The following is a 57,501-nucleotide window of genomic DNA, read 5'->3' on the forward strand; positions in this document are numbered from 1 at the left end:
GATGTTCTGTGCGGTGGAGACCCGGTCGGCCTGAATGACCAATTCTCCCAGCACGCCGGCACGTTCGTATTGGCCCGCCAGGACATACAGCAGGCAGGCCCACAGGGATGGAAATCCACTGAGCCAGTCCAAGATAGGTCGGTCGAGAATTTGGGTGTAGAGCAAGCCTGCGGCGGCGCCGTGCAGGTGGTAGTCGCGGCCTTTGACATAGCGAAAACGGTAGGGCTGATCCAGGGGGCCGTGCCAAGGATGCCAAAGACGGCCATCCTGACGCTCGACCTGCAGGTCCACGGCGATCTTGCCGATGTCATGCAGCAGGGCACCGTAGGCGATGCCGGCGGACCAGGCGTCGGTCTGGGCGGCTTGGTCTTCAGGCGCGGCACCGGTGGGAAGCAGATACGACTGACGCAGTTTCAAACTGCAAGCGACCAGTTCCAGTCCATGGTCGAGCATGCCGCCGAGATACGCATGGTGGTGATTCTCGCTGGCCGGGAGTTGCTGGACCTGTTCGGCGTAGCGATGGATCGGATTTAAATAGAACTGGGTGAACTGCGCGTGAGAGAGGGCGGTGTACTGCCAGATGCGATCGAGCAACTGACGGCGGTGTTCCGCGGCTAACAAGCTGTGGGCCGACTCGATGGGCAGGTAACCTTCGGCGACGCTCACGGTCGGCGGCGGGGGCTTCTGCCTTTTGGGGCGAAACAGACTGAGCATCGTGACCTCCGGGAAGTGGTTGGGTCAGTGGCTTTATAGCCTTTTCGGATAGAGCTCTTACCCTTGAGTCCCCATTCCCTTCCAACCCTTACCCATCCTTTTGGCTTGTGTCCCTTTGTGCGGCAATCGGAATATGGATACTGCTAGGCATCGTTTTGTTGAGGGCTGGTATGGAAAAGAAAAGAGTCGGTACACTGCGAGGAAAATTTTCTAGGTCTTGCCATGAACCTCACTGACGCCACGCTCGTGCTGCTGCTCGCGGCACGTATCCATGGGACCGACGAAGCCGTCAGGGCCTCGGCGAAGAGCGTGGTCAAGAAGTTGCCACGCAGTAAACGCGATCTGATCTACAAAGTGATCGACAGCCGTAGTCCGCTCGAGCTGGTGGATTTTCTGGCGCAGAACCTGGATACGGAATGACATGTTGCGGGGCTGCCCATCTGTTGTTCTTCGCGTCAGAGTCCCGCAGTGCCGGGCTTTTTTCTGAGCGCAGAAAAAAGGGCTCAACTCGCGTTGGGCCCTGTGAAGCGTTTGCAGTGGTGAGGTAACAATTAAGCTCCATCGTTCATGCACAGTGAGTCATCCACGACGGGCTTCAGTTGCTGCTCCAGGTTGAGCACATACTCTGAGGCGCTTCGGGCGTGGCCACTGGCACGAAAGATTGCGCGCTTGTCTGCCTTGAGCAGGCTGAGCCAGGAGTCGATGTAGCCCTCGTGCCTCAGCTCTCCCTGTATACCGGTGTAGGCACATAAAAACGCCGCACCCATTTCGGCGATCAACTCCTCAAACGCGTAACCTGGCGAGCCGAACGGACAGAATGAGGTCACGCCTTCGCGCTGCAATCGAGCGTAATGACCGGTCCAGTGCGTCAGTTCGTGCAGTGCGGTGGCGTAGTACCCACCTTCATCGTGAAATTGCGCTTTTGTCGGCAGTTGGATGAGATCCCTGATCGGGTGGTAAAAGGCTTCGTCGGCAGATCGATGAACGATGTGTGCCCCCGAACTTAACAACAGATTTTCCGCAGCACTGCTGGCTAGGAAGGGATCGGTCGGGTCCGTATCGAGCAAGGTTTCGTTGAACGTTTCAAGCCCCTCCGTCTGCTCGATGTTGAACAGAAAATGCGTCCTGAGAATGCCAAAGTGAGCGACCTTGGGCTGACCGTTTTCATCGAGGACCGGTTGGCCTGATTCATTCTGTTCCTCGCGCTCCATCGGCTTGTAGAGCACTGCCTGAGTGCTGTGCTCACCCTTACGGATGTGCCCACCGGCTTTTTTGGCTTGATTGAAGGTCAGCCAACGATCTTGAGTGAACCCCTGCAATCGGGCCTCGGCCCAGAGCAACGGTAAATTGATGCCTGAATAGGGACGCTGTGTGACGGCGTTAATGGGATAGGGTTGGTGATGACTGACGTCAGCTGAGCCACTTGAGGACCAGGGTTTGATCCAGGGGGCAACGCCTTTGTCTAACGCGGTAACGATCTTGTCAGTTACGTCTTGGTAGATATCGCGCATGGCATTTTCCTCGAGAGAAAACGGAGGAACGCCTTGCCCGTCGGGGAGGGTTCCCCGGTTGGGTGATTTGCCAGATTGATGCAGGTCTTGCATACCGTCCGAATGTGAGTGTGAGCGCCGAGTACAACCATTTGCGCTTAGCGCTGGTGCTCTCCTGCAAGAGCTATCAGTAAGGCGTTAGGCTGGTCTGGCTCGAGTAGCATGCTAAGGCTCAGTTGCAGCAACGGGTTTTGGCGTGGATGACCCGTTGACGCGATGTGGGCCACCTCGAACAGCACATAGGGCTCGTGTGGAGAGGCCAGGTGTGCCTCGAAGGCTGCGCGCAATACGTTGGTCAGCCGATCGACCTGCAGCTTCTCAGCGTGATCAGAGTGCTCGAGCAGTACTGCGCGTTGCCACGCGCCAGGCGAGAACACAATGGGCAACTGTAGGGTGTTCAGTGCTTCCGGTGTAAGTGAGTCGGACATGGTGTGCCTCCGTTGAAAACGCGAAGAAACCTGTCCCGTGCAGGAGATAATTTCCCCGCGGTGGGTTGAAGAAATACAAGAAGGTTTGCCTGGCGAGCGGAGCTCAGAAGACGCTCAAAAGAGCAGTAGGCGTTCATCACCGTAAAACGGTGACCGTGCGAGCTACCGAACGCTAATCGCACTTGGGGAAGAACCATCACCGAAGTGACGTAGCCTTGAAGGTTCTGGCTGCCTGGGAAGGAGCTGTCGATAACAGCGATCCGTACCTTGTATTTAGCGGAGCGATTTATACGGGTCAACCTCCGAAGAAAAGCTGTGTCCTGATGTTCGTCTTCTATCTTCCAGTGAGGATTTTTTGGCTGGGCAAGCTGATAAACGGTCAAGCACGGACAGTTTTCAGTAGTAGGCTGTTACTCCTGTCTCAATCATGAAAACGCTCAGAAGAGGGCGAGACCATGCCGACTCAGAACCCTGTTCAGAATTCACGTGCCCACCGCTGGGCGTACGCCTGTGGCATGTCGGTAAAGCGTGATTATCACAAGTTAAAAGCGTTTGAGTCCCGCGTCGCTGAACGTGCGGAGATGGCAGGAATGCCCGCAGGTAAATTTCTTGTACGCGGGAGTTTTCTGACTGCGAAGTTGGCTCTGCTCGGAGCATTTCTTTTTGTTAGCTTCTGGTTGTTTGTGCTGATGTGCACAATCGTCGTATTAGCAGCTATCCCAATTCAAGATTCAGACAGTCCAGGTATTGACGATCTCGATGATCCAATGCATAGAACGTCTTGGCCTGAGCGGTACGATAAATGGGGTTCTCTGAAGTAGACTCTTGGTTATTTTGAGCTCGATTTACCCGAAACAATTCTTGCACCGCTCATCAACTGAGAGGTTCCGTTAGAGCTCGCTGTCTGTGCTGCGTGGGTTCCCCTGCTGAGCATTCCTTCAACGCCTGAGCCCACGCTATATCCGGCCCAACTCATGGTGGCTAGAAAAACCATCGGCAGCACGATGAACATCGCCCCCATCACATACTCGATCACTTGTGCTGTGACCGTCCCATTCATAAAACCGGATGTGGGCAGCGATAACAGCACTTGATTGGACGCCGAAACCTGGTTGTACAAGGTGTCGAGCATGCTGGAGTCGACCCAGCGGGCGAGTTCCCACCAGAAGCTCAGCATGTGCAAGGTGAACAGCGCGAACGTCACCGTCATGACGGTCTTTAGCTGGTAGGTACTCACGAGTAGGATTAGCGGCAAGCTGATGATGACACCCATGATCAGGAAAGCCTGCACCATCGGCAGGGCAGCGCGTAGTGCATTCATTGCCGGGAAGTTGCTGAACGACCCGAGGGCCAGCCCGGTGTTGGTGGCCAGGTTATTGAGCCCCTGATTGATCGAGCCACCGCGAGCACTGGAGCCATAGTCCTGGTACACCTGTCCGGGCGACATGGACATCGATTGTTGGCGAGGGCTGACCAGTTCGCGCAGGGTGGCATCCTCGATCTCGTTGCTTGAGCGGCCAGTCAACCAGCCTTTCAGCTGAGTCAGTAGTGAAGGATCGACTTGCTCGATCAAGCGATCCCGCAACCCGACGCCGCTGTCATTCCACCACTGTTTGCAAGTGGGGTAGCCCGCGCCATTCTCCAGCCGTGGCAAAGAAATATCGCGGGTCTCGTCATAGGGCCAACTGACTCGCGGTGTGCGTGAGCGATCGGTGTCGTAATAGCCCGGAGTGTCGAGAAAATAGCTTGAGCCGATCCAGGACGCATCATGACTTTGTGCCTTGTCCAGCTGCGGACGATTGGTGAACAGCCGAGAGCGGGAATAGCCATAGCAGTCGCGAGTGAAGTCGGCGACTTCCTGCAGCAATACCTGATTATCGATGCGCGAACTGTCGATCTCCATGCGCATCTGTCGGATATCCGGTGCACAGGGGATGGAGGCTGTGGCCGCCGCGGTCACCCCTTTGCTCACGGCGTGTACCAGAAACCACCAGATTGGTACGTTGGCAGAGCGTTCGCCGATGGTATTGAAGGTGATCCCCCAGGCGGTTTCTGCTGGCTTAGCCACACTGATACCGCAGCGCTGGCTCGCTGCATCATCGAACGCCATTGACGTGAGGCTCAATGGAAAGACCGGCGCGCAGCCGAACAAGACGACGATGTAGGCCAGCCACAGCCGGTTTTCGATTCGAGGCACCGAGAGCAATCCCTTGTTTCCTTCATCCGCGCCTTGCTGACGGGCCGACAACCATTCTTGCAAAATGATCGCGCCGAAGGGTGCGGCGAACAGTCCGGTGTCGGACAGGATGCTCCAGATACCGTTGTTGATGATCCAGGCCAGCAGCGAGAGGTAAAACTCCAGGTAGCTGTTGGTGCTCATGAGCATGGTCGTGACCTCACAATCGGGTGAGTTCGACGACGGTCAAGAGCACAAGCCCTAATACCCCGATGCGCTTTACGCGCAGTCGATTCTGTGGCCGATGTTGATAACGCCGCAGCAGATGCCACCAGAGCGTAAAAACGGTGCCGTAGAGCAAGGCACGCCACCACCGCAGATATGGCCGCACGGATTCGAATGTCTGCTGCCAGGCCTCGAAACTACCCAGCGCAGTGCAGCCGATCCAGGTAACCAATGCGGCGGTTAGGATCATCACTGCGGCAATCCCCAGGCTCGAAAGCAAAGTTAATAGCGGTGAACGTTTCATGGCTCACTTACGCCTGGCGTCAGCATCATTGAGTCGGCCCGGCTCAGGGTCGCCTTGCTCGACGGTGCGCGAAGCATCGGCACCACTTGCATGCCGATCGAGCACCAGGCTGGCGGTGTTGGTGGCCAGGATCTGCCGAACCTGCAGTTCGGTCTGCAGCAGACGGATTTCGCGTTCCAGAACGTCGATGTTTTTCGTCAAGGCGGTCTGAGCCGGCTCAGCGGAAGCGATGTTCGGTTCGTGGCTGCCTGCCAGCAGCGTGCGCAATAGCAGGAGCGCTTTGTCGAGCACGCTGGACAGGGCCGTCTCACTGGCCAGGCGCCGCGCCAGGAGTTCCTGATCAGGATCGTCGCGCAGGGCTTCGATCACACCGCGGGTGACCGGCAGCATCGGGCTGGAGGCTTTCGCCAGGTTGTCTGGGGTAGGCGGTAGTGAACCCGACAGCAGCCCTTGCAGGGCCTGGAGGCGTTCGCTGTAGGCCTCCTGGATCAGCGGCGTCAACCCGCTGCCTGCGGTCGCACGCAGGGTTTCGCAGGTGTCGCAGGTCGCGACTTCGCTTTCGCCCAATACCCGAACGGCCCATTCGGACTCCTCCTGGGGCGAAGCCCAGGTCTGGCAAATAGCCCCGCCTAAGCAGTTGCTGCTACTAATCGAGGAGTTGTCATCCACCGTACGGTTATGCAGCAGGTTATAGCCGGCTCGCACCACGTCGGAAGTCACCCTAATGGGCGTCTGCCCGTTACCTCCGGCCTTTGAGCCACCAACCCAGGACACCCCATTGTTGCCGTTATAGGCCTCGGTGTTTTTCACCGCGGCCACCGCATCACCGCCGGTCTGCTCCAGGTTGTCCTGCATCTCCTGGTTCTTGGCCAGCGCGCCCCAGCCGGCTTGACCGACCTTGTCCGCCATTTTTTCGGCCATGGCCTGGCAAGTCAGTTTGGAGCGGTCGAAGTCGATACGCCCCTGCATCACCCCGTTACTCAGCAACTCATAGAGACCGGGGTTGGCGCGCTGGATGATCAACGCCGGCAGCGACATCACGGCTTGGGTCGCGTTCTGCACGATGCTGCCCATGATCTGCTGGAAGCCTTCGGTGGCGCCGTTCAGCTGGTTTTGCAGGGTGTTGGTGAGGCTCATGTTTCCACACATCATGTTCGCTCGCCATGAAGCGCCGACACCGAGCCCGTTGGGGCGATAGAGCGAACTAGGTGAGCCCGCTGCCGAGCCGCCACCGATGGTGTACATCACCCGGTCGTCGAGCACTTCACCTTGAGTGCCCAGGCGGTAATCGCCTTCGGCGGCGTGGGCATGCGTGGCAATACCGAGCAGTCCGCAGAGCAATAGACTCACCAGGCTCAACCATGATCGCGCGAGAAACCGGCTCATGAAGCACCACCTTCGAAGTCGATGCTGAACAGGAAGGTCTGTCCTTCACGCTTGCAGCAGCTATAGGGGCGCCACAGCGACCAGGCATACCCGCCATCCGCGCTCTGCACAGGACCGCTGGGAAAGATGGCGCACGTGGGTTGAACCAGAGGGTAGAGCAATTGCCATTTGTGGGTCGAAGCGTCATTTTCAACGATTGGGCCAGGCGGCCAATAACCATCGCGTGGTACGGGTATGAGCGGGAAATACACGTGCGGTTGCCAGTTGCGGGTAATGACATCACCCGCCCGCTGGGCCATCACCGCAGCGGCTTTGAAGTCGTCGGGTTGCACCAAGAATCCTTGCCGGGGATAGACGTTTCCCCACATGTTTCCCGCGAGCTGACGACCGATTTCACGGATTCCGGGCACGAGCGACTCGGGGTAAAAGCTTTCTGGGATGCCATGACGCCAGGCCAGTGAGTCCCAAGTGCTCAGATAGTAGGGCATGAACGCCGTGGCACCGCTAGCGCAGGCGTAGCCGGATTGCGAGGCCAGTTGTGTGGCGGTCCAGCCTCCGGGGTGGCCGATGCCATCAACATTTTTGAAACGAGGCAGGTTATCGCGCTGGGTGTTCGGCGTGATCAGGTTTCCGCCGCCTTCTGCACCGCTGGTGGGAGGGGAGAGCGAGGCCATCTCGGTCCAGGGATTGCTACCGGTGGTGGCGTAGCTCGAAACCACCAGTTCAGGAATAAAATGACGCACCTTGCTTGAGGTTTTGACTGTGCAGCCGAAGGGTGTGCACAGGAGCCAGAAACAAATACCGATGACCCTATATTCGAGACAGCTTGGCGAAAGCGCAGAGAACGTAATGCTGCCGGTGTCCAGCGCCATGCTTGGGCCGCACGCCAGCAACACGCTCAGCGCCAATGGCCGTAGCTTTGTGGGCAGGATGGACGAGCAGGCAACGGGCATGATCCAGGCTCTCGGTGTATGGCCTGGGCAGGTTCGGTTAGGGACTGAAGAATGTCAGTGGGAATTATGAAGGCGGATCTGTCGGATTTGTGAGGCGTGAGACTATTATTTGACGTGGAGGACGCTGCGCAGGGTGTCGGCGCCTACAAGTAGCTGATCTGTGGTAATTTCAAAAATATTGGCGAGTTTGCATAGGACCAGCAGCGACGGATTGGCCGTGCATCGTTCGATTTGACTGACGTAGGTACGATCCAGCTCGGCCATGAGCGCCAATTGCTCTTGGGTAAGGTTCTTCACGCGTCGCATCAAGCGGATGTTTTCCGCGAGTTGCAGACGGAGCTGTTCGAAGTCTTGAGTCATGCGCGCAAATTGCGCCTTGAGGGACTCTCAATCCACGGGATATAGTCTACATTGGCGTTGATCTAGGCTATTTGATGCCCTTGCCTGTTATCGAGCGTTCATTTGGTGTCGTTAAGATTTCGGGGCTGGCCTGCGCGTCTAACAATAAATCAGAAATCTAGGGTGTGTATGGACGAAAACTACGTTTCAATTCCTGCGGCGGATGGTTGCCCGAGTCTTCTGACACCTTGGGGCAACGAATTTTCCCCAATGATCGAACGTGGCGTGCAATGCGCCCAGGCTTGGCTCGATGCACCTGGCGAGATTCCACTGTGGTGGGAGTTGGCGCAAACGCGCAAAACCTTTCCTGTAGGTGACTGCCAGGATGCTTTTGAAGCTGGTTTTTTGTTGAGGATTCAGCAGCGGCTACGCAGTGTGCCACCCAGCCCAAATCAAAGCTGAAAGAAACGTCGCTAAAGACGCGTTCAAACACATAGTTTGAAGGCTCCCAGAGTTCAGCCAGCGTTTCGGCTGCCGAAGCCCAATACCAGCGCTCTCGCAGAGTTGGTATTGGGTAATCGCCGCCAGCGTCTAGTTAACCGCGTCTTTCAGCAATTTACCGGCTTTGAAACTAGGCGTCTTCGAGGCTGCGATCTTGATGGTGGCCCCCGTTTGAGGGTTACGTCCGTCGCGCGCTGCACGCGCTTTGACCGCAAAGGTGCCAAAACCAACCAAGGTGACGTTCTCACCGCTTTTCAACGCAGTGGATATGATGGTTGTGAGGGCATCCAGTGCGCGTCCGGCAGTGGACTTCGGGAGGTCGGCGGAGCTCGCTATGGCCTCGATTAGATCGTTTTTATTCATGTGTGACTCCTTCCACTTGGCTGAGTGTCGACGAGTAATCTACTCAGATAGTTCGGGCATATCCAGCGCAAAACTGCACTCCAGCCCTGCGCAGACGTAACGCTATTTGGTCTTCAAGTCTATCCTAACGTCCCGATTCCTCGGGCCTGGTCAATACGCTCAGCTACCTGGAAAGCCGCTTCCAACTCCGAGCAACCGTTCTCCTGCATCAACCTCCAGCGCTCGGCTTTTTCCTCCGGCTCCGTCATGGCCAAGGCGAGATAGAGGCTGGGTGGTACGGCTCGAAACAGCGTTTCGAGTTTTTTCGACAGCACGACCCCCTCAGTGTATTTCCCGGGCTCCTTACTGGCGGAGAGCAACAAAGCTTTCTGTGCCGGCGTGAGCTTCTTGAAACGTGCGATTTCCTCTATCTCCGCAGGTGGCATGTTCAAACAGATCCACCATTCGATCATGTTGAGCATGGTCTGCGCGGCAATAGGGAAGTCGGCAAGGTTTTGCGTCGCCAGCCAGAACCAGGCCCCGAGCTTGCGCCACATTTTCGTCCCCTTGACCACAAATGGCGCCAGAAGCGGGTTCTTGGTGATGATATGGCCTTCGTCGGTGACCATGATGATTGGTCGGCCCAAGTACTGGTCGCGCTCGGCAAGGTTGTTCACGGTGTTCATCAGGCTGATGTAGCTGATGGACATCTGGGCTTCGTAGCCTTCGCGAGCGTACGTGGCCAGATCGACAACGGTCACATCGCTTTCGGGCCAAGGCGTACCCTCGCGATCGAACAGTTCGCCCTCGAATCCCTGACAAAACAGATCAATGGATTCGCCCATTTCCTGGGCCCGTTCACGACGCTTCTCCGGTAAGTGCAAGTCGGCGGCGGTGCGCAGCAAGGCGTCACGTACGTCGCGGGTCAGTACCTGGCGACCCGCCGCGACACACGCCTGCGCCGCATCGACAATGCATTCACGGATCAGGCTGCGATCGGCCCGGCTGAGACGCGCTTCTTCCTTGGCCTCGCCTCCAGTGATCATCAGCCGGGCGGTGATCTCCAATTCGCCGAGCACATCACGTTGGTCTTCACGATTGGTTGCCGTCTCATCGTCCCACTCATCAATGGAAAGACTCGCCATCTGATCTGGCTGCTCGACGAGGCGCCAGGCATCGACAAAGGGCGCGAGGCTGACCGAGGCGCCAGGTTTCAATTGGATCTTATTGACTGATAAGCCCTGCGTCGCGAAGTAGTCGCCTTGTAAGCCAAATGAGTTACCGGCCTCGACAATAAACAGGCGAGGGCGGTACACCGCCATGACCTGCATCAGTAGGGTGACCAGGGTCGCCGACTTGCCCGCGCCGGTGGGGCCGAACAACAGAAGATGGCCGTTCATAGCCCGGTCTAGTCGTGACAACGGATCAAAGCTCAACGGCGAGCCACCACGATTGAACAGGGTGATGCCCGGGTGGCCGGTGCCGGTGCTGCGGCCCCACACCGGAACCAGGTTTGCCAAGTGCTGGGCGAACATCAGGCGTGTGTACCAGTTGCGCGTGTCGCGGGCCGGGTTGTAAGCCATCGGTAACCAACGCAGGTAGCTGTTGCAGGCGGCGACTTCATCGCCTTCACGTACCGGTTGCAGCCCCGCGCCCAACAGCGCGTTGGCCAGGCTGACCGAGCGCTGGTGCAGTTGCTGTTCATCGTGACCGCGCACATAGAACGCCAGGGTGCCGCGGTACAGCTTGTGCTGGCGACCGATGATCGCACGAGCCTCTTCGACATCCTGACGGGTCTGGGTCGAGGCCAGGTTTTCACCGATGGCTTTGCGCGCCAATCGGTTTAACTGGTCTTCGAGCACATCCTGCGGCTTGACCACCAAGGTCAGACTCATCACCGTGCCTTCGGGTAACTGGTCGAACAGGGCATTGACTGCATCACCCTTACGGGTTTCTCCGGTGAGTTGACCAATCGACGGTGCCCGTCGCAGTTTGTCCACCACCATGACCCGATGAGGTTGCCCATCGAAGTACCAGAGTCCTCGTTGCACATCCGAACACGGTTCGTTAAAGAACAACCGTTCGGCGAAGTCGTGATCGAAGGGCAATTCCAGCGACCCGCCATCAGCAGGCTCTGGAAAGGCAACACGTTGGTAAAAGCCCTCGGGCGTTTCATTCGTGAGCCTGGGTGCCGGATTGAACCAGGGCAATAACCAGGCATACAAACCGCGGCCATCAACGCGTGCCGATTGCACGCCGCACGCCTGCAACGAAGCCGCAATACGTTCGCAAGCCTGCTTCAGAGATTGAACAGGGATGAGTCCCGTCTCGTCGGCGCCAGACTCAAGCCAGCGATAGACCACCAGGCGCACCCGGCGGTTATTGCCACGCCAGGGTAGGCGCGTCACCACCTTATCCTCGAACAGCCCGCCGGGCTTGGCGATGGCCTTCAGATGTCGGCGAGTAAGTTCCAGGTACGCTTCGGTGAAGACCGTGCCTCTAGCGCTGTCCTGAATATAATCGGTGAGCCGGGTCAGGTAGGGAGTGAAGTCATTGTCGTCCTGGCAAAAAAACTGCGCCACCCAAGGCGCTTGATCCAGCTCATCAAAACTGTCCTGTAGGGCATCCTCAAGGGCATCGCGGGCGGCCATCAACCAATCGGGTTCGCGCCCTTCGGTGCCGATGGGCAGCAGCTCGAACACCGCACCCACCGAGCGATTGTCATCCAGCAGAAAACAGTGCTCGTTGTCGAGGTATTCGACCCAAGGCAGGTGATCGGTGAAGCTGGGGTTGTGTGCATAGAGTTCGGCGTCATCGGCCAACGTGGCGCGAGGACGTAATGGGTTGCGCCAGGCTTTCCACGCGCCAGTGCGGTGACCCAAATCGCCGCTACGCATTACAAGTCTTCCTGACGTTCACCCGGCAATGCGTACTGCACCCGTTGGTAGAACGGGAAGACGGTCGAGTAACCTGGGATCGGTGCCTGCTCGGTACCACTCAAATGCGGATACACGTACAGCACCAGATCGGGATTGGGTAGGCGAGGGAACAGGCTGTGGATCTCGTTCTCCGCTGTACGCGTGTACGGCTCTTGGAGGGAGACCGAGAAATCTGCTGGGGCTAACGGGCGGCGTAACTGCTGCCGAGCATCCAGCAGTTGCTGCTGAGTGCCTTGCGACCCGGCGCCGTTCCAGATGTCCAGCATGGTTTGCTCGCCATGGGGCAGCAGCGTGTCCTTGTCGGTGGAACACCCCACCAGGACCCAGCAGAACACGCTAATCCAGGTCAGGCAGAGAGGCATGGTCTTTTTCATGGCGAACGCTCCGGCCCTTGGGCTCGTAGTCGATGGTGATCTCATGGTCGAGGTGCAGCGCGACTTGGGCGGCCGGTGACACGTACACCGCAGCAAAGGTCTCGCCATACAGTTTGTTGATCCACTCGCGGATGTCGCTGACCCCACCACTGAGAATTGAATTCAACGCGCTGTTGCCTGTGCTGTTGGTAACCCCGAGCGTACTGCCGCCCGAACTGATCACACTGCTGTTGTTCTGCTCATCCCCGAGCAAGGCAGCGACACCGGCGCCAGCCGCCGTGATCAGACTTTGGCTGCCGAGGTATTGCTGGGCGTTTGAGCGGCGCTCGCCGGCAATGCAAGGAATGCCATACGGATCGGACAGGTAACCGAGTCCACCGCGGATCTTGTCGGTGTTTGAGCTTCGGGTGGTGGAGGCATTGCGGCTGGCTACCGCCTTCGGCTGAGGCACCGTGCGGATGGTGCCGTCGGTAAACACAAAGGTAATTGACTCGACCTGTCCGCGTACGCACGACAGGGTCCAGTCGCCGGAGGCTGTGCCGCTCATCACGGCCCCTGCGACGTCCGGCAGGTCGATGCCGTTGGCTGTCAGGTTCTCGGGACCGACCAACACCTTGAAGGGGTAAGGATCATTCACGGTGCCGTCCACCGGGACCCGGCCGATCAGCGCAGTCATGGCGACCGAACCCATCAATGTTGCGTTTTCAGGAATGGTGTAAACCGGTTTCGCGCCTTTGGTACGATCAGCGGAGCGTGTCAGGTCACGTTCACCCTTGGTGACCTCACGTAACTGCTTCTGGCTGCGGTCGATGGCATTTTCCTTCAAACCCTCCAGTGAGTTGAAGGCAGTCGGCAGACTCAGGGCGGACGCGGTCTTGGTTTTGCCCCGGGCGTCGGTGGACGGAGCATCCGAGGGCTCAATCCACTGCAGCGCATCGTTGGCAGAATGCTGTCTTTCGAACTGCGCCCCGTCGCCCGGCTCAAGCCCCAATCCGATCGGCATGTCCTTGCTTTTGCCAGCCAGCCCCGACAACTGTTCCTGCAATTGCGTCAGCAGGCCGCGAGCCTGACGACTGTCTTGTTCCGCTTTGAGTCGGGCCTCGTTGGCTTGGCGGCGGCCTTCGTCGACCTGCTGGGTCACACTGCCAAGCGCGGTCTGGATACGCGAATCGACACTGTTTTCCCGCTCGCGTAGGCGGTTGTTTTCCGTCTGCAGTGAGTCATTGTGTTTCTTCAAACCGAGCATGTCGCTGCGCATGGCCTTCACCTGGCCGACCAGGGTGGCGACCGTGTCGAGTGGGGTATCCCCCGCAATACCGAGCGATTTGGCCTGCTCGGCGGATAATTGGAGGTTGTCCTGAGCCGTCGGACTTTCTTGCGACGGTGTGGTACCACCCGCGACCCAGGTTTTCAGAATGATAAACACCACGCCTAGCAGCACAGCCGGTACTAGCCATCTGAGCAAGGCGTTAGCTTTCATCGTCAGCACCTCGCGCAACGGGCGGGAGCAGCACGGCTTGCTCGAGGCCGGCACCGCGGGTGACAAGGTAGGCGATCGTAGTGTCTTCGGCACTGCCGACCGGCCCGAGGAAAGCATGCTGGAAGGCCGCGGCGAACAGCTTGGCCTGAAGCCGGCGCGGATCGAGTTGCACCGAAGCTGGACCACGATTGCGCAACTTCACCGCCGTCACCCAGTAATCACCGAGTCGCCAGACGGCGATGGGTGTGCTGGACACGTGTTCAGTCGGAAGCAGGGTTGGCAGCTCGGTGCGCAGCTTGAGCGGGACGCGGCGTACACCGGGCAGGGACTCCACGGTGCGCAGCGGCGCGAACAGGCTTTGCGCGGCGTAGCGCGTCAAAGCGACCGGGATCGGTGTGCGTTCCGGAACAGGGGCGGCGTTGGATTCAGCCTCGGTTGCTTGCCCCTGAGCATTCTTGATAATACGTACGGGCTCCAGCGGTTGATCGCCGGGAGTGGCCGCGATATCCAGGAGGATAATCTCGCCCGTCGTGACCGATTGCAATTGCAGGCGGGTCGGGGCAATGGCTTCCGACGCGCGCAGGTACAATGTGCCGCCGGTTGACTGCACGCGCAGCTTGTTCGTCAGGGTTGAGGGCACACCGACTCGAACAGCCTCATCGATAAAGACCACCCGCTCCTGATTGATCACCAGCGGGACCGCGAGGGGGAGGCGTTCCCAGTGCATCAGCTCGACGGCCGGCGCTGCTGCTCCCCATAGCATCAGTGAAACGGTGAGTCCCAGGGTCGACATCCGCCTCATGGTTCACTTCCAGGCAAGGAGATTTTTTGCGGAGTGCCCTGATAACAATCCAGTGCCAGCCCCCACTTGTTGCGCTCGGGGTCTAGGTCGAAACGCACCACGCGTAATGGATAACGCACCACCACCCGTTTCACCGGTTCGGCGGCGTAATACTCATCGGCATTGAGGTCGAGCTTGACCAGCCAGCTGTCGCGGTCGAGTTGCTTGACCCTGAGTTCTGGATCCTCGCTGTAGCCGCGACCCAGAATTTCGTAGACGCCACGCACCCGCTGGCGCAGTTCGCCGGCGGCTTTGCGGTACTCGTAGTCACCATCGAGGAATGCCTTGCAGGCGGGGGTCAGGTAGGACTGCAAGCCATAGATGGCGCGGCGATAGTCCTGCTCGCCATCCGAGGGCCAGCGGTTGAGCTGGCCAAAGATGTACAGGGCAAAGGCATAGACATTTTCTGAGGGGATATCCCACCACTTGCGCGTACTACCCGAGCGCAAATCCGGGGGTACATGCACGGTCAGATCGGTCGGTGCCGAGCGCCAGCCGTACCAGAGTCCGGCACAGAGCAGGGCCAGGATCACCACCGCCAGGCGCAGGCTGAAGATGTGCGCTTGCTGGGCATCCACCTTATTCCGAAATCGGCTCATGGCTGCCACCGGGACAGGGCAGGGCGCAGTCGACGTGAACGGCGAACCGTCCAGGCGCCGGAGCGGAGGATCAAGCTTCCGCGCGCCAGGCGCCAACGGCTGGCCAGTATCCATTCCACTTTGCGGTACAACCAGGTCTCGGGGCGGGCCCGTTTGGCGCGACGCAGTAGCGCGCCACCGGTGAATAACACCCCCGCCATGCCTACGATCATGCTAGTCGGCGCCACGGCAATGGAGGCGCTGGCGATCGCCAGAGGAACACCCAGCACCAGGCCTATGAATGCGCCTGCGCCGAGCGCCACCCACATCTCATCATTGGTCAAACCGCGCAACACGACGGGATCACAATTAAGTCGTTCCGGCAGAAAGACCAAGGTGCCGTCGGCAAGACGTTCGATAGTGTCGTTCATGTCGATCTCACAGAATCGCGGCTGCCTTGGTCAGGAACCAGATGATGATCACCACCAACAGCGCTCCGATACCAACTACCGCGCCGAGGTCCTTCCAGGTCTTGCGCTGGTTCTGCACGTCGGCATAGACGGTCAGGGAATGCCAAGCCACACCGAGAAACGCGAGTAGAGCGATCAGCAGACCGAGCAGGATACCGCCGTCGTAGGCATAGTTTTTGATCGTCTCGATCAACCCGGAGCCTTCACCACGCGAAGGCGCTTCCATGGTTGGGAGCTCGGCGAAAGCTAGGCTTGGGCCGAGTACCAGCAGCAGACCGATCAAGCGTTGGCTGGCACTATCTCGCAGATTGTTTTTCAGAGGGGCAAAGCACTTGAGCATGGTGGCGATCTCCTGGGTTAGGACAGGGTGAAGAACATCAGGACCAACAAGGTGAGCAGCACGCGTGCGGTACTTCCGCCAAGCGCGCCGAAGCGCACACTGCCGGTGGCCCAACCCCGGTAAGCCGTCCACATCACCCAGGCGCACCAAAGCAAAGCCAGAACCAGAACCAGGGACAGCCACAGCGTCGAGCTGTTCTGCGGTGCGAAGCCGGAGGCGTTTTGGAACGCTGCGATCTGAGCGTCAGTCATGCTCATGGCGACGGCTCCGCGGACGGAGTGTCGAGGCGGTATTCGCCGACCAATTCAGAGGGGTCGCGGGGTTGGGCGCGAGAGGGGGACAGATAACCCTGCACGCCCTGGCGAATACGTTGGATGTCCTGAGACAGGCGGGGATAGTCGAAACGGTAACGGACATCGGGTTCAGCCGTGTTGGCTGTCTTAGCTCGTGTCACAAGGCGTTCGATGGTGTCGAGTTGCTGCTGGATAAGACAGAGCTGGACCTGCTCTTGGGCGGAAACGGCATAGCTACTGTTATAGGTCAATGCTATTGGAAGTAGCAAAAAACTGCGGATGTTTTTAGTCAACATGATGCTGTTCCGAATGAGTTTGGAGGCAGCATCAAGTGAGCAGATAATTCATTCAGTAGAAAATCTGAAGTACGTTCAGTCGCGTTTAGGTGGTGGTAGAAAATTCACTTAAGTTCGACACGTGCTCTAAGAAGATTTTCATAGTTTTCAAGTGGAACGTTATCCAGTTGTAGCTACACTTCGCTGCTAGATATTGATCGGCATGGAAACAGCAGTAATGCTTCCTCCATGCTGGCAAGTTTGATCTGAGTCTCTTCATACTCATCGGCAGGCCATGAACCATGAACGATCCCGCACCCTGCGAACAAATGACAGTGTTGATGCGTGATTAGCGCAGAACGCAGGGCTACCACGAAATCTCCATTACCTTTTGAGTCCAGCCAGCCCACGGGCCCCGCATACCAACCTCGGTCAAAGCCTTCGTGGCGACGGATGAAGTTCATGGCTGTGGTTCTTGGCAAACCACCGACCGCCGGCGTGGGATGCAGCGCCTGCACGCCGTCCAGCAGGTGTTTGCCGGTGTTGAGCCGCGCAGCGATGGGCGTGCTCAAGTGCTGCACCGTGGCCAGTTTCAGCAAGCCGGGGCGCGGCGCGGCCTGCAGTTCGCTGACCTTGCCGGTCAGGGCCTGGGTGATGGTCTGCACCACTAACTGGTGTTCGTGCTGCTCCTTGGGGTCGGCGAGCAAGCGTTCGCCTATGGCGTGATCCTGGTCGGCATTGATGCCGCGTCGCGCAGTGCCCGCCAGGGCGTGGGTGGTCAGGCGGGCGTCATGGCAACTGAGCAGCCGCTCGGGGGTGGCGCCCATGAAGCAGTGCCCGCCACGATGCAGGGCGAACAAGTGGGCAGCGTTGCGACGGGCGTGTAGCCGACGCATCACCGCACCGCTGTCGAGGGGCGCGTCCAGTTGATAGTCGACATGCCGCGCCAGCACCACCTTGCTCAGCTCGCCAGCGGCGATGGCCTGCAACGCCTGGTCCACCTTGGCTTGCCACTGCGGTGAAGGCAGCGCGGTGCATTCGAGTACTTTGGATGAGGTGGCGGCCAAGGCGGGAGGGTTGAGCAGTTGTGCGTAGGCCGCGAGGCTGTCGCGGATCAATGCCGCCGGGTCGCTGCCAGGTTCGACTACCCGCTGGCAGCGCAGCCAGCGGCCGTCGGCGTCTTCGCTGAGCAGCCAATGGGCCAGATGAAAACTGGCGTCAGCGAAGGCGGCCCAATGTGGCGCGCATGGCCGCTGTTCATCGAAGCGCATGCCGCCCAGCAGCAAAGGCGCCTTGGGCCCATCGATCACCGCGTCGGCGCACAGTGCGAACCATTGGCGGTTTACGTCTAGCATGCGCTGGGCGCCGCTGGCCTCGATCTGCCAGGCGCAGCCAAGACCGAACAGCGTCAGGTCCGGCGAGTGCGCGCACCAGAAAAAACCCTGCCGGTGGGCTTCGTAAAGGGCCACGGCCTCTAGCGTCGGTGCGGCGTGCGAAGAAACCGCGATGACTGGCCGTTGATACGCCACCGCACGCTGGTGCGCGGTCTGGAACACCTTGAGCAATGCGGCCGCGTTCATACGACCTTGCTCTTTTTCTGTAGCCAGAAGGCGGTCTGCTCGGCGATGTACCAGTGGATAATCTGGTTGAACAGCCCTTCGATAAATTCACCGTCCAACCCGGCGGCCTGCGCCCATTGCCGGCGCTGCGGCAACATCGTCGCGACGCGCTCCGGGGCGGCGATGCTGGCCTGGTCAGGCTTGAACGCGGAGGCGGCCTTGACGTACTGCATGCGCAGGCCGAGGGCGTCGATGATTTGCTGGTCGAGGCTGTCGATGGCATGACGAATGTCCGAAAGGCCAGTGCAGTGTTCCGGGGTTTTCATACCGAGTCTCCCTGATGGTAGGCGGTGCGACGCAACAGGTGGCGGATCACCGGTCGCGGCTGATGCCTGAGGTAAAAGTGGTCGCCGTCGAACAGCCGGATATCCGGGGTGTGGTCGCTAAGGTCGGCCCAGGCGCGGGCCTGTTCGAGGCTGACTTGCGTGTCATCTCGGGCCAGCAGTACGTCGAGTGGTGCCGCCAGTGGTGCGAGGCGCGCAGGCCGCCAGGTTTCGATGGCCTGGTAGTCGCTGCGCAGGGTCGGCAAGAACAACGCACGCAGTTGCGGGTTGGCCCACAGGCCAGCGGCATCGGCGTCCTGGCGCAGGATGTCGGCGACCAGCGCATCGTCGTCCTGGCGGTGCAGGTCACTGGGCGGTTGTCGATGTGGAGGCGCGTGGCCCGAGACAAACACATGGGCGGCGCCAGAGCCCGCCGCTTGCAGGCGCACCCCCACGGCGTAAGCGAGCGCCGCGCCCATGCTGTGGCCGAACAGCAGCAAGGGCCGGGCGGGCAGCGTTTGCAGCGCTTCGGTAATGTGCCCGGCGAGGCTGTCCAGGCACGGGATATGGGCTTCGTTGAAACGCTCTTCACGCCCCGGATACTGCACGGCCAACAGGTCGATATCTCCCGGCAGGTGTGCCAGCCACGGGCGAAAGAAACTCGCGCTGCCCCCGGCATGGGCCAGGCACACCAGACGCGCCCGCGCCTGTTCGCTTTCTCGCAGCACGCGCAGCCAGGGCGATGCAACGCCGCTCATAGCGCCAGCACCTGGTCCGCCAGGGCCTTGCGGTTAACCTTGCCGAGGCGTGTCAGCGGGAACTCGCGCAGCACCTGCAAGCGATCCGGCAATTTGTAGGCGGCCAGCCCGCGTTCCCGCAACCAGGCGTTGATCGAGGCCAGGTCGACCCGCTCGCCGTGGGCCAGCACGCAGGCGCAACTGCGCTCCCCGAGCAACTCGTCGGCCAGGGCCACCAGCGCCACATCGCGAATCAGCGGATGCCCGAGCAGCAGGTTTTCGATCTCTTCCACGGGGATTTTCTCGCCACCGCGATTGATCACGTCCTTGCTGCGTCCCTCGACGATCAGATGCCCCTCGGGCAGGCGTCGCACCAAGTCGCCGCTGCGGAAAAAACCGTCAGCGGTAAAGGCGCGCTGGTTCTGCTCGGCGGCGTTGTAATAGCCGCGAATGGTGTAGGGCCCGCGCACCAGCAACTCACCGACGGTGCCGGGGGTGACCGGCAGGTCGTCAGTGTCGACGATGCGGATCTCGTCGTCGGCGGTCAGCGGCAGCCCCTGGGTGTCGAACACCCGCGCCTGCGGATCATCCAGTGGCGTGAAGCACAGCAAACCCTCGGCCATGCCGTACACCTGTTGCAGGCCGCAGCCTAGGACCGGGCGGATGCGTGCGGCGATCTCGGCCTTGAGCCGGGCGCCGCCAACCTGCAGCCATTGCAGGCTGCTCAGGTCGTTATCGGACCATTGCGCGACTTCCAGCCACAGCAACACCAGCGGTGGGATCAGGGCCGTGTGGGTGATGCGTTCGCGCTCGATCAGCTCAAAGGCGGTGTCCGGGCTCGGTTCCGGCGCCAGCACCAGGGTAGCGCCGACACTGAACACGCCCAAAGCACCAGGAGAGGCGAGGGGGAAGTTGTGCGCCACCGGCAGTGCGGCGAGGTATCGGGTATTGGCATCGAACCCACACGCCTGGGCGGCCAGGCGCGCATTGCACGCGTAGTCGTCATGGGTGCGCGGGATCAGTTTGGGCAGGCCGGTGGTGCCGCCGGACAACAGCAGCACCGCCACCTCCCGTGAATCCGGCGCAGGCCATTCGCGCGGTCTGGCTACGCACTGCGCCAGCGGCACGAATTCCTCGGCGGCACCGACCACCCACACCTGTTGCAGGCTCGGCACTTGCTCGCGCAGCGTGCGCGCCAACGGGCGATAGTCGAAGCCCAGATGCTGATCGACAATCACATAGGCGACTGCCTGGCTGAGGTGCGCCAGGTGCGCCAGTTCATGTTCGCGATGGGCCGGCAGCGCAAACACCGGGATCACGCCCACACGCAGCAGGGCGAAGGTCAGGCTGAAGAACTCGGCGATATTCGGCAACTGCACGAGCACCCGCTGGCCAGCCACCAGCCCGCGCTCGGCAAGGCCGGCGGCCAGGCGGTCGGCCTGATGGTCGAGCTCGGCGTAGCTCCAGCGCCGCGAGCCGTCTACCAGCGCCTCCTTGTTTGGCGTGCGCCGGGCCTGCCCGCGCAGCAGTTCGCCCAAGGGCACGCCGCGCCAGTAGCCTTGCTCGCGGTAGCGGCGAATAAAGTCGTCGGGCCAGTCTGTGCATCCATCAAGCATGGCAATCTCCTTGGGCAGTCGGGCAGCCCAGCAACTGGGCACCGTGCAGATTCAGCGGGTGCGTAAGGCCGGTGACTTGCACCGCCTGTACGCCGGTGTGCGTGGCCGGTTGCAGGCGCAGCAGCGGATCATCGCCAGCCAGCAGGTCGAGGGCGGTTCTGTCGTCGGGGTGTACGCCCAAATGAACCGCGGCCAACCCGGTAGCGCCATTGGGGTGGACCCTGTGCGCCGGGTGCTGGGACGGTGAGTAGGGCGTGACCAGGAAGGGCAAGCGATCATGGCGCGGGTACACGAAACGAAAGCGCGTCTGACTGCCATCGGCGCAGGTGCGCCGCCAATTCACCGTACGTCCCATGCTGACCCCGCAAGCCGCCAGGCCCTTGAGGCGAGGCGCCAGGGCCGGGTCTTCGCAGAGCAGGGCCAGATCGCAGAAGCCTTCGCCCTGGGCGGCCCAGCGCAACATGCGCCGTCCGGCACCCAGGCCGGCCAGGCAGTCAATGGGCCACTTGAACAGCCAGGCATGGCGCGGCGTGGTCAACAGTTCGATGATCGGCCCCTGGCTGAACCAGATGTGCGCGTGTTGTGCGCTGGCTTCGGCGGTGGCGTAAGTGACCTCGAAGCCGGCGGCGCGAAAATTCGCCACGGCCTGATGCAAGTCGCGCACCCACAGCAGCACATGGCTGCAGGCGGAAGAGGATTGGGCAGTGTTCAAAACGGCAGGGCTCCCAGCAGTTGGGCGGTGTCGTCACCGCACGGGGGTTGCACGGCGTCGGCGCGGGCGTGGAGTTCAGCCAGTGACAGCGCATGCGGCACCGTGGGCTCGATCAATTCGGGCATGCCAATCAGGCTGTTCATTTCGCGCCAGGCCATGGACACCTCGGTGGCCCACACGCCGCTGCGCAGGCGGCGTGTGGGGTCGTCGATGTCGCGACACAGTTCAGCCAGCGCAAGGCTGACCGCGTCGGGCCAGAGCTGGTTGAACACTTGGTGGTAGCTCGCAGGGATTTGCGGGTCGAGCACCACCATCGTCGGCCCGGCCAGGCGTTCGCTGCCGGGGCCGGCCATGATCAGGCGGTCGGTGTTGTCCCGTGGGGCATGCAGGCGCGGGTTCCACAGCACCGGGCCATGGGTGTCGCCCAGGCTCAGCACGCCGGCTTCGCAGCCCACTTCGAGGCGATGCAACAGGAAGGAATGGTTGTCCGGGTCCTGGGGGTGCACCTGGTTCTGGATGCGCAGGCTGATCGGCACACCGTTGAAACTCGCGTTGAGCTGCATGAAGGGTTGCGCCCCGACCCCGGCGGCTGGCACCGCGAACACCCAGGGCCGCAGGCCACCGGCCAGGCGCCCGAGAATGTCCAGCAGCGGGTAAGCCACCTGGCTGTTGCAGGCCGCGTCTATGTACGCCAGCCCTTGCTGTTCGCGCAGGTACTCGGCCACGGCGAGAAAACGCCGGATCGCGAGGATGTTCGGGTACAGCGTGTTCACCGCGTAGGCTGCCTGGCCTTGACGAGCGGCCTGCATGCACGCCGCGATTTCGCGGTGGTGCACCGGGTGTTCCTGCAGCACGTGGATGCCGCGTCGCAGCAGTTGCTGGGCCAGCTCGCTGCCGGCGCCGCCTGTGGCGCCGGAGCGCACCACCACGCAGGCGATGTCGACGTCATCCGGCACTTGCTCCACCGCCTCGTACAACGGTACGCCATAGTGCGCGGCGCAGGCGCGCGAGTAGGCATTGCCGCGTGACAGGATGCCCACCAGTTCATAGTCGGCCTGGGCGCGTGCCAGGGCTTGCAGGTAGATACGGCCAAACGCAGTGCCGGCGACGATCACGCGTTTGCGTGCAGTCGGGCGGCTCATGACCAGGTCACCGGCAGGCAGTGGGCGCCGCGAAAGAACGTCGCGGTTTTCCATTGCACGTCGCCACAGCGTTGCAGACTGGGCAGACGCACCACCAGGGCGTGCAGCGCCTCCTGCAATTCGACCCGCGCCAGGGCTGAGCCGATGCAGTGATGCAGGCCGTGGCCAAAGCCGAAATGGCCGCTGGCATCCCGTTGCAGGTTCAGCGCCTGTGGGTTTTCAAAGCGGGCCGGGTCATGGTTGGCGGCGCCGATCGAGGCGAACACCGCGTCGCCCTGGCGCACCAGGGTTTCACCGACCTGAATGTCTTCCAGCGCGTAGTGCACAAACATCGCCGCCGAGGCCAGCGGGATGTAGCGCAGCAGCTCTTCGACCGCCTGCGGTATCTGCTCGGGATCGGCCTTGAGCTGTTGCCACTGCGCGGGATTGTCCAGCAGCACCTGGATGAAATTGGGGATCTGCGAGGCACTGCCTTCATAACCGGCGACCAGGATCGCAATGCACAACAGCAGCAATTGCTCCTCGTTGAGGGACTCGCCTTTTTCGTCGGCCTGGGTCAGGGCGGTCATGAAGTCATCCCGTGGCGCGCGTCGACGTTCGGCCACTAGGCCTTTGATGTACGCGGCCAGCTCGCCCAGGTGAAGTTGGGTCTGATCCGCGTCTTCAGGGCGGGTCGACAGCAGGGAGTCGTTCCACACCTTGAAACGGTCACGGTCCTGCACCGGCACACCCAGCAGCTCGCAGATCAGCGCCAGGGGCAACGGCAAGGCGTAGTCGTTGACCAGATCGGCCGGCGGGCCTGCGGCGAGCATGCGGTCGATCAACTGATGGGCGTAGTCGCGGGCGTGGGGACGCAGGGCTTCGACGCGGCGGCGGGTGAAAGCCTGGGCGGCGCGCGAGCGGATTCGCGTGAGTTGCGGCGGATCCATCATCACGATGCCACCGGCGATGCGTGGGAAGGCACGCGGGCTATCGTGGCGGCGAAACGCTTCGCTGCGGCTGAAGCGCCGGTCGCCGAGCACCAGGCGTACGTCGTCATAGCGAGTGGCTAGCCAGGCGGGGGCGCCGATGGGCATCTGGATGCGCAACAGCCCCGGTGCCTGTTGGGCATGGCGATAGGGTTGCGCCAGCTTGAGGTCGGTGAAGCGGTTGAAGGGGTAGGCCAGCGGGGTCATGGCAAGTCCTTGGCGATGCTGAGGTCGGGCAAATGGTCGAGCAGCTCAAGCTGCAGTTCGGGGTCTTCCAGATGGGCCGCCAGTGCGGCGCGGCTCAGGCGTTGGGCCGGGACCTGGGCCACGAATACGCGATGGCCCAGGCGCGCCAGCGGGTTTGTAGCGGCGGGCAGGCTGCGGTTGCCGTGGAATCCGGCCCGCGCCAACGCGCTTTGCCACTGCGACAGGTCGAGGAAGGTGGCGCTGCTGAGCTGGCGTCCGTCGCTGGCCTGGTTGAGCATGAAAGCCTGGGAGGCCATCACCCAGAATTCCTCCTGGGTCGGTTCGCTGAACACCAGCCAGCCGCCCGGCTTGAGCAAGGCGAGCAGGCTGGCCAGGGACCGCTCGGTGTCGCGGGCGGCATTCAGCACGCCCCCGGCAACGATCAGGTCCCAGCTCTGGCTGGGATAACCCTGGGCCAGGGCCGGGCGGTCGATATCGAACACGCCGTGACGCACCCATGGCCAGTCCTTGAGCCGCTCGGCGGCTTGCTCGCTGAAGTAGCGCGACACGTCGGTGCACAGATAGTCCACGCTGGCATTTGCCAAGGCGGGCAACACCGCTTGGGTGGTGGACCCGGTGCCGGCGCCGACTTCCAGCACGCGCAGCGGCACACCGGCCGGCTGGCGTGCGGCCCAGGCGCCGATCCAGTGCGCGACGGCGCGGTGCTGGTATTGCGCTGCGAGGCTCTCGCGGTAAAGCGCTGCCGCGCGTTCGGTGCGGCCTTCGGGAAACAACAGGTGCACCGCCGCACACTCACCGCGCATCAACAACGGCAACTGCCGCGCATTTTCCCGCGCATAGTCGAGGGTGCCGCTGCCGCCTGTGTTGCGCGCCCACTCCACGCTCAACTGCGCCCAGATACCTTCCAGGGCGATATCGCTCCAGGCATTCGCGTCGAGGGTGGGCTGCAACCGATCGGCGACGCGTTGCAACAGGCCTTGGGACTGCAGCACATCCAGCCAGCGCGCAATCAACGGCCGGTGACCAGGGGCAATGCCTGCCAGTGCCAGGCGCTGGGCCACATCATTAAGCGGTGCCGGCAGCAACCCACACTGCTCAAGCCCATTGAGCATGGAGAGGAGCGCGGCGTGACCCAGTCGATCATTGAGTCGCACCGCCTCCACCAGTTGCGCGGGTTCAAATGCTTGGTCGAGGGCGGCCTCGGTTGCGGCCAGGTGATCGTCCACCGGCCTGCTCGGGCAAGGATGCGGCACCACGAACAGCGTCTGGCCGTGCAGGGCAACGGCACTGACTTGAGGATGGCCCGTAGCGCGCTCACGCCAGCGTTGATGCGCCAGCTTGACGCTGGCCAAGTCGTGCCATTGCTCCGTGAAACCTTGCACGCGGCAATCGAGTTGAGCCGCCGCACGCTCCGCGAGCTGCCAGTCACCCGGGCGGTTGCTGACGAACAGCAACTGTTGCAGGTGGCTCAAATCACTCAACGCCAGTGCGGGAAAATCCAGCAGTCGCTCCAGCTGTTCGGCGCTCATCATCACCACAGCGGGGCGTTGGCGCTCAAGCAAGGCCAGCAACCGGGCGGGCGCCAACTGATGAACGCCCAGGTCGGTAAACGCAGGCAGTTGCCAGGGTGCTGTGGGCAGGTCGATCAGCAGGGTGTCGACGTTCATCGGGAAACTCCGGTGGCATGGAACAGACGTTGCCCGGCGGCGGCCAGCGGGTCGGTCGCCGCGGGCCACAGGTCGAGCAACTGAAAGCCCGCGACGTGCAAGGCCTGGCGCCAGACTTCGGGTGGCATGAACACCTCATCGTTGGCCCGTAGCGGTGCGCCGGCCGGGGGAGACAGCAACAGGTGCATGAAGGTCAGCATCGCCGGGTTGTCGGCGATGGATTCGCTGAAGAGAAAGGTGCCGCCGTCGCGCAGGCAAGCGCGGATTCGCGATAGGCTGCGCGGCAGGTCGCAGGCGTTGTGCAGCACGTTGCCGGCGATCATCAGGTCCTGGCTACGCGGCGCTATGCCTTGCTCGCTGAAGTCGCGGTCGAGGTCGAGCAAGCCAAATTGCATACCGGGCTCCAGGCGGAATGCGCGCTGAGCCGCGCCGGTGAACAGTGAACTGATATCAGTGAAGCGATAAGCTTTGTCACGGTCCTCCAGAGCTGCCAACACGGCACGCGTGGTACAGCCGGCACCGCCGCCAAGCTCCAGCACCTGCAACACGTCGTCGGCGGCGCTGGCTCCTCGCGCACGAGCCGCGAGTGCCTGGTTGATCGCGGCGGTGAAGTGGTTGTGCTGGTACGCACCGAGTACCGCTACCGGGTCCCCGGTGAGCACCAACAACGGCGCCAAGGCGATGCGGTCGCGCAGCAGCTCGGGCAGGCGCTCGATGACCTGGGCATGTAGTTGCGCCATGCTCGGCGGGAAACCCAGTTCGGCATACAACCCTGGCAAATCGCCGATGGCGGCTTGAGGCGGCGTGCCATTCCAGGCAAACCGCTCGCCGTCTACCTGCACGGCTTCGGTACGCGACAACGCCGCGAGCCAGCGCCGCACGATCCAGGCGTGGCGCGGTGCGGTGCCGAGCGCTTGGTTAAGCTGTGCGGCGGTTCGCCAGACCTGCATCGGCAAGGCCTGGGTACGCAGGAGCACGTCGGCCATGACACCCAGGCTCAGTTGTTCCAGTGCGTCGAGGGCGGTGTTCATAGGCAACCTTCTTCGGCGTATTGCAGGTGTGCGAGTGGGTGGTCCAGCAGGGTCAGTGCGCGGATCGCCTGAGTGCGTTGCAGGCGCTCAAGGCTGGCGGCTGGCGGCAACGCGTCCGCGGCGTCATGGCAGCCTGGGCGGATTTCGCCTTCGAGCACACTCACCACTGTGACTGCCGCCATGGCGCCGGTTAGAGGCGCATTGCCCGCGCCGCAGACGACCAAGCTGCGGGTGTACGCCTGGTCGTCGCAGAGGCCATCGAGTTGCAGCAACAACGTGACAAAGGATGGCTGGCCACTGAGGTCCAGCTGGCTGGCCGTACATAAGCGTTGCACCGCTTCGGCACGCGGCAGGCTGTGCGCCTGGTCGAGGGCCTTGAGTACATGGCCGTCGGTCATCACGTTGAACCACTGGCCTGTTTCCAGGCGCAGGTCCCTGGCCAAGCGTTCGCCTTCCCGGTTCAAGTAGGGCAGCACATTCACCGGCCCGGGGAAACACGGCAGCAGCACATCGCGCCTGCGTCGCAGTGCGCGGCTGCAACGGCCGTTGTGCCAGGCCGCCAAGGGCTCGCTAGAGCCGTCTACCGCCCCTTGCAGGAAGTCGTCGGCGGCGATCGCCGTGAAGCGATCACGCAGACCGAAATAGCTGTTCAGCCCCAGCACCCGTGTAAACCCCTGCAGCGCGAGCCAGCGTGGCAGCAGGCCGGTGAGGCCCGGTTGCAGACCCGCACCAAGCACCGCGCTGCGCGCGCGCCATAAAGCCGGGTCGAGCTGGATATCGCCCGCAGCGTCGACGTAATGCGCATCGGCGTTCAAGGCGGCCTGCGCGACACGGTCCGCCACGCGCCACGAGGGGCCGGTGCAGTTGAGCAGCAGGTCGCAGCCGCGGGCGAACCTGGACAGGGCTGGCGTGTCATTAAAGTCCACAGCCGCCCATTGCAGGCGTGCATCGGGCCATTGTTGCTGGAGCAGCGCCAGGCAGCGCGCGCCGTTGTGCGCGTCACGCCCGCCCAGGCGCATGTCCTGCAGGCCCAGGCTTAACAAGGCCTGTGCGCTGGCCAGGCCGACGTCGCCACTGGCGCCCAGCACCCCGATCAGCATGGCTGTGCCTGCGCATTCAGGCGCCAGCCACCGGCGCGCTGACGGTCATGCCAGAACCCGGCGTAACGACCGTTGAGGCTGAGCAGTTGCGCGTGGGTGCCCGACTCCACCAGACGCCCCTCATCCACCACCAGGATCTGGTCGGCGGCCATGATGGTCGGCAAACGATGGGCGATCACCAGCACGGTCGAGTGTTGCATCAGGCGTTGAATCGCGGCCTGTACGAAGGCTTCGTTGTGCGGGTCGAGCGCGGCGGTGGCTTCGTCCAGCAGCACGATGGGCGCACGCTTGAGCAAGGCGCGCGCCAGGGACACGCGCTGGCGCTCACCGCCGGACAATGATGCGCCACCTTCGCCCACCGGCGTGTTCCAGCCTTGCGGCAGGCGGGCGACGATTTCATCGACACCGGCCAGCCGTGCCGCTTCGGCGACTTCGCGGGCACTGGCGTCCGGGCTGCCCACGCGGATATTTGCTTCCAGGCTGTCGTCGAACAGGTACACGTCCTGCATCACCAGCGACAGTTGTGCCATCAGCGCCGCGTTGGACAGCTCGCGCACGTCCACGCCGCCGACCTTGACGCTACCCGCTGTGGTGTCGAAAAAACGCATCAACAGGCGGGTGACGGTGGTCTTACCCGAGCCCGACGCGCCGACAATCGCGGTCATCGAATGCGCCGGGGCGCTGAAGGTCAGGTCGCGCAACACCGTCGGGCCACTCGGGTAGGCGAAGCTCACTTGTTCGAAGGCCAGGCTGCCTGGTGCTGACAGGGGCAGGCTGACGGCGGGTTCGGGCAACGGCGGCTCACGCAGGATACTCACCAATTGATCCAGGTCGTTGCCGGCCATGCGCAACAGGCCGCTGCGTGCTGCGGCTTCGGCCAATGGCCCCACGAATCGTGCTGCCAGGGCGAGCAGGGCCACCAACTGGATCGCATCGATTTCACCATGAGCCGCCAGGGCAATGCCCACGCCGACCAGTAGCGCAAAGGCCAGCTGCACGGTCAAACCACCCGCGAGCAGCTTGGGAAAGGTCTGCGACAGCATCGAACCACCCGCCAGCTTTTGCGCCTGATTGGCCGCCTGTAACGGCGAGTAGCCGTCCTGGGTGCGGCCAAACGCGCGCAGCACTTGCTGATAGCGGGCGAACTCCACCACCCGGTTGCCGGCCAGTGTCGCGGCGGCTTCCACTCGCGCATCGTTGCTGCCGATGGCGGCGGCCGACCAGTGATGGGTGAAGTAGATCAGCGGCGCACACAACACAGCCGTCAGGCCCAGGCGCCAGTCGAACACGAACAGCGTCAGCGCCACGGTGGCCGGCACCACCACCCCCGACACCACCGGCCCCAGGTAATGGGCAAACAAACCGGTGACCATCAACGTACCGCTGGTAGCGCTGCGCGAGAGACGCCCGACCTTTTCCGAGTTGAACCAGCCCAACGGCAGGCTTACCAGGTGCTGGCCGAGGCGATCATGCAAGGTCGTCAGCACCAGCAAGGCCAGGGCGAAGCCCTTCATGGCCTGCTGGTAGTGGGCGATGCAGGTCAGCACCACCATGGCCGCCAGGCCCGCCAGCCAGGCGGTGGCCGTGGGCAGGTCGCCGGCGAACAACGCGTGCAGGATCGGCACCAGCAGCGCCACGGCCAGGCCTTGCAGCACGGCGCTGGTCACCAGCCACGCCAGGTAACGGTAGAGGCGCGGGGCATGGGCCGGGCCCAGTAAGGTCACAAGGCTGCGAATCACAGGGACATCTCCACGGCAGGGGTTTCGGTGCCGGCTCGCCACAGTCGGGCATAGGCGCCATTGGCGTTCAGAAGGTGTTCATGGCGGCCGCTTTCCAGCACGCGGCCCTGGTCGAGGACGACGATCTGGTCGACCCCGCTGATGCTCGCGAGGCGATGGGCAATCACCAGCACCGTGCGGCCACGTGCCAAGGCAGACAGCGCATCCTGGATCAGTGCTTCGGACTCGGGATCGGCGTGGGAGGTGGCTTCATCGAGGATCAGCACTGGCGTGTCGGCCAGCAGCGTGCGGGCGATCGACACGCGCTGCGCCTCGCCACCGGAGAAGATCGCATCTTCGCCGATCACCGATTGATAGCCCCGGGGCAAGGCCTGGATACGCGCATGGATCTGCGCCGAGCGCGCTGCCGCCTCGACCTCTGCATCGCTGGCATCCGGGCGGCCCAGGCGCAGGTTGTCGGCGACCGTGCCGTGCACCAGTTGGGCGTCCTGCAACACGAAGCCCACGTGTTGATACAACTGGCGCGGGTCGATCTCGCGCACATCGGCGCCGCCCACGCAGATACGGCCGGCGTTGACGTCATGAAAGCGCGGCACCAGCTTGGCCAGTGTCGACTTGCCGGCACCGGACGCGCCGACCAATGCGGTCACGCTGCCTGCCGGGCAGTGCAGGTCAACGCCCTTGAGGATCAGGTGCTCGGCGTCGTAGCCGAACTGCACCTGTTCAAAGCGGATGTCGCTGCCCTGGGGTTGGACGCAGGCCTTGGGCGAAGGCAATTCCTCAACGTCCAGCAGCGCTTCGATGCGATCCGCTGCCGCCAGGGCCGTACGCTGGGCCGTGAGGCTCTGCTTGATCACCAGCAGCGACTGCGGAATGACCACCGCCACCAGGGTTTCGGCGAACAGCTCCAGCGGTGTGATCCAACCGTGCGCCAGCAACAGGCTACCCACCCCCAGGCTCACCAGCAGGATCACTGGCACACTCAAGGCCATCGAGGAAAAGGCTTCCAGGCGCAGCAGAGGCTTGACCCAGCCGGCATACTGCTCGCTGAACTGGTTGACCGCCTGCTGATAGCTACGGTGCGCCTGGCCGACCTGGCCGAACGCCTTGACCACGGCAATGCCGTGCACGAACTCGACAATTGCCGCGCTGACCCGGGTCATGCTCTTGTCCAGCAACTGCATCTTGGCGCCAAAACCGCGCATCATCAGGGTGTAGGCCACCGCGTAGATGGGCAGTGTCAGCACCGCCAGCAGCGCCAGCCGCCAGTTCAGCATCGCCAGCCACAGCAGGCCCGCCAGCGGCGTGACGATGGCCGCGGTGAGTTCCACCGCGTGGTGGGCGACCAGGTGGTGCAGGTCTTCGAGGTCGTCCTGCACCACCTTGCGCACGGCGCCGGAGGTGGTGTCGGTGTACCAGCCCAACGGCACGCGCCCGAGCTTGCGTACCATGGCTTCGCGCAAACTTGATTGCAGCCGGTGGTCAGCCACATGGGTCAACCACAGCGCCACGCCACTGGCCATCCACCCCAAACTCAGGGCGATCACCACCAGCGCGGCCCACAGCCACAGGGTCTTGCTGTCGGCGCTGTCGGCCAACAGCAAGCGGCCCAGTTCGGTGAGGCCGATAAAGGGCACCAGGTTGACCAATGCGCCGAGGGCGGCGAACGCCACACCAAGACGGATGAGGCGATTGACCGGGCGTTTCAGGGTATCCAAGGCAGTGGTCATGAGTTTTTCCGAAGGGCCTCAAGCAGGTGCGCAGTAACGGTGTGGACGTGGGGCGGTTCGATCACGCTGAAGTGGTTGCCAGGCACGTCGATCAGCTCGAAACGGCCCAGGCAGGCGTCTTCCCAGAACGGTGCGGCCAAATGCCCGACGCCGCCGGTGATGCCGAACGATTGCTGCTCCAGGCAGCGCAGGTAGGTCATGTTGCCGAGGAACGGCGGCGGGTCGAACCGCGCCGCCCGCATGCTGTGGCGGCACACACGAAACAGCGTCGGTACCAGTTCGGGGCCGATCGGCACCCCGGCCTGGCCCGAGGCCAGGCGTGCGTATTCGGTCAGGCGCTCCTCCTGGCTGCGCGCCGATTGCTGTTGGACCGCCAGCGCCAGCGCGTCCAGCCCCGGATCGCCGCTCAATGCCGCCATGGCCCCGGCCGGCACCCGGCGGTTGTCGCGAGCCATCAACAAGTCGATGGCGCGGTATACGTCGTAGTCTTCGATGTGCGCGCCGAACACGGTTTTCACGGGGTCCAGGTTCAGGTTGGGCACGAAGATCGCCTCGTAGGCCAGCTCCTCGTCGGTATCGATGAACATCGGGATGCTGTCGATCAGGCTCAGGTCGACCACTTCCATACCGCGTTCGAGCAAGCGCCGGGCAACCTCAGTGGCCAGCAGCCCGCCGAGGCAGTAGCCGATCAGCTGAAAACGTTGATGGCCGTCGGCAATCAAGCGCTCGGCGTAGTCCTCGGCCACGCGCTCGATCAGGCTTTTGGGCTCCAGCGCCAGGTACTGTTCGGTGTCAGCCACGGCAAAGCCAATCACCGGACCGGCCTGCTGGTCGGCGAGGGCGTGGCCCAGGTGCTGGAAATAATCCAGGGTGCCGAGGGCGGCGTGGAACATCACCCGGACCGGGCCGACGTCACCCCCGCCAAATGGCACCACCAGCGCGTTGCTGCTGGACGAGCGTTGCGCTTCACCGCTGGCGGCAATCGCGCCCGGCGTTGCTTCGCCCTGATTGAGCAGGCGCGCGAGGGCGGCGACATTCGGCTCGTTGAGCATCTGGCGCAGCAAGGTGTCGTAGCTCAGGCTTTGGGCCTGGGGCAGTTGCTCACGCAGTTGGCCAGCGACGCGGGCGAGGATCAGCGAGTCGGCGCCTTTTTCATAGAAGCTGTCCTCGACGCCGATCTGCGCCAGCCCCAGGGCGTCGGCCCACAGGCGGCACAACTCGGCGGTGAGTGGATCGCTCGGCGCTTCCTGGCTGCTGGAGGCCTGGGCATCGGCGGCAGGGCGCCAGCCGGCCAAGGTCTTGCGGTCGACCTTGCCGTTGGCGGTCAGCGGCAAGCGGTCGAGTACCTGCAGGTGCGCTGGCAACATGTAGTCCGGCAGGCGCTCGGCCAGGGCGCGGCGCAGGCTATCGACGCTCAGGCGCTGCACGCCGGCCTTGAAGCGCGCGGCGAATACCTGCATGCCGAGGGCGGCCAGCGGATGATCGGCCTGGGGCAGGGCAGGCAGGCATTCGCCACCGAAGGCCTTGACCCGCGCCTGCCAGATATCGGCGTCGCGCAGGCCACTGTGGCCCTGGTCGTGGTCGCCATTGGCCGGTGTCATCATGAAGCCCTGTGTCATTAGGATCGGCGGCCATTCGCCGGTCGGTTCGCTGAACACCAGCCAGCCGCCAGGGCTGAGCAACTCGGTGATCTGGCCGAGGGCATTGTCGATGTCCTTGACGCTGTTGAGCATGCCCGCACACAGCACGATATCCACGCTGTTGCTGGCCAAACCCTGAGGGCGGATGTCCTGGTCGATGTCCAACACGCCATAGCGTACCCAGGCCTGTTCAGCAAAGCGTTGCTTGGCCGCTGGCAGGAAAAACGCGGTCATGTCGGTAAACAGGTAGTCGACTTCCAGCCCATCGAGCAAGCCGATGACCGGCGCGCTGGTGGCGCCAGTACCGGCGCCGATTTCGAGGATGCGCAGCGGGCCGTCGCCTTGATGGTGGGTGGCCAGGCGGTTGATCAGCGCCGCGATGCTGTGGTTGTTGTAGCGCGACACGGCATCCCCGCCGTACAGCTGCAAGGCCAAGTCCAGTTGGCCTTGGGGGAACAGCAAGTCGAACGGGTTGACCTCGCCCTTGAGCAGTTGCGGCAGTTGCCACACATGGTTGAGCTGGTAGTCGAGCAGCGCCTGGCTGCACAGCCCCGAGGCGACCGCTTGTTCCACCCGACCCCACGCCAGTGCCGGGTTGGGCGCGGGTTGCGCGAGGCGGTAGTGCGAGTGGGTGTAGTGCAACAGACCAGCCTCGCACAGCGCCCCCAACCAGCGGCGAACCAGCCAATGGTGGCGCGGCTCGGCCTGCAAGGTGTGCAGGATTGTGGCAGCGTCCGGTTCGGCCCGTTCGCCGCTGAAAAGTCCGGCCTTGAGCAACACCTCCAGCATCGAACTCAATGCGGCGGCACTCAGGTCAGCCTGGTACTCGCGCACCTGTTGCGCATCGAAACTGCCCACCTGGCTGTCGGCATAACGTTTGACCGCCGTGAGCAACGGCGCGCCTGGCAGCGGCTCGGGTTCGGCGCGTGCAGCGGTGACAAACGCCAACAGGTCGCCACTGACCAGGCTCACCGCAGTGTCCACGCCAGGGGTGGCGAGCAGTGCGGCCTCGATCTCACCGAGTTCCACCCGATGGCCGCGAATTTTCACTTGGCCGTCTTCACGACCCAGGAATTCCAGTTCACCCCCCGGCAAATAGCGGCCACGGTCACCGGTGCGGTACAGGCGCTGGCCGTCGAGCGGGTGAGCAAAGAAACGCGCGTCGCTCAATGCCGGATCGCCCAGGTAGCCCTGGGCCAGGCCGACACCGGTGATATACAGGTCGCCCGGCACCCAGGTCGGCGCATCACGCCAATGGCTGTCGAGTACCCGAAAGCCCTGGTTGGCCAGCGGCAGGCCGTAGGGAATGCTGCGCCACGCCGGGTCGATGGCGTCGATGGGGTGTAGGTTCGACCAGATCGAGGCTTCGGTGGCGCCGCCCAGGCCCACCAGTTTCAGGTTGGGCAGCAACGCCTGGAGTTGCGGTGGCAGGTTCAGCGGGATCCAGTCACCGGACAGCAAGGCCAGGCGCAGGCTGTCCAGTGGGCGGGGTTCGGCGTGCAGGTAGTCGGCGAGCATGTGCAGTTGTGCCGGCACTGAGTTCCACAGCGTGACCTGATGACGCTGCACCAGTTCGGCCCAGTGCGACGGGTCGGCGCCATGTGCCGGGTCGGGCAGCACCAAGGTTGCGCCCACGGCGAGGGGCCCGAACAGGTCATACACCGACAGGTCGAAACTCAACTGCGCCAGGCCCAGTACGCGGTCATCGGCGTTGACGTCGAAGCGTCGGTTGATGTCTTGCACGGTATTGAGCGCGGCGCGATGGCTGATCATCACGCCCTTGGGTTCGCCGGTGGAACCGGAGGTGTAGATCACGTAGGCAAGGTTATCGGGGCTGCCTTCGACCAGCTCGAAATCCGAGCCTGCAGAGGGCAGCCGGTCCACGGTGTGCCACTGCACTGTCTCGGGCAACGGCTTATGTGGCTGCGCCAGGGAGTGGCCCAGCACATGCCGCACCTTGGCGCTGTGCAACACGCGGTCGCGGCGTGCGGCCGGAGCGTTGCTGTCCAGGGGCAGATAGGCCGCGCCGGCGAGCAACACGCCGTAGGCCGCCACCACTTGGTCGAGGCCCTTGGGTATCAGGATCGCCACCGGTTCCTGCGCATCGCACCCGGCCTCACGCAGGGTGGCGGCCACGGCCAGTGCGCGTTCGGCAAGGGCGGCGTAGGTCAGGCTGCCACTGGCATCGATCACCGCCAGGGAGTGAGGATGTTCCCAAGCCATGACCAACAGGCCGTCGTGCAGGCGACCGGTGGGCAACGGGGCGGCGGTGGCATTCGCCCTTAGGCGTTCACGCTGTTGCCAGGCCGGCAGCGGCACTTGCACCGGATGTTCCCAGGCGGCCGGATCGAGGGCGAGCAACTGCAGTTCGGCAACAAAGGCCTGTTGCATATCGTCCACTAGGCCGTCGGGGAATACGCCTTGGCGCACGTCCCAATGGATGTGCAGGCCGTTGGCGTCATCCATCACCTGGCAATCGAGGGTGACTTGCGGCGTCTGGGTGATGCCGTGGCCAACCCGGCGTTGACTGGCCGGCGGTGCCTCGATTCCCAGGCCGATGGCGCTGGTGAAGACCACCGGCATGGCCGCCGCTTCACGCCCACGACGGCGACCGATTTCGCGCATGACCTGGATGCCGGAGAACAACCGGTGCTCCAGGTCGGCAAACAATTGGCTGCCCAACTGGCGCGCCTGGGCGGTGAAGTCCAGCCCTTCGGGATCGTTGACCTGCAACAGGCTGACCGAGGTGAAGTCGCCCACCAGGCGATCCACCTGCGGGTGCAGTGGCAGGCGGTTGAGCAATGTCAGGTTGAGGCTGAAGGCGGGTTGCTGGCTCCAGCGTTGTAACGTGGCGACGTAGACCGCCAGCACCACGATGGATGGAGTAAGGCCGCGTTCGCTGGCAGCGCTTTTCAGGGCTGCCCATGGCTGCGACTCAAGCTGCGCCGAGTGCCGTTGGAAACGGGGCACGCGGGTGTCTTCGCCGCTCAGGGGCGTCGGCAGTTGTGGAGCGGCGGGCAATGCGTCGATGCGGGCCAGCCAGTAGTCACGGTCACGTTGGTGGCGGCTGCCTTCGAGCAAACTGCGCTCGGCCAGTAGATAGTCGCGGAAGGTGATGTCCAGGGCAGGCAACGTTGCCTGGGGATCCTGCAGCAACAGCTCCAGCTCATTGAACAGCAGCTGCGCGCTGGCCCAGTCGGCGATCAGGGAGTCCATGGAGAAGTGCAGCGTGTCGCCGTTGTCGCTGCGGCTCATACGCAGTTCGAACAGCGGCCAGACCTCGGTGGGGTAGAGCTTCTGCTCCATGGCCTGGCGAATCTGTTGCACCGCGTGCTGGTGCTGCTCGCGGGTGGCGCCACGCAAATCGGCGATGGCTAGAGGATAGTGGTCGACGTCGGGCAGCACACGCTGCGAACCTTCGCTGGCGATCACCGCTCGCAGCATGTCGTGGCGGGCGATCAGGCGGTTCCAGGCCTGTTCCACCTGCTGCGGGTCCAGGGTTGGCCAGCTCAGTTCCAGGTAGCCATGGCAGGCGACATTGCCGTAGCCGAAGGACGATTGGCGGCCCAGCAGGTAGGCATTCTGCACATCGGTGAGGGGGAAGGGCGTGTGGTGCTGCGCCGGATCGGCCTGCACGAGCGGGCGTTCCTTTGTCTCCAGCAGGTGCAGGATCTGTTGCTTGTGTTCGCGCAGTTGCGCCAGGCGTTCGGTGTCGAGCAGGCCCTGGGGCGCGCGGAATTTCAGTTGGCCATCCTGGGGCCAGAGTTCGACGCCCAGGGACTTGAGTTCGCTTAGCAGTTTGGCGGCGGGCATGGGGACAGCTCCTGGAAAAAAGGGTGGTTGCGCGGGCATCAGATAACGCCTTCTTCAACGGTGTGCGGGGTGGGTAGGCGTTCGAGGGTCTGCGCCACTTCCAGCAGACTGGCGGCACCGAACAACTGGCCCATGGGCAGTTCCACGCCCAGACGGCTGCGCAGCATTTCGAGAAAGCGCGTGGCCAGCAGGCTGTCCCCGCCCAGGCGGAAAAAGTTGTCGTGGCGCGAGACGCTCGGCACCTTGAGCAAGTGCTGCCAGAGCTCGGCGATCACCTGTTCGCGGGCGCTCAGTGGTTGCTCATCCATCGCGTCCCGTGGCTGGGCAGCGGCGCTCAAAGGGGCGAGCAGCGCACGGCGGTCGACCTTGCCATTGCTGCTCAACGGCAGGCGTTCCAGCACCAGGATCTGTTCCGGGCGCATGTAGGCCGGCAGGCACTGCTCCAGATGCTGTGCGAGCACCTCGGCGCAGGTGCTGGCCGTAACGGCGGCCATCAGTCGGTGGTCGGCAACCAGCGCCACGGCGCTGTTCACACAGGGGTGACGCGCCAGGGCGGCTTCGATTTCGCCCAGTTCGATGCGATGTCCACGGACCTTCACCTGGCTGTCGGCGCGCCCGAGAAACTCCAGCAGGCCATCGGGGTGGTAGCGGCCGAGGTCACCGGTGCGGTACCAGCCCTCGACAAAGCGCTCGGCATTCAGCTGCGGCGCGTGGCGATAACCACGCGCGACGCCGGCACCGCCGATCCACAGTTCCCCCGTGACCCAGTCCGGGCAGTCACGGCCCAGGGCATCGACTACCCGGTAGGCCTGGTTGGCCAGCGGCACGCCGTAAGGGATCGAACGCCAACCCGGCATTGCCTGGCGTACTTCAAAGTGATTCGACCAGATCGCCGCTTCGGTCGCGCCGCCGAGGGCGATAAAGCGGCAACCGTGGGCCTGCTCTTGCAGACGTTGCGGCAGATCAAGGCCTATCCAGTCGCCGGACAGCAGAGCGACCCTCAGGTCCAGGGGCTGGCGGTCTTGAGCGTTGGCTTCCAGCAGCATGTCGAGCAGCGCCGGCACGCTGTTCCACAGGGTCACGCGGTGCTGTTGCAATGCCTTGAGCCAGGCGCGGGCATCGCGGCGCTGGTCCTCGTCGATCAGAACCACTGCGGCGCCCACCGAGAGCAGGCCGAACAGGTCATACACCGACAAGTCGAAGTCCAGCGCCGACAGGGCCAGGCCCCGGTCGGTGGCTTGGACGCCATAACAGCGGTTGATCTCGGCCACGGTATTCATTGCCGCGCGGTGGGTGATTTCCACGCCCTTGGGCTGGCCGGTGGAGCCGGAGGTGTAGATTACATAGGCCAGTTCACCCGCTACGAGAGGCCGTGGCGCCGCCAGCGGTTCGGTCTTCAACGCGGTGGAGGGCTTGAGGTGTTTGACGCCGGGCAGTTGCGGGTCGTGCTCGGCGAGTATCAGGGTCACGCCGGCCTGTTGCAGGATGCGCTGGCAGCGCTGCAATGGCTGATCGACACCCACCGGCAGATAGGCGGCGCCGGCCGCCAGAATGCCCAGCACACAGGCGACCTGCTGCGGCCCTTTGGCCAGGGACACGGCCACCAGGTCGCCGGGTGCGACACCTGCGTCCATCAGACTGTGGGCGATACGCAGCGCGCGGTCGGCCAGTTCGCCGTACTTCAGCGTGCCGTGTTCACCCCATAACAAGGCGGGGCGCTGCGGAGCATGGCGCGCCTGTTCAAAGAAACCTTGGTGCAGCGTCGGGTCGCCCGGCACGCAGTCGCCCGGGGCGTTGAGTGGGGCACGCCGTTGCGCTTGGGCCTGGGGCAGCAGGTCGAATGGCGCGCTGTCCCAGGCGTGCTCGGCCAACCAGTTGAGGCTCTGCAGGTAAGCGTCGAACATCGCTTCAACCAGGCCTTCGGGGAACAGGCCGACCACACGGTCCCAGTTAAGGGCAATACCACCGTTGGCTTCGACGACCTGGTGGTCGAGCCACACTTGCGGGGTTTGTGTCAGGCCGAACACTTGGTGGGCAAACGGGCCGTCCACCGGCGCCGCCGTGCCATCCGGGACGCCCAGGGCGCTGGTGAACACCACCGGCATGCTCACCTGTTGCTCGCCATTGCCCCGGGCCAGCTGGCGCAGCAGGCTGACCGAACCCACGCAGCGATGCTCCAACGCCTCGCCCAGGGATTGTTGCGTACGCCGTGCACGGTCAACCCAACGCTCACCCGCCACGGGCACATACCCGAGCAGGGTCAGCGATGTGAAGTCGCCCATTACCTGGTCGATCTGCGGGTGCACGGGGCGGCGATCGAACAGTGTGAGGTTTAGGCTCAGGTCCGGGCGTGCACTCCAGCGGCCGAGGGTTTCGGCAAAAGCACAGAGCAGTACCGCCGAGGCAGTGAGCCCCTGTTGCTGGGCCTTGGACAGGATCGCTTGCCAGGCGCTGGCATCGATCTGCCCTTGCAGGCGTTCAAAGCGCGGTCGGCCCAGGCTGGCGGGATCGGCGGCCAGCGGCAACTGCGGATGGGGCGGCAATTCGGGCAGGCGTTCCTGCCAGAAGCGCTGCGCGGCGTGCAGCTCTTCAGGTGCCGGGGCGCACTGCAATTGGTAATCGCGAAACGACAGATCCAACGGGGCCAGCGCTATGTCGGGCTCGCGGTACAACGCATCGAGTTCGGCGTAGAAACGCAGGATGCTCAGGGCATCGAGGATTAGGTTGTCCAGGCTGATCGCCAGGCGTGTGTGCCGGCCGTGGGTCACTGTTTGCACATCGAACAGCGGCCATTGGTGAGGGGCGAACACGCGATGGGCGCAGTGTTCACGCAGGTCTTCCAGGCTGGCGTGGCCCTGGCCGATCACGAAGGCCGGCACTTGTTGCAGGATGCGCGCCTGGCCATTCTGGTCGAACACAGCGCGCAGCATTTCGTGGCGTTCGATCAAGCGCTGCAAGGCGTGTTGCAGGCGCGGCAGGTCAAGGTCCTCGACGTCGTATTCACGGTAGAAGTGGCAACTCACGCCCCCTAATACCAGGCTGGGGTCGCGGCCCAGCCAATAGGCCTGCTGCACCTCAGTCATAGGGAAGGGCGCGTGGCGTTGCGCCAGGTCTGCAACAACGGTGTGTGCGGGTTCGGCCTGTGCCTGTTGATGCAGGTCGAGACAAAACTGCGCCAGCACCGGCTTGGCAAACACCTGGGCGATGCGTGCACCGCCCAGCCCTTGTTCGGCGAGCAGGCGCACCAGGCGGGTGGCGCTCAGGGAGTCGCCACCCAGGGCAAAGAAGCTGTGTTCGCGGCACACCTCACCACAGCCAAGCAACTGCTGCCAGGCGCGGGCCACCTGTTGTTCGATAACGCCGCAGGGCGCCGTCAGGTTGGCCTGCTGCACCGGGCTATGCTGGACGAGCCACGCGTGCAAGGCCTTGCGGTCGACCTTGCCGTTGCCGGTCAAGGGCAACTGCGCGCAGCCGAGGATCAGCGAGGGAATCATATACGCCGGCAGGCGCTCGGCCAGGCCCGGCAGGTCGATCTGCACAGGCTGCACGGCGCCGTGCGCCAGACGTACCACCGCCGCCAATTGCTGGCCGGTCAGCAACACGACCGCGTGCTCCACGCCTGGGCAGGCCAGCAGCGCCTGCTCGACTTCGCCGGCCTCGATGCGGTAGCCATGCAGCTTGAGCTGAAAGTCGCTACGCCCGAGGAACTCCACAGTGCCGTCGGGGTGGTAGCGCGCCCGGTCGCCTGTGCGGTACCAGCGCAGGCCTTGATAGTCGACAAAACGTTCGGCGCTGCGCACGCGGTCGCCGCGATAACCCTGGGCCACCCCGGCGCCGCCGATCCACAGCTCCCCGGCCACCCAGTCCGGGCAGTCATGGCCCTGGTGGTCGACGATGCGCAGGCTGACGTTGTCCAGCGGTTTGCCGTAAGGCAGGCAGTGCCAAGGCAATGGCTGGCCGGGTAGGGCTTCGAACAGCGTCGAGTGGATCGCCGCTTCGGTGGCGCCGCCCAAGGCCATGAAGCGACAGCCCGGCGCCTGGGCCCACAACCGTGGCGCCAGGTCCGGGGCGACTTTGTCACCGCCGAGCAACACCGCACGCAGCGGCAGGCGCGCGTCGGCCGGGGCGCAACCGAGCAACATGTCCAGCAACGCCGGCACGCAGTTGAGCACGCTGGCGCGGTGCTGCAAGGCCAGTTCACGCCAGCGCTCGGCATCGCGCTGCGCTTCGGGCTCGATGCCAATCACCGCCGCGCCGTTGGACAGCGCAGCAAACAGGTCGAACACCGACAGGTCGAACTCCAGCGCAGAGAGCGCGAGGATGCGGTCATCGGCGGTCAGCTGGAGGCGCCGTTGCAGGTCTTCCACGGTGTTGGCGGCGGCCAGGTGGCTGATTTCTACGCCCTTGGGTTCGCCAGTGGAACCGGAGGTATAGAGGATGTAGGCCAGGTCGCTGACCGCACCGGGCCGGGGCGCGTCCAGCGCGGGGCCCGCAGGTGGCAGGGCCTTGAGCAGCAACCGCGCACCTGAGCTTTCGCAGATTTTCTGGCAACGCGCGTCGGGCTGGTCGATGCCGATCGGCAGGTACGTGGCGCTGCAGGCGAGGATGCCCAGTAACGCGATGACTTGCTCGGGGCCCTTGGGCAGTTGCAGCGCCACGACATCGCCGCGCTGGATGCCTTGGTCTTCCAGGTACGCTGCAACTTGCAGGGCCCGCTCGGCCAGCTCGCCATAGCCGATGACGGGAGGGTTGCCCTGCAGCAGCGCGGGCAAGGTGGGCGTCAGGCGTGCCTGGGCAAAAAATGCCTCGTGCAGGCGCTTGACGGGCAGGGCAGCAGGCTGGCCTTGCACGGTTTGGCGCAGGGCCAGTTGCTCGGCGGGGATCAGCGCAGGCGGTGCCTGATGCCAGGCGTCCGGGTCAAAACACAGGCGTTGCAGCAGGTCGGTATAGGCCTTGAACACGCCATCCAGCACACCGTCGGCGAACAGCCCTTCACGCGCATCGAGGTTGATCAGGATGCCGCCGTCCAGCTCGGTGACTTGCGCATCGAGCCACACCTGCGGGCCCTGGGAAATGATCCACGCCGGCTGGCCGAAACTGGCCTGCACGCCCTCGGCGAACAGCTCACCCAGGCCCAGTGCGCTGGTGTACACAACGGGAGCCAGGACTTGTTCACCGCGTTGGCGGGACAGTTCACGCAACACCTCCAGGCCGGAAAACGCGCTGTGTGCGACATCGCTGTGGAAGCGGCGTTGCAGGGTGGTGGCGCGTGCGGCAAACGTGCCGGCGACCCGGCCGTCCCAGGCCAGCAGGATCGACGAAGTGAAATCCCCGACCAGGCGATCGACGTCGGCATGCAGCGGCGTGCGGTTGAATAGCGGTAGGTTGAGCAGCAACTCGGGTGTATCGCACCGAGCGCCAAGGGCTTCACTGAACACCGCCGCCAACGCCATGGCCGGCGTGAGCCCGTGCTCCCGCGCCTGGCGTTCGAATGCCTGGCGTTCTGACGGCGGCAGCCAATGGTGACGGCGGCAGACCTGGCGGTCATCGCCCTGGGCCTTGATCGGCAGGCTCGGCGCACCGGGCAATTGATCGAGGCGCTGCAACCAGTAGTCGCGCGCCTGTTGGTGACGATCCCGCTGCTCGATGCTGGCCTGGTCCTGGCGCAGGTCAGCCAGGTAGCGGGCAAAGGTGTAGTCCAGCGCGGGCAGGGGATGTTGGCGGTACAACAGCACCAGGTCGCCGAGCAGGGTGCGCAGGCTCAAGGCATCGGCGGCGAGCATGTCGAGGTTCAGGTGCAGGCGGGTGCCGTCGGGCAACAACGACAGCTGGATATCCAGCACCTGGCCTTGTTCCACGGCCAACTTGCGATGGGACAGCTCGGCTCGCAAGGCTGCCAGCCGTTGTTGCACCTGTTCGGCGCCGGCCTGGCGCAGGTCATGCACCGTGAGCCCCGGCCACGGGCTGTGCGCGAGGACCTGCTGGCGGCCGTCATCGAGAAACTGCGCCCGTAACATCGGGTGCCGCGCGAGCAGGGCACGCACGGCGGCTTCCAACCGTATCGGGTCAACGTCGTGGCCATCGAACTCGTTATAGAAGTGTGCTGCCACGCCACCCAGCGCTTGGCCAGGGGCGCGACCGATCCAGTAAGCGTGCTGCATCGGCGCCAGTTCGAACGGCAGCCCGTCATCGGTAGCGGTGCTGACCGGTGCGGGGGCCGTGGGGGCGGTGTCAAGCAGGGCTAGCCAGGTACATAGGCGTGGGTCCGCCACCAAGTCGGCGAAACGCGCGGCCAGGCCCTGGCGCCGCCATTGGCCGGCAAGACGGATCAGGGTGACGGAGTCCAGGCCCCATTCGATCAGGTTGGCCTCCAGGGGCACCTGGTCGGCGGGCAGTCCAAGTGCGTCGGACAGGGATTGGCGCAGCAGTGTTGCGGTTGAGGTGCTGGGAGTGGCCATGGCTCAACGTCTTCTCATCGCTAGGGCCCGGGCCGGGGTTGGCCCAGGCGCTGGGGGCAGGCAAATGCATGGGGGAGATGCTAGTCATTCTCATTTTGTCGACTACCCGGATCGAATCGTTTTTGCCCCGTATCCGTTTGCCCAGTGCCGATTGCACGGGCGCAGTTGCGGGACATGACGCCGATACGCCGCGCGATGCGGTTGGAAAATGACTTGAATCGGGTAGAGCCCGGCCCACGGCCTTGACTACCGTCGCTCGCCGCCCTCTTGCAGGGCCTCTTCATGGAGTTGCGGATGTCTGTCGATTCGGGTTTACAAGTGCGCGGCCTGCGCAAGCGCTACAAGAATGGCGTCGAAGCGCTGCGCGGCGTGGACCTGAGTGTTGGCCCCGGTATGTATGGCTTGCTCGGTCCCAACGGCGCCGGCAAGAGCAGCCTCATGCGCACCCTGGCGACCCTGCAACTGCCGGACGCCGGCAGCATTCACCTGGACGGCGTGGACGCTCTGCGCGGCCCCGATCATCTGCGTCGCCGCCTGGGTTACCTGCCGCAGCAACTGGGCGCGTACCCCGGCGTGAGTGCGCGGGATTTGCTCGACCGGTTCGCCTGGCTCAAGGGCCGTACCGACAACCGCCAGCGCCGCGAGGAAATCGAGGCCCTGCTGGATAAGGTCAACTTGCAGCAGGCGGCCCACCGTGCGCTGGCGACCTATTCGGGCGGCATGTTGCGCCGGTTCGGTATCGCCATGGCGCTGGTGGGTTCGCCGCGCTTAGTGATCGTCGATGAGCCCACGGCGGGCCTCGACCCGGCCGAACGCAACCGTTTTCATCGGGTGCTGGCGGATGTCGCCGCCGAATCCATCGTGCTGCTCTCGACCCATATCGTCGAAGACGTCGAAAACCTGTGCAGCCGCCTGGCGGTGTTGGCCGGCGGGCAGATTATTGTCGAAGGTCGCCCGGCCGACTTGCTCGCTGCCGAACAGGGTCGCTTGTGGGAAGCGCCGTTCAGCCGCGGTGAATCGTTGCCCGAAGCATTGCATGTGGCCGCCAGCCCACAAGGCAGTCGCGTGATCGTGCACGGCGAGCGTCCGGCAGACCCGCGTTTCAGCCCCCACGCGCCGCGCCTGGAGGATATCTATTACCTGGCGCTGGCCCAGGCCGGCGAGGCGGTGGACGCATGAATACCGTCGCCTTGCTGTTGCGTGAAGCCTGGGTGGAAGTCCGTGCCGGGCTGCGCAGTGGCATTCCCTTGTTGGTGTTTCTCGGCCTCACCGGCTACCTGCTGATGTCCCTGACGAATGCCGACTACGTGCAGAAAATGGGCGCCAGCGACATCGCCCGCAATGCACCCAGCCTGATTTACCTGATGTCGTGCGGTTGCATGTTCTTCCTGTTTTTTGCCTGGGCCTGGGTGTTTGCGCAGCCGGCCCTGCGCGACCGCAAGGCGCAGTTGGAAGAGGTGCTGCTGGCCTTGCCGCTGTCGCTGCCGGCGCTGCTGTGGGGGCGTTATATCGGCGCGGCGCTGGTGGGTGGGTTGCTCGCCAGTGCGTTGATTATCGGCTTCCTGGTCAGCCCGGTATTGGGCTGGCTCGGCTGGGTACCAGCGGCCAGTATCGGTGCGCCGGTCTGGTCGGCGTTGGCCTTTGCCTGGGTCGCCTTGCTGTTGCCGGTGAGCACTGGAATCGGTGCGTTGTATTACCTGCTGGCGTTGCGCAGCCGTGGCCTGGCTGCGCCTTTTGCCCTGGCGACGGTATTGATGCTGCTGTGGATGTTTGCAGTGGTCGTACTCAAGGGCGGGCATATCAACCCGCTGTTGGCGGCCAGCCTGGACCCGTCGCTATTTACCTTTGCCCAGGCCCAGGTCGAAACCTGGAGCTCCGCGCAGAAGTCGCAGTCGCTGCTGGCGCTGACGCCGGGGTTCTGGCTCAACCGCGCGTTGTGGTGTGTGTTGCCGCTGCTGGTGCTGGCCGTGGTGTTGGCGCGCACCACGCGCCAGGGCCTGATGGGCAGGCGCAGCGGTGCGGTGCTGACGGAACCGCCGATGCTGCGCAGCCGTGACGTGCAATTGCCGGGTCCTTTGACGGCCAGTCGTTGGACGCACGCCTTGTGGCATGAAGCGCGCTGGCAGGTACGCCAGTTGTTTGCACGGCGGATCTGGTGGGTGGCGCTCGGCTTGCTGCTGGTGATGGGCGTGCTCAGTGGTTTTGTCCACGGCGTGTGGCATGCGCGCGGGCCGATGGTGCCACGGGCGGATCTGACCCTGCCGCTGTTGTCGAGCGCGTTGTTCCTGGTGATCGCCTTTATTATCGCGGCGCTGGTGGGCTTGGTGTGTCGGCGTGATGAGGTCGAAGGCCTCGGGGCGATGTTGCAGGCGACCCCCGCACCGACCTGGCTGCGATTGTTCGGCCGTACGGCCTGTGTGTTGTTGGCGACCCTGACCTTGGTGCTGGTGCCAGGCATTGCCAGCCTGCTGATCAGCGCCATCGCTGTGCCCGACAGCCTGGCGCCGGGCTTTGTACTGGTCTACCAAGCGCTGGTGTTCGCGCCGCCGCTGCTGGAACTGGCCGCGCTGACGGTGCTGGTGCACGCGTTGATTCGCCGCTCGGGGCTCGCGTACGCCACGTCGATGCTGCTGACGTTTTTCCTGGTGCTCAACCACGAATTGGGGCTGGTCAGCTACCCCGCCTATGCGATGGGGATACCGGCGCATGTGGCGTTGTCGCAACTCGCCGGCTGGGCGCCCTGGTTACCGTATCTCGGCACCCTGGCAGGCTGGAAACTCGCAGGTTGCGCGGTGATGGTCGGCGTGGCCGCACTGGTATTGCCTCGCGGTCCCGAGCGCCGCCGTTTCGCTGACGTGGGCCAGCCGTTGCCGCTCGCCGTGTTGGCCCTGGGCGCCTTGGGTCTGCTGGGCAGTGGCGTGGCTTTGCACCATCACCTGGTGGAGCAGGGCGACTACCAATCGGTGGCCGAGGAGCGTGTTGAACGCGCCGCCTGGGAACAGCGCTGGCTGCCCGGCGCAACGGCCTGGCAAGTGGCGGGCGGGCGCGTGCAACTGCGCGTGGATTCCGCTGCGCGTCAGGTTGAGGGTCAGTGGACGCTGGACGCCGTGGTGGCCAGCCAATTGGACGCCGAGTTGCCGCCAGGCTTGCAGGTGACGGCGGTGAGCGTGATGGGGCAACCGGTCACGTTCGAACAGGCCACCGAACACCTGCGCGTTCCCCTGGCACCTTGTGCGACGAACGCCTGCACTGTGGAGTTGAACTGGACGGTCAGCGCCAACGGCTGGCCGTCGGAAGGCGAAGCGTTCTGGTTGGGGCCGCACGGTGTGTGGCTGCAAGCGCGCCGCGTTATGCCGCGCCTGGGGCTGGACAGCGAGCGGCTGCTGCGTGCGCCGGTGCAACGCAGCGAGGTCGGTTTGGCAGCCGACGTACCCGCCTTGGCGGCAGGTTCCGCCGTCGCCGTGGAGGCCATCGCGCCGGCGGGCGACTGGCAATGGCACGTTGAGATTGATGGACAGGACTTCAACGGTCACAGCGCGGCGCCCTTGGATTTTGCCTACAGCTTGCAGGCAAATGCGGATGCCAGCCGCCAGCAAACGGCTGTTGACGTGCGCGAAGACCTGGACCTGATGAGCGCCTGTGTGGCGCGACGCCTGGGCAGTCGCCCGGTGGTGGAGGGCGTGAGCCAGTGGCCGACCGGCATGGGCGACAGCCGCTTGAGCCACGGTCAGCTGTTGCTCGCCCAATCGCCGGATTGGGACGTGGCCGCGACCGGCGTCGGGCGTTCGGCACGCCGTGCGAATATTGCCGAACTGCTTGCCCGCCGGGTGTTGATTGACGCCAGCGACCTGCGGCAGATGCCGGGTTACCTGTGGTTGAGCCAGGGCGTGGCGGGCGCGATCGGCTTGCTGTGTGTGGCGGATGTAGACGGTCCTGAGGCGCGCGCGGCACTGGTGAAACTCATGGCCGATGACCTGACCCGCGCGCTGGGCAATGACGGCGAACCCGTCGGCACCCTGGCTGATGCCCGTGAGCATGGCTGGGCCGCCACCTATGCAGTGCTGGCGAGCCTGGCATGGACCACCGAACAATGCCCCGAACAACTGACGGCAATGACCGCCGCCATCCGAAACGGCCAGGGATGGCCGGCTGCGATCCAGCCCTTGTTGGGCGCGCCCGATCCTGACGCGATTGCCGCTGCGCTTGAGCGCTGGGGCCCTGCGCAATGAATTCGAACCATCCCTGCCTTTTGGAGCTTTGTCATGTCATCTGCACTGTTTATCCAACCGCTGCGCCGTCCCCTCGGCTGGCGGGCCAACGTCTTGACCCAGGCCATGGCGCTGGGCTTGTCCAGCCAAATGTGCACGGCCTATGCCGCTGACTATCAGCCGCAGGCCTCCGCGGAGGCCATCGAACTGGCACCGCTCACGGTCAGCGCGCGCTTGAGTCAGGAGAGTGCCAAGGACATCCCCTTTGGCCTCTCGGTGATCGATGGGAAAACCCTCGAGACCCGGCGCCTGCGCACCCTGGAAGACGCGCTGCGAACCACGCCGGGGGTGGATGTGAACTCCTGGGGCGGCGCCAATGACGCCAATGTGCGTATCCGCGGTGTCGGGTCACTGAACCAGATGAGCATGGATGACGGTTCGGTGGTGTTGAATGTGGACGGCGTGCCGATGTCAGTGCGCAATGCGGCGCTGGCGACGCTCGACGTGCAGCAGGTGGAGGTGCTCAAGGGCCCGCAGGGCACATTGCTGGGGCGCAACAGCGAGGCGGGCGCGATCAACGTCACCACCCGCAAACCGACGCGCGAGCTGGAGGGTTATGTGCGTGGCGAAGTGGGCAACCAAGGCCAGTTCATGACGGAAGGCGCCGTGGGCGGGCCGTTGACCGACTCGCTGGCCGGGCGTATCGCGGTGCGTCGCAGCGGCTTTGATAACTGGGTCGATGACCAACAGGACGGCGACCCGCTGACCAAACCCCGGGACCTGGCCCTGCGCGGCAGCCTGCTGTGGGACAACGACCAGGGCACCACCGGCCTTTTGACCGCCGAGCGCCAGCGCGCCGAGCACTATGCGGGCCTGGAACTGTTGCGTCCGTTTGGCAATCGCCCGAGCCTGGACTACACGCCTGGTACCTTCGATGGCAACCAGAAGACCAACGAGCGTTACTCCTTCGAACTCAACCACGACTTGGCGCATTCGCGCATCACCTCGATCAGCGCCTACACCAGCACCGACTTCAATGCCGTCAAAGGCTACGATCGCAACATCACGCGGGCGTTGTACGGTTCCCCGTTCGAATACCTGATCGAAGACTCGGCCCATGAGCGCGTGTGGAGTCAGGACCTGCGTCTGGGATCACTGGCGGATGCCGATGTGTTTTGGGTGACGGGGCTCAACCTGTCGCGCTCCGAACGCAGTTTCGATTCCAACAACTTCACCAATGGCGCGCAACAGTTGCGCGACTTCAGCACCAACAGCTACGCGGCCTATGGTGAGGTGACGTACCCGATTGCCGAAGACTGGAAACTCACCACCGGCCTGCGCCACACCTGGGACCGCAAGACCTATGGTGCCGATTATTCCAGTGGCGGCGCGCAGGTCAGCGACAGCCGGCGTTTGCAGGACAATTACAGCACCGGACGCGTGGCGCTGAGCTACGCGCTGACGCCGCAGACTAATGTGTATGCGGTGCTGTCACGGGGTTATAAGTCGGCGGGGTTCAATGACTACGCCACGTCGATCAAGGACAGCGAGCCCTACAAGGCCGCCAAGGTGAATTCCGCCGAATTAGGCTTCAAACATGAAAGTGCCGGGGGCGACCTGAGCCTAGAAGGGGCGTTGTTCATCACGCGCGTGCAGGACGACCACCTGCTGGGCTACGACTTTAACACCCTGGCGGTCAGCGCAGTGAATGCCGACACCCGCAGCAAGGGCGCTGAGCTGTCGACCACCTGGCACGTCACCGATGAACTGACCTTGGGCAGTGCCGTGAGCTACACCAACGCGGTGGTGACCTCGGATGCGCCGGGTGTATCCGGCGGTGACGTGGCGGCGGGCAGTCGCGTGCCGGATGTGCCGCTGTGGAGCGGCAACTTCAGCGTCGCCTGGCAAAAGAACCTGGGGGCCTTGCTCGGGTTGCCGGCGCCACGCCTGAACACCTTGCTCAATTACCGCGTACAGAAAAAACGCCCGGCCGACCCGCAGAACCACTATGACCTCAAGGGCTACGCCAAGCTGGACCTGCACCTAGGCCTGGAAAGTGGCGGTTCGGAGGTCTACCTGTGGGGCGACAACCTGCTGGATGCGCGCTACGACCTGTATGGCTCGTACTCCACCGACCAGGTACTGACCGGCATGCCAGGACGCGGGCGTTCGGCAGGTGTGGGGTATAGCTACCAGTTCTGAACCCCAGTTGTGGACACCGCCGGCGGGCTGGCTCCTGCAGGTTGCCATTAGTGTAGGAGCCGGCTTGCCGGCGACGGGGGCGGGTCAGAACTGATAGGTGTAGCCTACGCCCAAGGTGCGGCGGCGTGCCGGTGCACCGTAGGCCACCGGGTCACTGTAGAAACCGTAGGTGTCGTAAGTCTGGTTCAGCAGGTTGTCGGCGAAGGCATAGATTTCGCCGTATTTGCTTTCCAGGCCCGCGCGCAGGTCGAGTTTCTCGTAGTTGTCCAGGTTGAAGTGGTTTTGCGGGTCGGCTGCGCGCTCGCCCACCAAGTGATAGTTCAAGCTGGTGCTGAGGATGGTTTCACCGAGGCTGGCGAAGGTGCCCAGTGGGTGTTTCCAGCTGGCGTTGAAGTTGCCGCTCCAGCGCGGAACATCCGGGGTGCGGTTGCCGGCAGCGACATCACCGGCCTGGATGCCTTGCACGCCGCTGGTGATCTTGGCATCGAGGTAGGTGGCGCTGGCGGCCAGGGTCAGGCCGTAATCGAAGCGCCAGCTGCCTTCCAATTCGGCACCACGGGTGCGGGTGTTGGCGTTGAAGGCATTGGTGGCGAAGGTTGCTGCGTCGTAGCCGAGTAGGTGATCGTCGTGCACATGGGTAAAGAACAGCGCACCGTTGAGGCTGCCGCGACGGTCTTCGGTTTCACTCTTGAAGCCCAGCTCGGCGGCTTTGCTGACGGCGGCCTTGTAAGGTTCGCTGTCAGTGACCTGGGAGGCATAGTCATTGAACCCACCGGATTTATAGCCGCGCGCCAGTTGCAAGTAGACGTTTGTTTGCGGCGTGAGGGCGTAGCTCAGGGCAACGCGGCCGGTGCCGTAGTCGTCGGTCAGCCTGCGTGAGTCTTGCACCGCGCTGCTGCCGGAGAAGTATTGGCCGTCGTAGGTCTTGCGGTCCCAGGAGTGGCGGTAGCCGGTGGTGAGTTTCAAGCGCTCGGTGAGGGGGAAGGTGACTTCGCCGTAGCCGGCGTAAGTGGTGGTGGTGAAGTCGCGGTATTTGGCACCGGAGGTGCCGTAGGTGTTGCGTGGCGTGTCGTAGCTGCGCTCGTTACGGCTGGCGGCGAGCCCCGCAACCCAGAACACCTCGGAGTCGGGCAGCGAACTCAGGTGCACGTCCTGGCTCCAACTGCGCTCGAAGGATTTGTCCACCACCCAGAACTCGCTCGGCGTGCCGTACAGGGCGCCCATGAGCTTGCTGTCGTAGGCGATCAGGCCTTCGAAGTCGGCGGTGGACGTGGCTGTGGTGGAGGTCAGGCGGCTGTTGGCGAAGTCGTGATCGACCTTGAGCGTATAGCGCTCGGTGGTCTTGTAGTTGTCGTCGAACAGGCCGGGGGTCAGGTCCAGGCTGGGGTCGCTGCCGTAGGGACGCAGCACCAGAGAGTTAGTGGCACGCTCGGTTTTCTGGCGTTCGGCGCTGACCAATACATGGGTGTCATCGTTGAGGTCCCAGAGCAGGCTGCCGCGATAGGTTTCGTTACGCGGCTTGGTGATGGGGTGGTTGGTCTGGTCGTTGTCGATCCAGCTGTCGTAGCCGGCACGACGCATGGCCAGGCGCCCGCTGAGGCTGTCGCTGATCGGCCCGCCGATGGCGCCTTCAGTGAGGAACTGGCCTTCCTGGCCGACTTCGCCACGCACATACCCCTCCAGCTCGCGCGTCGGTTGGCGCGTGGTGATGTTCACCGCGCCCGCCTGGCCAATTGCGCCAGATAACGTGCCCTGCGGGCCCTTGAGCACCTCGATGCGATCGACGTCGAGGGTGCCGATACCAAGGCTGCGCGACGACACCGGCACGCCGTCGATATTGAACGCTACCGAGCTGTCATCCATCGACATCTGGTACAGCGAACCGACGCCGCGGATCAGCACGTTGAAGTCATTCGGCCCGCCGGAGGAGTTGACGCTCACTCCGGAAGTGTTGCGCAGTGTGCTTTCCAGCGTGTCGAGGCGCTGGGTGCGCAGTTGCTCGCCGCTGATCACGCTGAGACTGATGGGCACTTCCTTCGGGTCTTCCTGCTCCATGCGCGCAGTTACCGTCGAGGCTGGCAGTTGCAAGGGCTCACTGGTGTCGGCGGCGAGCGCCGAATTGGCCAGTGTCAAACTCATGGCTATTGTTATAGTATTACGTTTGTAGCAAGATTGGCTGGTAGCCGTCGTGTTGCATCGTGCAGACATGATGGGACCTTGACTGAGGATTTTGATCGGCGCGCGTTGCGGGGTGGCAGCGGCGATTTGGCGGAGCCTTTGCAGCGCGCCAGATGCTAATAATTATCAATTGCACACTTCCACCCCGATGTGATCTGATTCGAGCCGTATCCGGTCAGGCAGGAGATTTACGATGTCAGCCGTTCAAGGAGGCGCAGGGGAGCCGATGCCGGTCTCGCGAATCATTACGGGAGGGTATGGAAGCGACCTCGGACCAGGGGCGCACTGTCGCGTCACCCGCGTGGCACTGCAGGACGGGCTGGACATCGTACGCTGGCAAAGCACGTTCGAGCAGCCGATCGAGTTGCCCTTGCAGGACGACAGCGGGTGCATCCATTTCAGTTTCACCAACCTGCTCAAGGGCATGGCCGCGTGCAGCTTCAAGGAAGGGCGTCGGCAACGGCGCTATGCGATTGACGAGGGCGCCGGCAGCATCAGCTTCGGGCGGTGCCGCCATGGCGTTTATCACCAGCATGGCGAGATCGATAACATCACCGTGATGATCCGCCCCGCAGTACTCGCGCAGTGGGAACTCAAACTCGACCCGTTGCTGAACAAGGCGCTGGCCTGTGATCATTGTTTTCTCGATGGTCATCGCAGCGGCGAAATGAGCGCCACCGCGCATATGCTCGGCATCGCGATGGACCAGGGCGCCAGCCTGCCGTCGGCCCAGCCGCGCAGCAGCCTGTGGCTGTATGGGCAAAGCGTCACCTTGGTGAGTCTTTTCCTTGAGGCGCGCCAGGACGCCGAATGCACCTGTCGCGTCAGTAACACAGACCGCCAAAGACTGGTGCGTGCCCGTGATCGTCTGCTCGAGGACCTGGGCAAGGCGCCGAGCCTGTCGGAGCTGGCGCGTGAGTCCGGGTTGAGCCAGCCCAAGCTGACACGCGGGTTCCGCCAACTGTTCTTCAACAGCGTCTACGGTGTATTCCAACAAGCCCGGATGATCCAGGCGCGCAGCCGCTTGATGAGCGGCGATGAATCCGTGATGCGCATCGCCTCGGACCTCGGCTATGCCAACGCCAGCCATTTCGCCACGGCGTTTCGTAAGCAGTTCGGAATCAACCCGTCGACTCTCAAGAACGGTGGCAGAAGTAAATCATTTGGTGTCAGTGCGTAATAAACGAAGTAGAGCCTGAGTGATCCAGATACGTTTGACGCAGGCAGATGTGCAGCGGTTTTGACGGATGCCCCAGTGAAATAGACCACTTTTGCCAAAGTAGCTTGAACATGGATGGTTGGGAAGGTTGGGACTTTCACATGCTCGCCGTTGTTCAATACGAGTCTGCAACGAAGGTGTGTAACTGGCGAATGTGCGTAGCCGGCACTGCTTTCCATAGACATTGGAGGATAAATTTGATTTTTCAGAGGTGTTTTTTGAAGGTTGCTGCGGTGATTGTCATGGCTAAACCCAGCATGGTCGCGCTAGGCAAAAACAGAACCATGGGACTGAGCGAAAAAGGTAGGGATAAATAAATGACCCATGGCGCCAGTAGCACTGGCACTACCGTACGCTTAGCGCGGTGATAGACAAAACTGCTTTCTCGGCCCGCGCCAAATTTTCGTAGGTCACGGCGCATCAAACCATCGACAAAACCAGTGAACATCGCCAGCAAGAACAGCGGCGTGGCCAGGATCAGAATGGTCAGGCGCACCACGAAGGTAAAGGCGACATAGACCGCCGCCAGCCCGAAATCCTCAATGCTCATGTATAGCTGATTGGTCCAACTCCAAAAGCTGTTGCCCTGGCTCGATACCCGCGCCTGCTGGGCAAAATCTGCGAAGCCTGTCTTGACCAACAACCACTGATTGAGAAAATCCAGCCACTGGACAATCGTTTGTCCGGGCTGTTGGAGGATGAGAGAAGATTTGAAGTGCTCACTCAGCCAGTCCAGTTCGTTCGTCAACATAGCTTGGCTGTGCCGCCAACCCTGATCACCCCAGAATAGCAGCAGGCCAGCGAATTCGATCAGGATCGAAAACAACAACGAGGCGACCAGCAAACCGATGATGCGTAAAACCAAGCCAATCGCCGAGACGATTATTCCCGGGCGTTGGATCGGTTGTGGCGGCGTGTTCTGGACGGAAGTCGCCATCGTATACTCCATTGCGCACCGTTGAGTTGCTGCCGCCACGGCGCCTGCCGAATACGTGTTTGGTGAATCGAAACCTGTGGCGAGGCAGGTCTATCCCACCTGATCCAGATCGAAGTTTGTGGTTGGACCGCCACCGCTTGCGCTCCACCATTGCCCTGCCTGTTCGTTATAGGTGGCCCGCATCCGCAGGGTAAGCTCCTGCAGGTTCTTGGGCATGGCGTCGTCGTTGGAGGGCTTAGGTAAAGGCATGCGGACTTTCCAAAGCTGACCACCGGTCTGGAAGGAGAACATCTGCCCCTTGGGCAAACTGACGATATGAGCGGGCTCGATCAGCGGCACATTGGTGCTGCTGACACGGTCCTGTGAGGACGAGGTGAAATCGGTGTTGGCCTCAGGATCGGAGGTGTCGGTGGCGCCCGAGACCAGGGTCTTGCTCAGTACGTTGACCTTGGGCAACTGCTGGGTGAGTAATTCAGCGGTGGCGGTCTCGCGCACGCGGAGCATCTGCAGGGTGTTGAAGTTGCCGATCACTTGGCCAGCTTTCGCCCGGTTACCGATGCGCGCTTCGATATCGCTAAGGGTTTGGGTGTAGGCGGTTACCTGGATGCCGGCGCCACCTCCCTTGTTGATCAGCGGGATGAACTCCTCGCCCATCAACTCATTGAACTCATCAGCGTGCAGGTTGATCTGCAGCTTGCCAGCGGTGCTACTCGATGGCGGCAGACCATGGTCAATGCCATGTTTATAGATATGTCCCGCCACCGAGACCAAGTCGGCGAACATTGAATTGCCGACGGCGGCAGCCACCTCGGCATCGGTCAGTGCATCCAGGCCGACGTAAACGATGCCGCGTTTTCGGATGACCTGCATCCAGTCGAAAATTGGCCGCGGATCATCCAGGTCGGTGTAGTTGGGAGCCAGTAACTGGGCGGTCTTGCCGGTGGTGAGTTTTTCCAGCAGCGGTAGTAGCGAGGCAACGATTTTGTCGAAGTAAGTACGGTCGTAGCGTACCGCCGAACGCAGTCCGTCCATGACCGGATCAAATACCCGCTTCACCGCCAGATACTGCTCGATGGCCACCACACGCTTCTCGCGTCCGATCATATGCCGGGGAATGTTCTTCTCGGTGAGCTTGCCTTCAAGCTGGACGATCACTTCCCATGCTTTCGAATCGGTTCTGGCGAAAAATTGCTGGGCATATTCAATGAACAATGCGTCGATGTTGACCACATGCCGTTGGATTTGCAGGTAGTCCGGACGTCGACCCAACTCAATCAGCGCTCGGGCGATGATGTTGACGAAACGCCAAGCGAATTCACGGAAGGCTGCCGAGTTACCTTCACCACTGAGCTGTCCGGCGATGCGCGACGCTACTTCCGAGATGCGCCCGAAACGTCCCACGGCGTTGTAGCGGGCGGAGATCTCCGGCCAACCTAGATGGAAAACATAGAATTCCTTTTCTCGACCGGCGCGTTTGGCTTCTACGTACATGCGTTTGAGCAAATCGGCATCGCCCTTCGGATCGAAGACGATCACCACCTCGTGTTCAACGCGATGGATGTCTTGGGTGATGTACACCTCGGCGAGCCGCGTCTTGCCAACACGGGTCGTGCCCAGCACGAGGGTATGTCCGACTCGTTCACCCAACGGCAGACTGACTTCCGTTTCGTCGGGCTCAACCCCATGCAACAGCGGTGAGCCACCGACTGGGGGTAAAGGGCGCAACGGATTAAAGGCGCTGTCCCAGGCCGTGACACGGGCCAGTGTCGAGAGCGGAAACGGTGCATGTTCTAGGCGACGTTCGAGTTCACGTGCCAGGCGGTAACGGGTCGGTTGGTCAACGTAATGAGCGACGGCCGGATCCTGGGCCTCGACTAAGCGCTGGGTGTGCAGGCGGGTCCAGCGAAAGCCTCGGCCCATGAACAGACGTTTGCGGCTCACCGGAATCTGCCGGCTGGTCAGCTCGTAGCGAGGCAGCCGGCGGATATTGCGCCGATAGCGCAACACCTCCCAGGCTTGTCGGAGGCGGATCAAACCGAACAGGGCATAGGCTAGAGCCGCAACCAGACCGAGTTCGGGTGATAGCGCCACGGCCCAGGGCGAATACACGCATAACACCGCCGCGGCGACGCAGATCGCCACGGTATACAGCTCGACTGCGGGCCGGAGTTTGGACTCCATCGCATGCTCGGCCATGACCCAGACTCACTGTTCCAGTGAGGTGGCTGTGATTAAGACAGGGTAGTGCTCAATTTTCAGGCGAGAGGCGATGTCGTTGCCGTTGACCGGCAGGATGGTGATGCCCGGCACGGCTGCTCGAATTCGGGCCAGGACTTCAGTATCGGTCACTTCGACGGCGAGGCCGGCCGCCCCCATTTCTTGCAGTTCAGTCGCACGCTGATGCAGCCAAGCCAACGATTGGGGATCCTCCCCGACAAGGAAAAATGGCTGCAAGCCCGGCATGTCCAGGGTGCGAGTTGTGATTTGGCCTGGGCTCAAGTGAGAGCTGCGCACGGGCAGTATCCAGGTTTCATCGGCAAATGCAGATAGGTCTGCATGTATGGCCCGAGCAGGCTGGGTCTTGTTGTTTATTGGCGGCCTGGAAGCTTCAAACTGGGGGCGGGTGAAACCGCCAGGCTGAACTTCTGCAAACGACAGTCCCGGCTGGGCGAGCGCGGCCAAGAGCACGGCGAAGTAATACGCACTGGGAATTCGCTTCATGGTGGTGTGCCCTGTTTAAAGGAAATCTGCAGTCGTTCGAGTTGTTGAGAAAAGCCGGCGCGGTAACGCGCGGCCGGCGTTCCTCCTGCCGGGCGGTGATACCGACCAGCAGCTGACACCCAATCACCGGTGGCGGCGTGATGCTGTTGCAGCAGCGCGGCAGTTACGGCCAGATTGCGGTAGGGTTCGAGGGCTTCGCAGGGACTGGAAAAATGCTGTCCGTGATAACCCAGGTTGATTTGCCCAAGCCCGGCATCGACCCGCTTGGCGTCATACCGAGCAAGCGCCTGAAGCAAGGCGTGACAGGCGGTCTGACGATTGGCGAAACGGTAAGGGCTACCGGCAATATTCAGCGTCCAGGGCCAGGGCAACAGTCGACCACGGAGGCGCGCGCCACTCTCCTGCAGGGCAATCGCGAACAGCACCGTGGAAGGGACGTTGGCGTCATGCGCTGCCAGTTGATAAGCCGGAGGCGGAAGTTCGTCTGCCCGGACGGCGTGCACCGTCAGCAGGAGCGCAATAGCAATCAATCGAGACGTTGCCATTGTCCGTTCACCTGCTGAAATGTGACGGGTAACGGTCTCGGGGCTCCCAGGCTGAACCAGCGCCCGCGATCATGGTTCAGCGTGATTTGCCGGTGTTGGACCTTGCTCGCATCAATGCCTGCTTGCCGCGCCCAGCCACGGACATGTTCATCCTCACCTTGGCTGCCCACCAGGTAGATATCGAACGCTGTATCACTGCTTTGCAGACGCTGCGCTTCAGCGGTGCACGCAGGGCAATGGTCTTCGACAAACAGAGCACGGCGCGGCTCTACCGGTAAGCTAGTAGCGGGCGGGGATGCCATACCCTGAATCGGCAACAGCCCGGGAAACAGCTTGGCCCAAGCTGCGGTGTAGGCGTTTTGGTAAGCCAACTCGCGCTCGGCACGTTTGGCTTCCAGCGCTACCTGCAATTCGGCATAGCGCTGACGCTCTTGGTCGGTCTCTGCCTCGACGCCGAGCGCGGTCAGGGGATCCAGGTTCGGGCTCCAGAAACCACGCGGCCCGGCTTGGATCTGTTCGAAGCGTGTCCATTCCTGCTCGG

Annotated in this window: 45 protein-coding genes (2 of these 45 only partly in view); 7 read left to right on the top strand and 38 right to left on the bottom strand. The window is 63.0% G+C overall.

Annotated elements, in window-relative coordinates; translation table 11 throughout:
• Positions 1-714: the beginning of a MobH family relaxase gene (mobH, locus tag BLL36_RS22465; protein WP_076953641.1), read on the bottom strand. Its footprint begins 1,008 nt before the window's first position; 714 of the gene's 1,722 nt are visible here — the first part of the coding sequence; its start codon is at positions 712-714; its stop codon lies beyond the left edge, outside the window.
• 222 nt (positions 715-936) lie between these two features.
• Here mobH and BLL36_RS22470 point away from each other — a divergent pair, with 222 nt between their 5' ends.
• Positions 937-1,134: a DUF7740 domain-containing protein gene (locus tag BLL36_RS22470; protein ID WP_032803416.1), complete on the top strand. Its 198-nt coding sequence runs from the start codon at positions 937-939 to the stop codon at positions 1,132-1,134.
• 131 nt (positions 1,135-1,265) lie between these two features.
• Here BLL36_RS22470 and BLL36_RS22475 read toward each other — a convergent pair whose 3' ends face one another.
• Together BLL36_RS22475 and BLL36_RS22480 are read right to left on the bottom strand one after the other, a co-directional pair.
• A complete protein-coding gene (locus tag BLL36_RS22475; protein ID WP_076953643.1) occupies positions 1,266-2,225 on the bottom strand; it encodes an ArdC family protein in 960 nt (319 codons plus the stop codon).
• A 137-nt stretch (positions 2,226-2,362) separates the two neighbouring features.
• The gene (locus BLL36_RS22480) at positions 2,363-2,692 is read right to left on the bottom strand and encodes a hypothetical protein (protein WP_076953645.1); all 330 of its coding nucleotides are present in this window, start codon (positions 2,690-2,692) and stop codon (positions 2,363-2,365) included.
• A 455-nt stretch (positions 2,693-3,147) separates the two neighbouring features.
• Between BLL36_RS22480 and BLL36_RS22485 the strand changes: the two genes are divergently transcribed.
• The gene (locus BLL36_RS22485) at positions 3,148-3,513 is read left to right on the top strand and encodes a DUF3742 family protein (RefSeq protein WP_076953647.1); all 366 of its coding nucleotides are present in this window, start codon (positions 3,148-3,150) and stop codon (positions 3,511-3,513) included.
• Positions 3,514-3,521: 8 nt separating this feature from the next.
• Here the strand turns inward: BLL36_RS22485 and BLL36_RS22490 are convergent, their stop codons facing one another.
• The 5 genes from BLL36_RS22490 to BLL36_RS22510 all read right to left on the bottom strand — a co-directional run bounded on the left by BLL36_RS22490 (position 3,522) and on the right by BLL36_RS22510 (position 8,096).
• On the bottom strand, positions 3,522-5,078 hold the full coding sequence (locus tag BLL36_RS22490; RefSeq protein WP_076953655.1) for a conjugal transfer protein TraG N-terminal domain-containing protein: 1,557 nt from the start codon (positions 5,076-5,078) through the stop codon (positions 3,522-3,524).
• 10 nt (positions 5,079-5,088) lie between these two features.
• Positions 5,089-5,397, bottom strand: coding sequence for a hypothetical protein (locus BLL36_RS22495; RefSeq protein ID WP_076953656.1), 309 nt, complete (start codon positions 5,395-5,397; stop codon positions 5,089-5,091).
• A gap of 3 nt (positions 5,398-5,400) precedes the next feature.
• Positions 5,401-6,783: an integrating conjugative element protein gene (locus BLL36_RS22500; protein ID WP_076953658.1), complete on the bottom strand. Its 1,383-nt coding sequence runs from the start codon at positions 6,781-6,783 to the stop codon at positions 5,401-5,403.
• Entirely contained in the window at positions 6,780-7,736 is a 957-nt protein-coding gene (locus tag BLL36_RS22505) for a TIGR03756 family integrating conjugative element protein (RefSeq protein WP_076953660.1), read from the bottom strand. Before BLL36_RS22505 ends, BLL36_RS22500 begins: the two co-directional genes overlap by 4 nt.
• Before the next feature lie 105 nt (positions 7,737-7,841).
• The gene (locus tag BLL36_RS22510; RefSeq protein WP_076953662.1) at positions 7,842-8,096 is read right to left on the bottom strand and encodes a helix-turn-helix domain-containing protein; all 255 of its coding nucleotides are present in this window, start codon (positions 8,094-8,096) and stop codon (positions 7,842-7,844) included.
• Between the two features lie 168 nt (positions 8,097-8,264).
• Between BLL36_RS22510 and BLL36_RS22515 the strand changes: the two genes are divergently transcribed.
• Positions 8,265-8,537 carry a LasR-specific antiactivator QslA gene (locus BLL36_RS22515; RefSeq protein WP_076953663.1) on the top strand — a complete coding sequence of 91 codons (273 nt, stop codon included), beginning with the start codon at positions 8,265-8,267 and terminating at the stop codon, positions 8,535-8,537.
• Positions 8,538-8,666: 129 nt separating this feature from the next.
• Here BLL36_RS22515 and BLL36_RS22520 read toward each other — a convergent pair whose 3' ends face one another.
• The 24 genes from BLL36_RS22520 to BLL36_RS22635 form a co-directional block, all read right to left on the bottom strand.
• Positions 8,667-8,939 carry an HU family DNA-binding protein gene (locus tag BLL36_RS22520; RefSeq protein WP_076953665.1) on the bottom strand — a complete coding sequence of 91 codons (273 nt, stop codon included), beginning with the start codon at positions 8,937-8,939 and terminating at the stop codon, positions 8,667-8,669.
• 119 nt (positions 8,940-9,058) lie between these two features.
• Complete coding sequence (locus tag BLL36_RS22525; RefSeq protein ID WP_076953667.1) at positions 9,059-11,815, bottom strand: conjugative transfer ATPase; 2,757 nt, start codon at positions 11,813-11,815, stop codon at positions 9,059-9,061.
• Positions 11,815-12,231 (bottom strand): TIGR03751 family conjugal transfer lipoprotein, encoded by a 417-nt coding sequence (locus BLL36_RS22530; protein WP_076953669.1) that lies wholly within the window; start codon positions 12,229-12,231, stop codon positions 11,815-11,817. Before BLL36_RS22530 ends, BLL36_RS22525 begins: the two co-directional genes overlap by 1 nt.
• Complete coding sequence (locus BLL36_RS22535; protein ID WP_076953671.1) at positions 12,194-13,711, bottom strand: TIGR03752 family integrating conjugative element protein; 1,518 nt, start codon at positions 13,709-13,711, stop codon at positions 12,194-12,196. Before BLL36_RS22535 ends, BLL36_RS22530 begins: the two co-directional genes overlap by 38 nt.
• A complete protein-coding gene (locus BLL36_RS22540) occupies positions 13,701-14,513 on the bottom strand; it encodes a TIGR03749 family integrating conjugative element protein (protein ID WP_076953672.1) in 813 nt (270 codons plus the stop codon). The genes BLL36_RS22535 and BLL36_RS22540 overlap by 11 nt, the downstream gene beginning before the upstream one ends.
• Positions 14,510-15,151: a PFL_4703 family integrating conjugative element protein gene (locus BLL36_RS22545; protein ID WP_076953674.1), complete on the bottom strand. Its 642-nt coding sequence runs from the start codon at positions 15,149-15,151 to the stop codon at positions 14,510-14,512. Before BLL36_RS22545 ends, BLL36_RS22540 begins: the two co-directional genes overlap by 4 nt.
• Positions 15,148-15,561 (bottom strand): TIGR03750 family conjugal transfer protein, encoded by a 414-nt coding sequence (locus tag BLL36_RS22550; RefSeq protein WP_076953677.1) that lies wholly within the window; start codon positions 15,559-15,561, stop codon positions 15,148-15,150. The genes BLL36_RS22545 and BLL36_RS22550 overlap by 4 nt, the downstream gene beginning before the upstream one ends.
• Before the next feature lie 7 nt (positions 15,562-15,568).
• Complete coding sequence (locus tag BLL36_RS22555; RefSeq protein WP_076953679.1) at positions 15,569-15,940, bottom strand: TIGR03745 family integrating conjugative element membrane protein; 372 nt, start codon at positions 15,938-15,940, stop codon at positions 15,569-15,571.
• 17 nt (positions 15,941-15,957) lie between these two features.
• A complete protein-coding gene (locus BLL36_RS22560; RefSeq protein WP_076953681.1) occupies positions 15,958-16,197 on the bottom strand; it encodes a TIGR03758 family integrating conjugative element protein in 240 nt (79 codons plus the stop codon).
• Positions 16,194-16,529, bottom strand: a complete 336-nt coding sequence (locus BLL36_RS22565; RefSeq protein ID WP_076953683.1) for an integrative conjugative element protein, RAQPRD family — start codon at positions 16,527-16,529, stop codon at positions 16,194-16,196. The genes BLL36_RS22560 and BLL36_RS22565 overlap by 4 nt, the downstream gene beginning before the upstream one ends.
• 173 nt (positions 16,530-16,702) lie before the next feature.
• On the bottom strand, positions 16,703-18,088 hold the full coding sequence (locus BLL36_RS22570; protein ID WP_076953685.1) for an isochorismate synthase: 1,386 nt from the start codon (positions 18,086-18,088) through the stop codon (positions 16,703-16,705).
• Entirely contained in the window at positions 18,085-18,393 is a 309-nt protein-coding gene (locus BLL36_RS22575) for an isochorismate lyase (RefSeq protein WP_076953687.1), read from the bottom strand. The genes BLL36_RS22570 and BLL36_RS22575 overlap by 4 nt, the downstream gene beginning before the upstream one ends.
• Entirely contained in the window at positions 18,390-19,148 is a 759-nt protein-coding gene (locus tag BLL36_RS22580; RefSeq protein WP_076953689.1) for a thioesterase II family protein, read from the bottom strand. The genes BLL36_RS22575 and BLL36_RS22580 overlap by 4 nt, the downstream gene beginning before the upstream one ends.
• Positions 19,145-20,743 (bottom strand): (2,3-dihydroxybenzoyl)adenylate synthase, encoded by a 1,599-nt coding sequence (locus tag BLL36_RS22585; protein ID WP_076953691.1) that lies wholly within the window; start codon positions 20,741-20,743, stop codon positions 19,145-19,147. The genes BLL36_RS22580 and BLL36_RS22585 overlap by 4 nt, the downstream gene beginning before the upstream one ends.
• Positions 20,736-21,455, bottom strand: a complete 720-nt coding sequence (locus BLL36_RS22590; RefSeq protein ID WP_076953693.1) for a VOC family protein — start codon at positions 21,453-21,455, stop codon at positions 20,736-20,738. Before BLL36_RS22590 ends, BLL36_RS22585 begins: the two co-directional genes overlap by 8 nt.
• Positions 21,452-22,597 (bottom strand): Gfo/Idh/MocA family oxidoreductase, encoded by a 1,146-nt coding sequence (locus tag BLL36_RS22595; RefSeq protein ID WP_076953791.1) that lies wholly within the window; start codon positions 22,595-22,597, stop codon positions 21,452-21,454. Before BLL36_RS22595 ends, BLL36_RS22590 begins: the two co-directional genes overlap by 4 nt.
• Positions 22,594-23,772, bottom strand: coding sequence for a cytochrome P450 (locus BLL36_RS22600; protein ID WP_076953696.1), 1,179 nt, complete (start codon positions 23,770-23,772; stop codon positions 22,594-22,596). The genes BLL36_RS22595 and BLL36_RS22600 overlap by 4 nt, the downstream gene beginning before the upstream one ends.
• Positions 23,769-25,439, bottom strand: a complete 1,671-nt coding sequence (locus BLL36_RS22605; RefSeq protein ID WP_076953705.1) for a class I SAM-dependent methyltransferase — start codon at positions 25,437-25,439, stop codon at positions 23,769-23,771. Before BLL36_RS22605 ends, BLL36_RS22600 begins: the two co-directional genes overlap by 4 nt.
• Positions 25,436-26,470, bottom strand: coding sequence for a class I SAM-dependent methyltransferase (locus tag BLL36_RS22610; RefSeq protein ID WP_076953707.1), 1,035 nt, complete (start codon positions 26,468-26,470; stop codon positions 25,436-25,438). Before BLL36_RS22610 ends, BLL36_RS22605 begins: the two co-directional genes overlap by 4 nt.
• Positions 26,467-27,570: a saccharopine dehydrogenase NADP-binding domain-containing protein gene (locus BLL36_RS22615; RefSeq protein WP_083735312.1), complete on the bottom strand. Its 1,104-nt coding sequence runs from the start codon at positions 27,568-27,570 to the stop codon at positions 26,467-26,469. The genes BLL36_RS22610 and BLL36_RS22615 overlap by 4 nt, the downstream gene beginning before the upstream one ends.
• Positions 27,564-29,309, bottom strand: a complete 1,746-nt coding sequence (locus BLL36_RS22620; RefSeq protein ID WP_076953709.1) for an ABC transporter ATP-binding protein — start codon at positions 29,307-29,309, stop codon at positions 27,564-27,566. Before BLL36_RS22620 ends, BLL36_RS22615 begins: the two co-directional genes overlap by 7 nt.
• Positions 29,306-31,039, bottom strand: a complete 1,734-nt coding sequence (locus BLL36_RS22625) for an ABC transporter ATP-binding protein (protein WP_076953711.1) — start codon at positions 31,037-31,039, stop codon at positions 29,306-29,308. The genes BLL36_RS22620 and BLL36_RS22625 overlap by 4 nt, the downstream gene beginning before the upstream one ends.
• Complete coding sequence (locus BLL36_RS22630; protein ID WP_076953713.1) at positions 31,036-36,492, bottom strand: non-ribosomal peptide synthetase; 5,457 nt, start codon at positions 36,490-36,492, stop codon at positions 31,036-31,038. Before BLL36_RS22630 ends, BLL36_RS22625 begins: the two co-directional genes overlap by 4 nt.
• A 38-nt stretch (positions 36,493-36,530) precedes the next feature.
• Positions 36,531-42,950 carry a non-ribosomal peptide synthetase gene (locus BLL36_RS22635; RefSeq protein WP_076953715.1) on the bottom strand — a complete coding sequence of 2,140 codons (6,420 nt, stop codon included), beginning with the start codon at positions 42,948-42,950 and terminating at the stop codon, positions 36,531-36,533.
• A 294-nt stretch (positions 42,951-43,244) separates the two neighbouring features.
• On the opposite strand from BLL36_RS22635, the gene BLL36_RS22640 reads away from it, so the two are divergent.
• The 3 genes from BLL36_RS22640 to BLL36_RS22650 are packed head-to-tail and all read left to right on the top strand — an operon-like array spanning position 43,245 to position 49,360.
• Complete coding sequence (locus BLL36_RS22640) at positions 43,245-44,129, top strand: ABC transporter ATP-binding protein (RefSeq protein WP_076953716.1); 885 nt, start codon at positions 43,245-43,247, stop codon at positions 44,127-44,129.
• Positions 44,126-47,179 (top strand): hypothetical protein, encoded by a 3,054-nt coding sequence (locus BLL36_RS22645; RefSeq protein WP_076953718.1) that lies wholly within the window; start codon positions 44,126-44,128, stop codon positions 47,177-47,179. The genes BLL36_RS22640 and BLL36_RS22645 overlap by 4 nt, the downstream gene beginning before the upstream one ends.
• A gap of 33 nt (positions 47,180-47,212) precedes the next feature.
• Complete coding sequence (locus BLL36_RS22650) at positions 47,213-49,360, top strand: TonB-dependent receptor (RefSeq protein ID WP_076953721.1); 2,148 nt, start codon at positions 47,213-47,215, stop codon at positions 49,358-49,360.
• 84 nt (positions 49,361-49,444) lie between these two features.
• Here the strand turns inward: BLL36_RS22650 and BLL36_RS22655 are convergent, their stop codons facing one another.
• Positions 49,445-51,499, bottom strand: a complete 2,055-nt coding sequence (locus tag BLL36_RS22655; RefSeq protein ID WP_083735313.1) for a TonB-dependent receptor — start codon at positions 51,497-51,499, stop codon at positions 49,445-49,447.
• A 232-nt stretch (positions 51,500-51,731) separates the two neighbouring features.
• On the opposite strand from BLL36_RS22655, the gene BLL36_RS22660 reads away from it, so the two are divergent.
• Positions 51,732-52,718 carry a helix-turn-helix domain-containing protein gene (locus BLL36_RS22660; protein ID WP_076953726.1) on the top strand — a complete coding sequence of 329 codons (987 nt, stop codon included), beginning with the start codon at positions 51,732-51,734 and terminating at the stop codon, positions 52,716-52,718.
• A 244-nt stretch (positions 52,719-52,962) separates the two neighbouring features.
• On the opposite strand, the gene BLL36_RS22665 is transcribed toward BLL36_RS22660, so the two are convergent.
• From BLL36_RS22665 to BLL36_RS22685, 5 genes are all read right to left on the bottom strand, one after another.
• Positions 52,963-53,694 carry a TIGR03747 family integrating conjugative element membrane protein gene (locus BLL36_RS22665; protein ID WP_076953728.1) on the bottom strand — a complete coding sequence of 244 codons (732 nt, stop codon included), beginning with the start codon at positions 53,692-53,694 and terminating at the stop codon, positions 52,963-52,965.
• A 90-nt stretch (positions 53,695-53,784) separates the two neighbouring features.
• Positions 53,785-55,890 carry a type IV conjugative transfer system coupling protein TraD gene (traD, locus tag BLL36_RS22670; protein ID WP_076953730.1) on the bottom strand — a complete coding sequence of 702 codons (2,106 nt, stop codon included), beginning with the start codon at positions 55,888-55,890 and terminating at the stop codon, positions 53,785-53,787.
• 9 nt (positions 55,891-55,899) lie between these two features.
• Positions 55,900-56,415: an integrating conjugative element protein gene (locus tag BLL36_RS22675; protein WP_076953732.1), complete on the bottom strand. Its 516-nt coding sequence runs from the start codon at positions 56,413-56,415 to the stop codon at positions 55,900-55,902.
• A complete protein-coding gene (locus BLL36_RS22680; RefSeq protein ID WP_076953734.1) occupies positions 56,412-56,960 on the bottom strand; it encodes a lysozyme family protein in 549 nt (182 codons plus the stop codon). Before BLL36_RS22680 ends, BLL36_RS22675 begins: the two co-directional genes overlap by 4 nt.
• Positions 56,942-57,501 carry the 3' portion of a TIGR03759 family integrating conjugative element protein gene (locus BLL36_RS22685; RefSeq protein ID WP_076953736.1) on the bottom strand. It continues 160 nt past the right edge of the window, so 560 of the gene's 720 nt are visible here — the last part of the coding sequence; the start codon falls outside the window, past its right edge; its stop codon occupies positions 56,942-56,944. Before BLL36_RS22685 ends, BLL36_RS22680 begins: the two co-directional genes overlap by 19 nt.

Source organism: Pseudomonas cedrina subsp. cedrina (genome assembly GCF_001983175.1).
Lineage (GTDB): Bacteria > Pseudomonadota > Gammaproteobacteria > Pseudomonadales > Pseudomonadaceae > Aquipseudomonas > Aquipseudomonas cedrina.

What these genes read in the sequence shown, in the direction of transcription:
- BLL36_RS22550 (WP_076953677.1), bottom strand. Translation starts at nt 15,561, where the DNA reads ATGAACGACACTATCGAACGTCTTGCCGACGGCACCTTGGTCTTTCTG.
- BLL36_RS22595 (WP_076953791.1), bottom strand. Translation starts at nt 22,597, where the DNA reads ATGAGCCGCCCGACTGCACGCAAACGCGTGATCGTCGCCGGCACTGCG.
- BLL36_RS22645 (WP_076953718.1), top strand. Translation starts at nt 44,126, where the DNA reads ATGAATACCGTCGCCTTGCTGTTGCGTGAAGCCTGGGTGGAAGTCCGT.
- traD (WP_076953730.1), bottom strand. Translation starts at nt 55,890, where the DNA reads ATGGCCGAGCATGCGATGGAGTCCAAACTCCGGCCCGCAGTCGAGCTG.
- BLL36_RS22615 (WP_083735312.1), bottom strand. Translation starts at nt 27,570, where the DNA reads ATGCTGATCGGGGTGCTGGGCGCCAGTGGCGACGTCGGCCTGGCCAGC.
- BLL36_RS22490 (WP_076953655.1), bottom strand. Translation starts at nt 5,078, where the DNA reads ATGCTCATGAGCACCAACAGCTACCTGGAGTTTTACCTCTCGCTGCTG.
- BLL36_RS22565 (WP_076953683.1), bottom strand. Translation starts at nt 16,529, where the DNA reads ATGTTGACTAAAAACATCCGCAGTTTTTTGCTACTTCCAATAGCATTG.
- BLL36_RS22540 (WP_076953672.1), bottom strand. Translation starts at nt 14,513, where the DNA reads ATGAGGCGGATGTCGACCCTGGGACTCACCGTTTCACTGATGCTATGG.
- BLL36_RS22585 (WP_076953691.1), bottom strand. Translation starts at nt 20,743, where the DNA reads ATGCTTGATGGATGCACAGACTGGCCCGACGACTTTATTCGCCGCTAC.
- BLL36_RS22625 (WP_076953711.1), bottom strand. Translation starts at nt 31,039, where the DNA reads ATGACCACTGCCTTGGATACCCTGAAACGCCCGGTCAATCGCCTCATC.
- BLL36_RS22650 (WP_076953721.1), top strand. Translation starts at nt 47,213, where the DNA reads ATGTCATCTGCACTGTTTATCCAACCGCTGCGCCGTCCCCTCGGCTGG.
- BLL36_RS22535 (WP_076953671.1), bottom strand. Translation starts at nt 13,711, where the DNA reads ATGAAAGCTAACGCCTTGCTCAGATGGCTAGTACCGGCTGTGCTGCTA.
- BLL36_RS22580 (WP_076953689.1), bottom strand. Translation starts at nt 19,148, where the DNA reads ATGAGCGGCGTTGCATCGCCCTGGCTGCGCGTGCTGCGAGAAAGCGAA.
- BLL36_RS22555 (WP_076953679.1), bottom strand. Translation starts at nt 15,940, where the DNA reads ATGCTCAAGTGCTTTGCCCCTCTGAAAAACAATCTGCGAGATAGTGCC.
- BLL36_RS22525 (WP_076953667.1), bottom strand. Translation starts at nt 11,815, where the DNA reads ATGCGTAGCGGCGATTTGGGTCACCGCACTGGCGCGTGGAAAGCCTGG.
- BLL36_RS22475 (WP_076953643.1), bottom strand. Translation starts at nt 2,225, where the DNA reads ATGCGCGATATCTACCAAGACGTAACTGACAAGATCGTTACCGCGTTA.
- BLL36_RS22665 (WP_076953728.1), bottom strand. Translation starts at nt 53,694, where the DNA reads ATGGCGACTTCCGTCCAGAACACGCCGCCACAACCGATCCAACGCCCG.
- BLL36_RS22640 (WP_076953716.1), top strand. Translation starts at nt 43,245, where the DNA reads ATGTCTGTCGATTCGGGTTTACAAGTGCGCGGCCTGCGCAAGCGCTAC.
- BLL36_RS22495 (WP_076953656.1), bottom strand. Translation starts at nt 5,397, where the DNA reads ATGAAACGTTCACCGCTATTAACTTTGCTTTCGAGCCTGGGGATTGCC.
- BLL36_RS22570 (WP_076953685.1), bottom strand. Translation starts at nt 18,088, where the DNA reads ATGAACGCGGCCGCATTGCTCAAGGTGTTCCAGACCGCGCACCAGCGT.
- BLL36_RS22660 (WP_076953726.1), top strand. Translation starts at nt 51,732, where the DNA reads ATGTCAGCCGTTCAAGGAGGCGCAGGGGAGCCGATGCCGGTCTCGCGA.
- BLL36_RS22485 (WP_076953647.1), top strand. Translation starts at nt 3,148, where the DNA reads ATGCCGACTCAGAACCCTGTTCAGAATTCACGTGCCCACCGCTGGGCG.
- BLL36_RS22560 (WP_076953681.1), bottom strand. Translation starts at nt 16,197, where the DNA reads ATGAGCATGACTGACGCTCAGATCGCAGCGTTCCAAAACGCCTCCGGC.
- BLL36_RS22680 (WP_076953734.1), bottom strand. Translation starts at nt 56,960, where the DNA reads ATGGCAACGTCTCGATTGATTGCTATTGCGCTCCTGCTGACGGTGCAC.
- BLL36_RS22530 (WP_076953669.1), bottom strand. Translation starts at nt 12,231, where the DNA reads ATGAAAAAGACCATGCCTCTCTGCCTGACCTGGATTAGCGTGTTCTGC.
- BLL36_RS22635 (WP_076953715.1), bottom strand. Translation starts at nt 42,950, where the DNA reads ATGGCCACTCCCAGCACCTCAACCGCAACACTGCTGCGCCAATCCCTG.
- BLL36_RS22675 (WP_076953732.1), bottom strand. Translation starts at nt 56,415, where the DNA reads ATGAAGCGAATTCCCAGTGCGTATTACTTCGCCGTGCTCTTGGCCGCG.
- BLL36_RS22655 (WP_083735313.1), bottom strand. Translation starts at nt 51,499, where the DNA reads ATGAGTTTGACACTGGCCAATTCGGCGCTCGCCGCCGACACCAGTGAG.
- BLL36_RS22520 (WP_076953665.1), bottom strand. Translation starts at nt 8,939, where the DNA reads ATGAATAAAAACGATCTAATCGAGGCCATAGCGAGCTCCGCCGACCTC.
- BLL36_RS22605 (WP_076953705.1), bottom strand. Translation starts at nt 25,439, where the DNA reads ATGAACGTCGACACCCTGCTGATCGACCTGCCCACAGCACCCTGGCAA.
- BLL36_RS22480 (WP_076953645.1), bottom strand. Translation starts at nt 2,692, where the DNA reads ATGTCCGACTCACTTACACCGGAAGCACTGAACACCCTACAGTTGCCC.
- BLL36_RS22470 (WP_032803416.1), top strand. Translation starts at nt 937, where the DNA reads ATGAACCTCACTGACGCCACGCTCGTGCTGCTGCTCGCGGCACGTATC.
- BLL36_RS22600 (WP_076953696.1), bottom strand. Translation starts at nt 23,772, where the DNA reads ATGACCCCGCTGGCCTACCCCTTCAACCGCTTCACCGACCTCAAGCTG.
- BLL36_RS22500 (WP_076953658.1), bottom strand. Translation starts at nt 6,783, where the DNA reads ATGAGCCGGTTTCTCGCGCGATCATGGTTGAGCCTGGTGAGTCTATTG.
- BLL36_RS22510 (WP_076953662.1), bottom strand. Translation starts at nt 8,096, where the DNA reads ATGACTCAAGACTTCGAACAGCTCCGTCTGCAACTCGCGGAAAACATC.
- BLL36_RS22610 (WP_076953707.1), bottom strand. Translation starts at nt 26,470, where the DNA reads ATGAACACCGCCCTCGACGCACTGGAACAACTGAGCCTGGGTGTCATG.
- BLL36_RS22545 (WP_076953674.1), bottom strand. Translation starts at nt 15,151, where the DNA reads ATGAGCCGATTTCGGAATAAGGTGGATGCCCAGCAAGCGCACATCTTC.
- BLL36_RS22630 (WP_076953713.1), bottom strand. Translation starts at nt 36,492, where the DNA reads ATGCCCGCCGCCAAACTGCTAAGCGAACTCAAGTCCCTGGGCGTCGAA.
- BLL36_RS22575 (WP_076953687.1), bottom strand. Translation starts at nt 18,393, where the DNA reads ATGAAAACCCCGGAACACTGCACTGGCCTTTCGGACATTCGTCATGCC.
- BLL36_RS22515 (WP_076953663.1), top strand. Translation starts at nt 8,265, where the DNA reads ATGGACGAAAACTACGTTTCAATTCCTGCGGCGGATGGTTGCCCGAGT.
- BLL36_RS22505 (WP_076953660.1), bottom strand. Translation starts at nt 7,736, where the DNA reads ATGCCCGTTGCCTGCTCGTCCATCCTGCCCACAAAGCTACGGCCATTG.